At 64.1% G+C, this 50,321-nt stretch carries 50 protein-coding genes and 1 tRNA gene (1 of these 51 running past the window's edge); 27 read left to right on the top strand and 24 right to left on the bottom strand.

Translation table 11 applies throughout. The annotated features are described in order from the left end of the window. Window positions 1-395 precede the first annotated feature (395 nt). Window positions 396-1,100, bottom strand: a complete 705-nt coding sequence (locus tag AC2FNA_RS18960) for a lysophospholipid acyltransferase family protein (protein ID WP_496829200.1) — start codon at window positions 1,098-1,100, stop codon at window positions 396-398. 142 nt (window positions 1,101-1,242) lie between these two features. Between AC2FNA_RS18960 and AC2FNA_RS18955 the strand changes: the two genes are divergently transcribed. The 3 genes from AC2FNA_RS18955 (at window position 1,243) to glpD (ending at window position 3,926) form a co-directional block, all read left to right on the top strand. Then, window positions 1,243-1,318: transfer RNA gene (locus tag AC2FNA_RS18955), tRNA-Trp, on the top strand. A gap of 270 nt (window positions 1,319-1,588) precedes the next feature. Continuing rightward, window positions 1,589-2,362, top strand: a complete 774-nt coding sequence (locus AC2FNA_RS18950; RefSeq protein ID WP_496829198.1) for a DeoR/GlpR family DNA-binding transcription regulator — start codon at window positions 1,589-1,591, stop codon at window positions 2,360-2,362. After that, window positions 2,355-3,926, top strand: coding sequence for a glycerol-3-phosphate dehydrogenase (glpD, locus tag AC2FNA_RS18945; RefSeq protein WP_496829196.1), 1,572 nt, complete (start codon window positions 2,355-2,357; stop codon window positions 3,924-3,926). The genes AC2FNA_RS18950 and glpD overlap by 8 nt, the downstream gene beginning before the upstream one ends. Before the next feature lie 12 nt (window positions 3,927-3,938). On the opposite strand, the gene AC2FNA_RS18940 is transcribed toward glpD, so the two are convergent. The 8 genes from AC2FNA_RS18940 to AC2FNA_RS18905 form a co-directional block, all read right to left on the bottom strand. After that, window positions 3,939-4,916 carry an alpha/beta hydrolase gene (locus AC2FNA_RS18940; RefSeq protein WP_496829194.1) on the bottom strand — a complete coding sequence of 326 codons (978 nt, stop codon included), beginning with the start codon at window positions 4,914-4,916 and terminating at the stop codon, window positions 3,939-3,941. Between the two features lie 13 nt (window positions 4,917-4,929). After that, on the bottom strand, window positions 4,930-6,399 hold the full coding sequence (locus tag AC2FNA_RS18935) for a flavin-containing monooxygenase (protein ID WP_496829192.1): 1,470 nt from the start codon (window positions 6,397-6,399) through the stop codon (window positions 4,930-4,932). A 75-nt stretch (window positions 6,400-6,474) separates the two neighbouring features. Continuing rightward, window positions 6,475-7,275, bottom strand: coding sequence for a PaaX family transcriptional regulator C-terminal domain-containing protein (locus AC2FNA_RS18930; protein ID WP_496829190.1), 801 nt, complete (start codon window positions 7,273-7,275; stop codon window positions 6,475-6,477). A 78-nt stretch (window positions 7,276-7,353) separates the two neighbouring features. Then, complete coding sequence (gene paaZ, locus AC2FNA_RS18925; RefSeq protein WP_496829188.1) at window positions 7,354-9,375, bottom strand: phenylacetic acid degradation bifunctional protein PaaZ; 2,022 nt, start codon at window positions 9,373-9,375, stop codon at window positions 7,354-7,356. 155 nt (window positions 9,376-9,530) lie between these two features. Next, a complete protein-coding gene (locus AC2FNA_RS18920; RefSeq protein ID WP_234140106.1) occupies window positions 9,531-10,883 on the bottom strand; it encodes a TRAP transporter large permease in 1,353 nt (450 codons plus the stop codon). Then, window positions 10,880-11,386, bottom strand: coding sequence for a TRAP transporter small permease (locus AC2FNA_RS18915; protein WP_496829185.1), 507 nt, complete (start codon window positions 11,384-11,386; stop codon window positions 10,880-10,882). The genes AC2FNA_RS18920 and AC2FNA_RS18915 overlap by 4 nt, the downstream gene beginning before the upstream one ends. A 56-nt stretch (window positions 11,387-11,442) precedes the next feature. Next, the gene (locus AC2FNA_RS18910) at window positions 11,443-12,462 is read right to left on the bottom strand and encodes a TRAP transporter substrate-binding protein (protein WP_496829183.1); all 1,020 of its coding nucleotides are present in this window, start codon (window positions 12,460-12,462) and stop codon (window positions 11,443-11,445) included. 71 nt (window positions 12,463-12,533) lie between these two features. After that, on the bottom strand, window positions 12,534-14,579 hold the full coding sequence (locus AC2FNA_RS18905; protein ID WP_496829181.1) for an FAD-dependent oxidoreductase: 2,046 nt from the start codon (window positions 14,577-14,579) through the stop codon (window positions 12,534-12,536). A 102-nt stretch (window positions 14,580-14,681) separates the two neighbouring features. Here AC2FNA_RS18905 and paaG point away from each other — a divergent pair, with 102 nt between their 5' ends. From paaG to AC2FNA_RS18885, 4 genes are read left to right on the top strand one after another with little or no spacing between them, the layout of a single operon-like run. Further along, the gene (gene paaG / locus AC2FNA_RS18900; protein WP_496829180.1) at window positions 14,682-15,467 is read left to right on the top strand and encodes a 2-(1,2-epoxy-1,2-dihydrophenyl)acetyl-CoA isomerase PaaG; all 786 of its coding nucleotides are present in this window, start codon (window positions 14,682-14,684) and stop codon (window positions 15,465-15,467) included. Window positions 15,468-15,469: 2 nt separating this feature from the next. Further along, a complete protein-coding gene (gene paaI, locus AC2FNA_RS18895; RefSeq protein WP_496829178.1) occupies window positions 15,470-15,898 on the top strand; it encodes a hydroxyphenylacetyl-CoA thioesterase PaaI in 429 nt (142 codons plus the stop codon). Window positions 15,899-15,913: 15 nt separating this feature from the next. Continuing rightward, window positions 15,914-17,224: a phenylacetate--CoA ligase PaaK gene (gene paaK, locus AC2FNA_RS18890; RefSeq protein WP_496829176.1), complete on the top strand. Its 1,311-nt coding sequence runs from the start codon at window positions 15,914-15,916 to the stop codon at window positions 17,222-17,224. A 3-nt stretch (window positions 17,225-17,227) separates the two neighbouring features. Then, complete coding sequence (locus AC2FNA_RS18885) at window positions 17,228-17,824, top strand: TetR/AcrR family transcriptional regulator (RefSeq protein ID WP_496829174.1); 597 nt, start codon at window positions 17,228-17,230, stop codon at window positions 17,822-17,824. 210 nt (window positions 17,825-18,034) lie between these two features. Here the strand turns inward: AC2FNA_RS18885 and AC2FNA_RS18880 are convergent, their stop codons facing one another. Continuing rightward, window positions 18,035-19,063 (bottom strand): alpha/beta hydrolase, encoded by a 1,029-nt coding sequence (locus tag AC2FNA_RS18880; RefSeq protein WP_496829172.1) that lies wholly within the window; start codon window positions 19,061-19,063, stop codon window positions 18,035-18,037. A gap of 92 nt (window positions 19,064-19,155) precedes the next feature. On the opposite strand from AC2FNA_RS18880, the gene AC2FNA_RS18875 reads away from it, so the two are divergent. After that, complete coding sequence (locus AC2FNA_RS18875) at window positions 19,156-19,749, top strand: TetR-like C-terminal domain-containing protein (protein WP_496829170.1); 594 nt, start codon at window positions 19,156-19,158, stop codon at window positions 19,747-19,749. Window positions 19,750-19,999: 250 nt separating this feature from the next. Here AC2FNA_RS18875 and AC2FNA_RS18870 read toward each other — a convergent pair whose 3' ends face one another. From AC2FNA_RS18870 to AC2FNA_RS18825, 10 genes are all read right to left on the bottom strand, one after another. Further along, window positions 20,000-20,758, bottom strand: a complete 759-nt coding sequence (locus AC2FNA_RS18870; protein WP_496829168.1) for a Phenylacetic acid catabolic protein — start codon at window positions 20,756-20,758, stop codon at window positions 20,000-20,002. A 10-nt stretch (window positions 20,759-20,768) separates the two neighbouring features. Continuing rightward, window positions 20,769-21,842 carry a 1,2-phenylacetyl-CoA epoxidase subunit PaaE gene (gene paaE, locus AC2FNA_RS18865; RefSeq protein ID WP_496829166.1) on the bottom strand — a complete coding sequence of 358 codons (1,074 nt, stop codon included), beginning with the start codon at window positions 21,840-21,842 and terminating at the stop codon, window positions 20,769-20,771. 10 nt (window positions 21,843-21,852) lie between these two features. Continuing rightward, window positions 21,853-22,314, bottom strand: coding sequence for a 1,2-phenylacetyl-CoA epoxidase subunit PaaD (paaD, locus tag AC2FNA_RS18860; protein WP_496829164.1), 462 nt, complete (start codon window positions 22,312-22,314; stop codon window positions 21,853-21,855). Window positions 22,315-22,318: 4 nt separating this feature from the next. Then, the gene (gene paaC / locus AC2FNA_RS18855; protein WP_496829162.1) at window positions 22,319-23,080 is read right to left on the bottom strand and encodes a 1,2-phenylacetyl-CoA epoxidase subunit PaaC; all 762 of its coding nucleotides are present in this window, start codon (window positions 23,078-23,080) and stop codon (window positions 22,319-22,321) included. Next, window positions 23,080-23,364 (bottom strand): 1,2-phenylacetyl-CoA epoxidase subunit PaaB, encoded by a 285-nt coding sequence (paaB, locus tag AC2FNA_RS18850; protein ID WP_011046505.1) that lies wholly within the window; start codon window positions 23,362-23,364, stop codon window positions 23,080-23,082. Before paaB ends, paaC begins: the two co-directional genes overlap by 1 nt. Window positions 23,365-23,457: 93 nt before the next feature. Beyond that, window positions 23,458-24,450, bottom strand: coding sequence for a 1,2-phenylacetyl-CoA epoxidase subunit PaaA (paaA, locus tag AC2FNA_RS18845; RefSeq protein WP_496829159.1), 993 nt, complete (start codon window positions 24,448-24,450; stop codon window positions 23,458-23,460). A 15-nt stretch (window positions 24,451-24,465) separates the two neighbouring features. Next, window positions 24,466-25,668 (bottom strand): 3-oxoadipyl-CoA thiolase, encoded by a 1,203-nt coding sequence (gene pcaF, locus AC2FNA_RS18840; protein ID WP_496829206.1) that lies wholly within the window; start codon window positions 25,666-25,668, stop codon window positions 24,466-24,468. Window positions 25,669-25,888: 220 nt separating this feature from the next. Further along, on the bottom strand, window positions 25,889-26,107 hold the full coding sequence (locus tag AC2FNA_RS18835; protein WP_496829157.1) for a DUF1127 domain-containing protein: 219 nt from the start codon (window positions 26,105-26,107) through the stop codon (window positions 25,889-25,891). A 140-nt stretch (window positions 26,108-26,247) separates the two neighbouring features. Next, window positions 26,248-26,643 (bottom strand): carboxymuconolactone decarboxylase family protein, encoded by a 396-nt coding sequence (locus tag AC2FNA_RS18830; RefSeq protein ID WP_496829155.1) that lies wholly within the window; start codon window positions 26,641-26,643, stop codon window positions 26,248-26,250. A 3-nt stretch (window positions 26,644-26,646) separates the two neighbouring features. After that, the gene (locus AC2FNA_RS18825) at window positions 26,647-27,465 is read right to left on the bottom strand and encodes a cyclase family protein (RefSeq protein WP_496829153.1); all 819 of its coding nucleotides are present in this window, start codon (window positions 27,463-27,465) and stop codon (window positions 26,647-26,649) included. Between the two features lie 192 nt (window positions 27,466-27,657). Between AC2FNA_RS18825 and AC2FNA_RS18820 the strand changes: the two genes are divergently transcribed. After that, window positions 27,658-28,308, top strand: a complete 651-nt coding sequence (locus tag AC2FNA_RS18820; protein WP_496829151.1) for a GntR family transcriptional regulator — start codon at window positions 27,658-27,660, stop codon at window positions 28,306-28,308. An 81-nt stretch (window positions 28,309-28,389) separates the two neighbouring features. Here AC2FNA_RS18820 and AC2FNA_RS18815 read toward each other — a convergent pair whose 3' ends face one another. Beyond that, window positions 28,390-29,103, bottom strand: coding sequence for a type 1 glutamine amidotransferase (locus AC2FNA_RS18815; RefSeq protein ID WP_496829149.1), 714 nt, complete (start codon window positions 29,101-29,103; stop codon window positions 28,390-28,392). 83 nt (window positions 29,104-29,186) lie between these two features. Between AC2FNA_RS18815 and AC2FNA_RS18810 the strand changes: the two genes are divergently transcribed. From AC2FNA_RS18810 to AC2FNA_RS18795, 4 genes are all read left to right on the top strand, one after another. Further along, complete coding sequence (locus AC2FNA_RS18810) at window positions 29,187-30,446, top strand: cytochrome P450 (protein ID WP_496829147.1); 1,260 nt, start codon at window positions 29,187-29,189, stop codon at window positions 30,444-30,446. Window positions 30,447-30,485: 39 nt separating this feature from the next. Further along, on the top strand, window positions 30,486-31,775 hold the full coding sequence (locus AC2FNA_RS18805) for a type I glutamate--ammonia ligase (protein WP_496829145.1): 1,290 nt from the start codon (window positions 30,486-30,488) through the stop codon (window positions 31,773-31,775). A 10-nt stretch (window positions 31,776-31,785) separates the two neighbouring features. Further along, window positions 31,786-32,100: a 2Fe-2S iron-sulfur cluster-binding protein gene (locus tag AC2FNA_RS18800; protein WP_496829143.1), complete on the top strand. Its 315-nt coding sequence runs from the start codon at window positions 31,786-31,788 to the stop codon at window positions 32,098-32,100. Window positions 32,101-32,285: 185 nt separating this feature from the next. Continuing rightward, window positions 32,286-32,978, top strand: a complete 693-nt coding sequence (locus AC2FNA_RS18795; protein WP_496829141.1) for an FkbM family methyltransferase — start codon at window positions 32,286-32,288, stop codon at window positions 32,976-32,978. A gap of 2 nt (window positions 32,979-32,980) precedes the next feature. Here the strand turns inward: AC2FNA_RS18795 and AC2FNA_RS18790 are convergent, their stop codons facing one another. Continuing rightward, window positions 32,981-33,754 carry an IclR family transcriptional regulator gene (locus AC2FNA_RS18790; protein WP_496829139.1) on the bottom strand — a complete coding sequence of 258 codons (774 nt, stop codon included), beginning with the start codon at window positions 33,752-33,754 and terminating at the stop codon, window positions 32,981-32,983. 169 nt (window positions 33,755-33,923) lie between these two features. On the opposite strand from AC2FNA_RS18790, the gene AC2FNA_RS18785 reads away from it, so the two are divergent. The 10 genes from AC2FNA_RS18785 (at window position 33,924) to AC2FNA_RS18740 (ending at window position 45,614) form a co-directional block, all read left to right on the top strand. Then, complete coding sequence (locus AC2FNA_RS18785; protein WP_496829137.1) at window positions 33,924-34,868, top strand: tripartite tricarboxylate transporter substrate binding protein; 945 nt, start codon at window positions 33,924-33,926, stop codon at window positions 34,866-34,868. 57 nt (window positions 34,869-34,925) lie between these two features. Next, window positions 34,926-35,456 carry a tripartite tricarboxylate transporter TctB family protein gene (locus AC2FNA_RS18780; protein ID WP_496829135.1) on the top strand — a complete coding sequence of 177 codons (531 nt, stop codon included), beginning with the start codon at window positions 34,926-34,928 and terminating at the stop codon, window positions 35,454-35,456. Next, window positions 35,456-37,075, top strand: coding sequence for a tripartite tricarboxylate transporter permease (locus tag AC2FNA_RS18775; protein ID WP_496829133.1), 1,620 nt, complete (start codon window positions 35,456-35,458; stop codon window positions 37,073-37,075). Before AC2FNA_RS18780 ends, AC2FNA_RS18775 begins: the two co-directional genes overlap by 1 nt. Window positions 37,076-37,215: 140 nt before the next feature. Further along, the gene (locus AC2FNA_RS18770) at window positions 37,216-39,312 is read left to right on the top strand and encodes a 3-hydroxyacyl-CoA dehydrogenase NAD-binding domain-containing protein (protein ID WP_496829131.1); all 2,097 of its coding nucleotides are present in this window, start codon (window positions 37,216-37,218) and stop codon (window positions 39,310-39,312) included. After that, window positions 39,312-40,487 carry an acetyl-CoA C-acyltransferase gene (locus tag AC2FNA_RS18765; RefSeq protein WP_496829129.1) on the top strand — a complete coding sequence of 392 codons (1,176 nt, stop codon included), beginning with the start codon at window positions 39,312-39,314 and terminating at the stop codon, window positions 40,485-40,487. The genes AC2FNA_RS18770 and AC2FNA_RS18765 overlap by 1 nt, the downstream gene beginning before the upstream one ends. A 108-nt stretch (window positions 40,488-40,595) precedes the next feature. Further along, window positions 40,596-41,786, top strand: a complete 1,191-nt coding sequence (locus AC2FNA_RS18760) for an acyl-CoA dehydrogenase family protein (protein ID WP_496829127.1) — start codon at window positions 40,596-40,598, stop codon at window positions 41,784-41,786. Window positions 41,787-41,791: 5 nt separating this feature from the next. After that, a complete protein-coding gene (locus AC2FNA_RS18755) occupies window positions 41,792-42,919 on the top strand; it encodes an acyl-CoA dehydrogenase family protein (protein WP_496829125.1) in 1,128 nt (375 codons plus the stop codon). Further along, window positions 42,900-43,334, top strand: a complete 435-nt coding sequence (locus AC2FNA_RS18750) for a PaaI family thioesterase (protein WP_496829123.1) — start codon at window positions 42,900-42,902, stop codon at window positions 43,332-43,334. The genes AC2FNA_RS18755 and AC2FNA_RS18750 overlap by 20 nt, the downstream gene beginning before the upstream one ends. Then, a complete protein-coding gene (locus AC2FNA_RS18745) occupies window positions 43,331-44,101 on the top strand; it encodes an oxepin-CoA hydrolase, alternative type (protein WP_496829121.1) in 771 nt (256 codons plus the stop codon). Before AC2FNA_RS18750 ends, AC2FNA_RS18745 begins: the two co-directional genes overlap by 4 nt. A 22-nt stretch (window positions 44,102-44,123) precedes the next feature. After that, window positions 44,124-45,614, top strand: a complete 1,491-nt coding sequence (locus AC2FNA_RS18740) for a class I adenylate-forming enzyme family protein (protein ID WP_496829119.1) — start codon at window positions 44,124-44,126, stop codon at window positions 45,612-45,614. Between the two features lie 114 nt (window positions 45,615-45,728). On the opposite strand, the gene AC2FNA_RS18735 is transcribed toward AC2FNA_RS18740, so the two are convergent. Then, window positions 45,729-46,616: a LysR family transcriptional regulator gene (locus AC2FNA_RS18735; protein WP_496829117.1), complete on the bottom strand. Its 888-nt coding sequence runs from the start codon at window positions 46,614-46,616 to the stop codon at window positions 45,729-45,731. Between the two features lie 92 nt (window positions 46,617-46,708). On the opposite strand from AC2FNA_RS18735, the gene AC2FNA_RS18730 reads away from it, so the two are divergent. Continuing rightward, complete coding sequence (locus tag AC2FNA_RS18730) at window positions 46,709-46,924, top strand: hypothetical protein (protein ID WP_496829116.1); 216 nt, start codon at window positions 46,709-46,711, stop codon at window positions 46,922-46,924. A 43-nt stretch (window positions 46,925-46,967) separates the two neighbouring features. Here AC2FNA_RS18730 and rpe read toward each other — a convergent pair whose 3' ends face one another. Beyond that, window positions 46,968-47,657 carry a ribulose-phosphate 3-epimerase gene (gene rpe / locus AC2FNA_RS18725; protein ID WP_496829114.1) on the bottom strand — a complete coding sequence of 230 codons (690 nt, stop codon included), beginning with the start codon at window positions 47,655-47,657 and terminating at the stop codon, window positions 46,968-46,970. A gap of 174 nt (window positions 47,658-47,831) precedes the next feature. On the opposite strand from rpe, the gene phnC reads away from it, so the two are divergent. The 3 genes from phnC to phnE form a co-directional block, all read left to right on the top strand. Beyond that, entirely contained in the window at window positions 47,832-48,653 is an 822-nt protein-coding gene (phnC, locus tag AC2FNA_RS18720) for a phosphonate ABC transporter ATP-binding protein (protein WP_496829112.1), read from the top strand. Between the two features lie 60 nt (window positions 48,654-48,713). Continuing rightward, window positions 48,714-49,616, top strand: a complete 903-nt coding sequence (gene phnD / locus AC2FNA_RS18715) for a phosphonate ABC transporter substrate-binding protein (protein WP_496829110.1) — start codon at window positions 48,714-48,716, stop codon at window positions 49,614-49,616. Window positions 49,617-49,680: 64 nt separating this feature from the next. After that, window positions 49,681-50,321 carry the 5' portion of a phosphonate ABC transporter, permease protein PhnE gene (gene phnE, locus AC2FNA_RS18710; RefSeq protein ID WP_496829108.1) on the top strand. It continues 241 nt past the right edge of the window, so the window shows 641 of its 882 coding nt (coding positions 1-641); its start codon is at window positions 49,681-49,683; its stop codon lies off the right edge, out of view.

Genomic DNA, 50,321 nt, shown 5'->3' with positions numbered 1-50,321 from the left:
GCGCACAAGGGTGACAAACAGAAAAGGCCGCTCCCCCGGAGCGGCCTTTTTCATGTCCACAAACGATCCGACACCCGAGATTATTCGACGAATAATCTCGCAGCCCGCCACTCAGTACGCCGTTTTCGATCACGGTGAACTGGGTCACAGACAGAATCATTACGCTGGGTCAATCTGTCTGTGTAAATCAAGACAGGGAGTGAGACAAATGCCGTTCCTCAGCAAAACCAATCCCGCCAGGATTATTGAAGCCGTTTACCGGTCGATCGCCCTCTGCGCGATGATGCAGAATCGTGTGAACAAGCTGCACTGAGCTGTCGCAGCCTCGGCGGGATCGTTCTGCCATCGGAAATATGGGCCGGATCAGGCAGTTCCAAGGTCACACTATGCTTGGGTCAGGTCGACGGAGACCACGGTCTCCGCCCGACCATAAGGTCCGCTTCTTCCGTTATCTCGTTCATATGATGCTCAAGGCTCTGGCGCAGCGTCTCGATCTCTTCTTCCGATGCCTTGCGCGGCACCGGATCGTGCCATTCCCGGCACAAGAACACGCCTTCGTTGCGCCAGGGGCGCGGTAGCAGAAGCCGGTCCCAGCTACCCATCTCGCGTCCGTGCCGGACAGAATAGGTAATGCCGAACACCCGCTTTCCTGAACTGCGCGCCCAGATCAGCGGGACAGTGGACGAAACCCGTTCCGGCCCGCGCGGGCCGTCTGCTGCAATCCCGATGGAAATTCCGCCCTTCATCTTGCCCAGAACTTCGCGCGAGAGGGCCACATGGCGTTTGTGGCTGGACATGGCGATGGTATCCATACCGAAGAGTTTCTGCACCCGGCCCACCATGCTGCCTGCACGCGCGGCGGAAGTAATCGAACAGATCCGCCCCTTGTCGAGCGGAAAGAAATAGGGTGATTGCGCCAGACGCTGGTGCCAGAGCACCACGATCACCGGTTCCCCCGCAGCCGCCAATTGGTCCAGTTGCTCATAGCCGATCCGCTGCCATTTGGTGTTGCGATGTATCAGGCGGATATAGGATGCGATCCGTCGGGCAACCCAATTCAGCACTGCTTCGCTGTCGGCAATCTTCTTGCGCAGGCTCATGGCGCCTCCTTCGGTTTGGATCGCTTCTGTCATACCCGACGAGAGGCGCGGTGCAACGCCTTTCCCGGCTCTCTTTTTGCGCCTGCTTGGCGAAAAGGGGCTTGAGTCCGCCGCATCGGTGGCATATCTCCATCGCCACGATAGGGGTATAGCTCAGTTGGTAGAGCGACGGTCTCCAAAACCGTAGGTCGCGGGTTCGAACCCTGCTGCCCCTGCCACTTTCCGACATCTTCATTATTTTGCGACCCAGCGGTTCTGGTGTCACGCTGATTTCTCTGGTCAAACCTTGCGCGCGGCATGAAGAGGTATGCCGTTATGCTGGAACGTCTGTTCCGGCGTCGGTGGCAACCTTCTGTCGAGAGAATTGGCGCCTTGCGAAACTTCGAGTAATTGGTTTCAGAAATCGATAAACCGAAGAAAAATGAAAGCATAGTGAGTGACAGTTTTCTGTACCGGGTCTATAACGTCCGATACAGGAGGCACGAGTCATGGACGCGGAAGCAAGACAGCACGAGATATTGCAGAAGCTGCGCCAGCAGGAGCGGGTTGGGGTCGACGAACTCACCCAGGATTTCGGGGTCAGCAGTCAGACGGTGCGGGCCGATCTGCGCGATCTGCACGACCGCGGACTGCTCAAGCGAACCCATGGCGGCGCGGTGCGGGTCGAGACGGTGTCGAACCGCGAATACGGTGCGCGCCGGCAGCTGCACCGAGGGCAAAAGGCGGCGATGGGGGCGCTGGCGGCAACGCTGATCCCCGATGACAGCTCGGTCACCCTGAATATCGGAACCTCGACGGAACAGGTCGCCCGCGCGCTGGCCGGGCATCGCGGGCTGACGGTTCTGTCCAACAATATCAACATCATCAACCTGTTGATCGGCACGCCGTCCAAGGAACTGGTGCTGGTCGGCGGCGCGGTCCGGCAAAGCGATGGCGCCATCGTGGGCGAGGATGCGGTCGAGTTCATTTCGCGCTACAAGGTGGATTTTGCGGTCATCGGTGCCTCGGCGATGGATGCCGACGGCGCGATCCTGGATTTCGACGCGCGCGAGGTCTCGGTGGCCCGCGCCATCCTGCGCAATGCGCGCAGTCGGATTCTGGTCTGTGACGGGTCCAAATTCGACATCGCCGCCCCGGTCCGGATCTGCGATCTGACCGAGCTTGATTACGTGGTGACCGACCGGGCACCACCGGCCGAGTTTCTGCGGCGTGCCGAAGAGGCAGAGACCGAAATTCTGATTGCGGAGTATACCGATGACTGAGACCGACAACCGGGTCTATGACCTCTTTGTCATTGGCGGCGGGATCAATGGCTGCGGCATCGCGCGTGATGCGGCGGGGCGGGGGCTGTCGGTGGCTTTGGCCGAGATGAAGGATCTGGCCTGGGCCACCTCATCGGCCTCGACCAAGTTGTTTCATGGCGGGCTGCGCTATCTTGAATATTTCGAGTTCCGGCTGGTGCGCGAGGCGCTGATCGAGCGCGAGACACTGCTGCGTGCGATGCCGCATATCAGCTGGCCGATGCGTTTCGTGCTGCCCTATCACCCGGATATGCGGTTCGAGAATGACACGCCCACCTCGCGGTTGTTGTCGACGGTAATGCCCTGGATGAAGGGACGCCGCCCGGCCTGGCTGATCCGGCTGGGCCTGTTCATGTATGACCACCTGGGCGGTCGCAAAATCCTGCCCGGCACCCGCACGCTGGACCTGAGCAGCGACCCGGCGGGGGCGCCGTTGCAGGACCGGTTTCGCAAGGCCTATGAATACTCTGACTGCTGGGTCGAGGATGCCCGCCTTGTCGTGCTGAACGCACGCGACGCGGCGGCGCGCGGAGCGCGGATCATGACGCGGACACGGGTGGTTTCGGCCACACGCGCCGCCGATCACTGGGCTGTTACCCTAGAGGATACGGTGACAGGCGAAACTCGCGAGCTCTGCGCGCGCGTGCTGGTCAATGCGGGTGGCCCTTGGGTCGGAGAGCTGATCCATGGCGCGCTGCGGCTCAACTCTTCGGAGCGGGTGAGGCTGGTGAGGGGCAGCCATATCGTGACCCGGCGGCTGTTCGATCACGACCGCTGTTATTTCTTTCAGGGCACTGATGGGCGGATCATATTCGCGATCCCCTACGAGGGAGAGTTTACCCTGATCGGTACCACCGATCAGGAGCATACGGACCCGGGCACAAGACCCACCTGTACCGAGGGTGAGCGGGATTATCTTCTGCGCTTCGCCTCTGACTATTTCAAGCAGCAACTGACGCCCGAGGATGTGGTCTGGACCTATTCCGGGGTACGTCCGCTTTATGATGACGGGGCCAGTTCGGCTACGGCGGCGACGCGCGACTACGTGCTCAAGGTCGATCAGACAGGTGGGGCGCCGGTACTCAACGTCTTTGGCGGCAAGATCACCACCTATCGGCGGCTGGCGGAATCGGCTTTGGACAAGATCGCACCTTTCTTTCCGGGCCTCTCCGGAAAATGGACGGCGGGTGTTGCCCTGCCGGGTGGCGACTTTCCGGTCGACGGGGTGGAGACGCTGACCGGGGACCTGCTGCGCCAATACCCGTTCCTGACGCACGCCTGGGCCGCACGTCTGGTGCGGGCCTATGGCACCGAGGCGGCAGAGATGCTGGGCAAGGCCGACAGCGCCGAGGCGTTGGGCGAGGATTTCGGCGCCACCATCACCGCGTCCGAGCTGGATTGGGCCATGTCACGGGAATGGGTGCGCAGTGCCGAGGACTTTCTGTGGCGCCGTACCAAGCTGGGTTTGCGGCTCACCCCGGAACAGGTGGCGCGGATCGAGGCCCATATCGCGGCGCGGAGCTGACCCCGCGCCCGTTTATCCGCGCAGGGTGGCAGGCACCCGGGTCGAGATCGACACGCCGCGAATGAACTCTTCGCATTCCTCCGGCGCGGTAATCGGGAGCATATGGCCGCGTCCGGGCAACAGTTCGCATCGCAGGCCGAATTTCTTCATCGGAACACCATGCTGGGTGGGGAGCAGCACCGCGTCCTCGGCCCCGAACAGGATGGCACCGGGGACATCAAGTTCGCGATAGCGCTGTGCCTGTGCCGCTATGCTGGCATCTGCGCCCACCACGTCCTGGGATGCGGTGACAAAGGCCTGTGGCCTGAGCCCGAGCGCGCCACCGGCACGGTCCAGAAAATCTTCGGGGAAATCCTCGGGGGCAAAGACTTGGGTCAGGGTCTGCTCTGCGGTCCAGTTCGCCATCGGTACCGCGATGGTATGCCCGATCAAGTAGCGCAGCCGTTCGTTACGGATTTCCAGCGGGCGGAACACGGCGGGCGGGCCTGCCATGTGATGGGTGAGCGGACAGATCAGCGCCAGCCCGGCCACCTTTCGCGGGCGGTCCAGTGCCATGGCCAGCGCAATCGCGCCGCCCAGCGAATGACCGACCAGCACAGGATCCTTGACCCCCTTGGCATCAAGGAACTCTCCGATCATCCGGGCCTGTTCCGGTAACCCGGCCAAGGCTGCGCCGTCACGGGTGGAATAACCGCAGCCGGGCCGGTCCAGTGCGATGACGTGATGATCCTGTGCCAGTCGGTCAACCAGCGCATAGGTGAAATGCTGCAACTGTCCCGCCAACCCGTGGATCAGCACCAGTGTCTGTTTGGCCGGGTCGCCGGCCTCGACATAGTGGATGGTGCCGCCGGTCACCGGCTGCACCTCGCCGGCCTGCGGTACCAGCGCCGCGCCGCGCCGCGCCAGCGACCGCGTTCTGAGCCAGCCCAATCCCAGCATCACGCCAATCAGGGCAAAGGGCAGGCAGACGAGCAGAAGCAGGGTGGACATGGCAACTCCGGGATCAGGTATGCGACGGGGGCGAGGTTAGATATTGTTCCATCCCGGCGCCAGCCATGCGTTTGCGATATTCGCCTACCGTGCCGGGCCAAAGTGTGGTGTTGCGGCCGGTGCTGTCCTGATACCACGAAGAGCAGCCACCGGCCTGCCAGACCGAGTCCGTCAACCGCTCCTGCATCTCGGCTTCAAACGCGGCCTGCGCCTGTGGTTTCGGCGAGATCGTGGCGAGACGCTGTTTCTGCATGGCATCCAGCAGCCGTCCGATATGTTCGACCTGCGCCTCGATCATCAGCACGACCGAGTTGTGGCCCAACCCGGTATGGGGCCCGAGCAGGACAAAGAAGTTGGGAAAGCCTACGACCGAGGTGCCCAGATGCGCGGACATGCCCTCGGACCAGGCCTCGCGGATGGTCAGCCCGTCGGCGCCGGTGATGTCCAGACGTTCGGCGGCGTCGGTGACGTGGAACCCGGTGCCCCAGATCAGAACGTCGGCCTGAATCCGGGTGCCGTCGGTGGCGATCAGCGTGTCGCCCTCGATCCGCGCCACGCCATGGGGGATCACCTCGACATTTTTCCGGGCCAAGGCCGGGTACCAGTCGTTGGAACTGAGGATGCGCTTGCAGCCGATGCGATAGGGCGGGGTCAGCTTTGCCTGTTCCTCGGGGTCGGGGATGGCATCGGTCAGTGCCTTTTGCCACATGCGCATGGCGAAATCGACGGCCCTCGGCTTGCCGCGAAACACCGCGTGGCGGAACTCGAACACCGCATAGATCAGAGCGCGGCGGATACGTGGCAACAGCGGCAGGCGGGCATAGAGCCGCCGTACCCAGGGGGCGATTGGCCCGTCCGGTCGGGGCAGGACATAGGGCGGTGTTCGCTGAAAGATGCTGACCTGGGCGGCCTTGGGCGCGATTTCGGGCACGAATTGCACCGCCGAGGCGCCAGTGCCCACGACCGCAATCCGTTTGCCCGCCAGATCGACGCCATGATCCCATCGGGCCGAGTGAAAAGCCGGGCCGGTAAAGCTGTCGGCGCCGGGCAGGTCGGGGATGTTCGGCACATGCAGCGCGCCGATGGCCGAGACCAGGAATCGCGCCGACCAATGCTGCCCCTCGGCGGTCTCGACCTGCCAGCGCACACCGTCCCAGCGGGCCGCGCGCAGGGTCTGGCCGAAATGGCAGAGGTCATAGAGCGTCTCGTCGCGGGCGACCTTTTGCAGATAGCATTGGATTTCGCCGCCACCCGCATAGGCCGTGGACCAGCCCGGATTCGGGTGACTGGCCAATGAATAGAGATGCGAGGGCACGTCGCAGGCAACACCGGGATAGGTGTTCTCGCGCCAGGTGCCGCCGATATCATCGGCCTTTTCCAGAATGTCGATCCGCGCAAGGCCGCGTTTGCGGGCCTCCATCGCCATGATCAGTCCGGAAAACCCTGCCCCAACGATGAGCATATCCGTTTCGCGTGTCGCCATTCTGTCCGGCCTCCGCTCCTTGCCTTGATCAAGTCTAGCGGATCCGCGTCGCAGGGACAGAGTCTTGTCGTGGGGTCAATCCGTGGTATTCAGATCGGCCAATCGGGGCAGGGGCAACGCGTCAAGCAGGGCAAAGACCTGTTCGCGGCAGGAAGGCCCGGTCCAGCCCTTGGGCTGGAAGGCCGGGGGCAAATCCGGGTGGCGCAGCGCCACCCGCCGCCAGCGATGCACCAGCAATGTCCGCAGCGTCGCCACCTGAACCGGTGTCAGAAACGCCGGTATGCCCGCCGCCCGCAACGCGGCACAGTCCTGTTGCAAGCTGTGACAGGCCGCCCCCAGATCTTCGGGAAAGAGCCGGGTCTGAAGCCAGCCGGGAACGGCACGCGCGGTGACTTCGAACCCGGCCAGATCGTCGCAATCGCCCGGCACCGGCCCCGACCCCAGCGCCACGGTGCGGCCAAGCCCGGTATAGGTATCGGTCAGCAACAGATCGTTGAGCGTGTTCAGGCTGCCGCCATCCTCGGCGATCAGGATATGCCAGGTCTCGGGCAACTCGGGTGCGCGGGTATAGATGCGCGGTGTCACCCGGTCCGATTGCGTGCGGCCAAACTCGGACAGGTAGTGGACAGAGCTTCGCCCCTCGCGGCTGCTTTCGATCCAGCCATCCTTGCGCAGCCGGTGCAGCGCGACACGCATCGCTTCGGGCTTGATGCCCATCGGCTGGGTGATGCGGGTCAGCGTGGCACCCGAGATCCGGTCACCCTTGCGCCGGGCCAGATCACCGAACAACGAGACGATGATTGACCAGACCCGCTGGTTCTGCGGGTCGGTCAGCCGGGTGGCGGCTATGTCAAACCAAGAGGTATCTCGTATCATGCAGACAGTCTAAGCCGCCCGGACATAAATGAGAATCGCTTTCTGGCCCCCGGCAGCCATGGCCGGGGGCCAGTGCATTCAATAGGCGTTCATGGTCAGCAGCTCGTATTCCGCGACCATCTCGTCATCCTGGTTGGTCAGCGTCACATGCCAGCGGACCTCGCCGTATTCGTCGGTACGACGGGTCTTTTTCTTGACCGTCAGACGCACCTTGATGCTGTCCCCGGCCGAAACCGGCTTCATGAAGCGCAGGCCGTCCAGCCCGGTATTGGCCAGTACCGGCCCCTCGTTCGGCTCGACGAACAGACCGGCGGCGAAGCTGAGCAACAGATAGCCATGCGCCACCCGGCCCGGGAAGAACGGATTCCGCTTGGCGGCGGCGTCATCCATATGGGCATAGAAGGTGTCGCCGGTGAAATGGGCGAAATGTTCGATATCGTCCATGGTGACGGTGCGCGAGGCGGTGTTTAGCGTCTCGCCAATCGACAGCTCGTTATAGCGGCGGGTAAAGGGATGCGCGGGGCCTGCGACCTCGGTCGCGCCGGGCACCCATTTGCCGCCGATCCGGGCCAGCATCTCGGGCGAGCCCTGCACTGCAGTGCGCTGCATGTAATGTTTCACGCCTCGCACGCCGCCCATCTCCTCGCCACCGCCGGCGCGGCCCGGGCCGCCATGCACCATATGGGGCAGGGGTGAGCCGTGACCGGTCGATTCCTTCATCGAGTCGCGGTTGTTGATGTAGATGCGCCCGTGAAACGCGCCCGCACCCATCACCACATCGCGCGCCACATCGGCGTCATGGGTGATCAGCGAGGTCACCAGCGAGCCGCCGCCGCGATTGGCCAGCGCCACCGCATGATCCATGTCGCGATAACCCATGACGGTCGAGACCGGGCCAAAGGCTTCGGTATCGTGCACGCGCTGGGCGCGGTCGGGATCGGCGCAGTGGAACAGCATCGGCGGCACGAATGCGCCGTTGGCCAGATCGCCCGACAGGCCCGGATCCATGGTGAACACCTGCTCGGCCTCTTGTCCGATGATCGCGGCCTTGGCCAGCACATCGGCCTTTTGTCCGCCCGAGACCAGCGCGCCCATGCGGGTCGCCTCGTCACGCGGGTCGCCGATCACGGTCTTTGCGAGGCGCGCGCTCAGCGCCTCGATCACCGCCTCGACACGCGGCTGCGGCGCGATGATGCGGCGGATCGCGGTGCATTTCTGCCCCGCCTTGGTGGTCATCTCGCGCGCGACCTCCTTGATGAAGAGGTCGAATTCGGGCGTGCCGGGTTCCGCATCGGGGCCAAGGATCGAGGCGTTCAGACTGTCCTGTTCGGCCACGAAACGCACCGCGTTTTGCAGGATCACCGGGTTCGAGCGCAGTTTCAGCGCGGTATCGGCGGAGCCGGTGAAACTGACCACATCCTGGCAGTCCAGATGATCCAGCATGTCGCCCAGACCGCCCGACACCAGTTGCAGGGCGCCTGCGGGCAGAATGTCGGCCTCCAGCATGATGCGCACTGCCAGTTCGGTGACATAGCAGCTGTTGGTGGCGGGTTTCACGATAGAGGGGACACCGGCCAGCAGGGTGGGGGCCAGCTTTTCCAGCATGCCCCAGACAGGGAAGTTGAAGGCGTTGATATGCACCGCGACCCCTTGCAGCGGGGTGCAGACGTGCTGGCCCAGGAAGGTGCCGTTGCGGCTCAGCTGTTCCACCTCGCCGTCCAGATAGATCTGGCCGTCCGGCATCTCGCGCCGGCCTTTGGAGGCGAAGACGAACATGGTGCCGATGCCGCCGTCGATGTCGATCAGGTGGTCGGACTGGGTGGCGCCGGTGTCGAAACTGGCGGCGTACAGTTCGGCCTTGCGGGCGTTCAGCGCCTGACCCAGCGCCTTGATCATGCGGGCGCGGTCATGGAACCCCAGCTTGCGCAGGGCGGGGCCGCCGGTGTTGCGGGCATGATCGAGCATCGCCAGCACGTCGAGCGCGTCATTGCCCGCGCTGGCAATCGGCGCGCCGGTGATGGCCGAGGCGATGGTGCGGGCGCCCGCGCCGGGCGCAACCCACTGACCGGCGGCAAAGCTGGAAATCTGTTGAAGGGCCATGGCAGTCTCCTGTTTCTGTCGCCCGCCAGTCTAGCCGGTCGGGGGCGTGATTGTGTATAATCGTATTCGTGACCGAACGGTCGGTCAATAAAATTCCAACATAGTGACGCACACAAACGAAAACCGCCGGACCTTGCGGCCCGGCGGATCAGGGGTCAGTGGCCCATCGCGCCCATTTGCTGGGGTAGGTAGAGAACCACCACCGGCACCAGTACGATCAGCGCCAGCCGGAAGATGTCGGCGATCCAGAACGGGGTCACCCCGCGAAAGATCGTGCCGGTCGAGACATCGCCCACCACGCCCTTGAGGATGAACACATTGAGGCCCACGGGTGGCGTGATCAGGCTGATCTCGGTCACCACCACCACCACGATGCCGAACCAGATTGGGTCGTATCCCAGCGAGGTAACCAGCGGAAAGAAGATCGGCACGGTGAGCAGCAGCATCGACAGCGATTCGAACACGCAGCCGAGGATGATGTAGATGCCGAGGATCATCAGGATCACCACAAAGGGCGCCACATCATAGGCGGTGACCATGGCGATCAGCGCCTCGGGCAGTCCGGCGAGGTTGATGAAGTTGGAAAACACCTGCGCCCCGATCAGCACCGAAAACAGGGATGCTGCGGTAAAGCTGGTCTCTTTCAGCACCTCGAAGGTGGAGCCCACCGTCAATCCGCCCCGGAAAAGCGCGATCAGAAAGGCGCCTGCTGCACCCATGCCCGCCGCCTCGGTCGGCGAAAAGGTCAGGTTCAGCGGGTGAAAGTCGAAAGCGCCATACAGCCCGCCGATCACCAGGAAGAACAGCAAGAGCACCGCCCAGACCGACCCCAGCGCGCGGAACCGCTCGCCCCATCCGGCGCGCTCGCCGGCCGGACCCGCCGCGGGATTGCGCCACACGGTCCAGCGCACGGCGAAGAGGTAGAACAGGATGCCCAAGACACCCGGAATGATCCCTGCCATGAACAGTTTGCCGATCGAGGTTTCGGTCAACAGGCCATAAATCACCAGAATGACCGAGGGCGGGATCAGGATACCCAGCGTGCCGCCCGCCGCGATGGACGCGGTCGACAGCTCGTCGGTATAGCCGTAACGGCGCATTTCCGGCATCGCGACCTTGGACATGGTGGCCGCCGTTGCCAGGGACGAGCCGCAGATGGCCGAGAAGCCACCACAGGCGGCAACCGTTGCCATGGCGATGCCACCCCGGAAATGGCCCAGGAAGGCGTTCGACACCGCGTAAAGCTCGCGCGCCATGCCGCCCTTGTTGACGAAAAGCCCCATCAGGATGAACAGCGGCACCACGCTCAGGCCGTAATCCTGCGCGGTATCCATCACCTGACGGCCCACCATGGACATCGCAGCCTTGAGCCCGCGTTCATCCAGGATCGAACCGCCCCGCTCGTAGGCAAAGCCCAGCGTGCCGACGAGACCCATGGCAAAGACGATGGGCAGGCGCAGCAGCACCAGCACCAGGACAAGTGCAAAACCGATCAGTGCGGCAGTCATTTCAGGGCCTCCGAAAGCAGGCGGGGAGCAAAGAGATGCAAGAGGCCGGTGATGACCAGCGCCACCGCGCTGATGCCCACCGAAATGGCGATGAACCAGCCCACGATATAGGTCGGGATCGCCAGATACTCGGTCACGTCGCCATAGTCGCGCGAGCGTTCGGCGAGGATCCAGACGCGGCTCATCGGCCAGTAGAGCATGATGCCGCTGACCAGATGGATCACCCCGTCACGGATACGGTCCAGCCGCAGGCGGTGAAACAGGCCATCGGTCAGGTCGACGGCGATCTGGCCGTTGGTGACCGAGATGATGGGCAGGACCGAGAACACCAGCACCGCCATCAGGATGCGGGTCAGTTCGGTCGCGGCCTCGATGGGCGCGTTCAGGACGGATCTGAGGATCACGTCGCAGAAGGTCATCACCATCAGGATAAAGAGGGCAAGGCAGGCCACCAACACAGGCGCAAAGCTGGCGTGGCGGGCAAGCCGGATCAGGGACGTCATGGGTTCCTCCGGCGGGCTGGCTGGGGCGGCGAAACACGCCGCCCCGGTGAAAAGGCTCAGTTGGCGGCCATTTCCGATTTGATCAGGTCATAGGCGGCCTGGGCGTCGACGCCGGCGGCGGCGACCTCGGCAATCACCTTCTCGCGCACATCGGCGGCGATGGCGGAGAATTTCTCAAGATCGGCGGCCGAGGCGGCGTTGATTGCGTTGCCTTCGGTGGCCTCGGTCTCGGTCCGCCCGATGGCGTCGATCTCGTCCCAGATCTTGCCGATCTCGCGGCTCAGCGGCTCGCCGAACACCTTTTCTTCCAGTGCCTGCTGGATGTCCTCTGGCAGGTCGGCAAAGGTATCCTCGTTCATGATGAAGGCGAAGGACCCACGATAGAGTCCGCCGGGCATCTCATAGACGTTCTGGGCAACCTCGGTCAGCTTGAAGCCCTTGCGCGATTCAAATGGCATCACCACGCCATCGGCGGCCTTGGAGGCGAGCGTTTCATAGACCTTGGGGGCCGGAACCTGGATGCCGGTGGCGCCCAGGGCGGTGCCCACATCGCCGCCGACACCGCCGGGGATGCGCACCTTGAGGCCCGCGATCTGCGCCATGTCGGTAACCGGAGCGGTCGAGTGCAACTGTGCGGGGCCATGGGTGTGCAGCGCGATCAGCTTGACGCCGCGATGCTCGTCGGCCTTGCTCAGATACTGGTCATAGGCACGCCAATAGGCGACCGAAGCGGCCTCGGCCGAACCTTCGTAGCCCGGCAGTTCGATCAGCTTGGTGGTGACAAAGCGGCCCGGCTGGTAGCCGTGGAAGATGATCGACAGATCGGCGGCGCCGTCCTGGATCAGGTCCATCTGCGCGGGGGGCGGGGCGATGCCCAGTTTCAGTTCGGCAGTGACCTGACCGTCGGTGGCCTCTTCGACCATTTCGACGAATTTGGGCCACATCATCGCGTTGATGCCATGGGTCGGGGGCGCCCAGCTGGAGATGGTCAGCGTGTAATCCGCCGCCATCGCGATGGTGCCGCTGACGGCCATCGCCGCCGAGGCCAAAAGGGTGCTGATTTTGGTCAGTTTCATGGGTTTTACTCCTCCCTGAAAACGTGAGTCGAGAATGCGTTAATGGTCCTTTTTGTAACCATCAACGGCGGTTAAATTTCTGCAGAGGGGTTTCCCCCTGTCGCCAGAATCCACGAGCCGGGGCTTTCGTTGGCGACCAATTCCATGATTTTCATGATTTTTTTCCAGCCCTGCCGTTGGGCCAGATGCATCGGCCCGCCCCGGTGCCGGGGAAAGCCGTATCCGTGCAGTTGCACCATATCGACATCCTCGGCGCGCTCGGCGATGCCCTCGGAAACGATTCGCGCGCCTTCGTTGGCGAGCACCGCCAGCAGGCGCTGGGCGATCTCTTCGGCGTTGAACGGGCGACGGGTGATGCCTCGTTTGGCGGAGTAGTCGACGATCAGCGCCTCGACCTCGGGGTCGCGTTCCGGAGAGCGCGATCCTTCGGCATAGCGGTACCAGCCCTTGCCGCTGCGCTGGCCCAAACGGTCCATCTCGCAGAGCGTATCGGCGATACGCTCATAGCGTTCGGCGGGGTCGCGGTTGGCCGCTTGCCGCTTGCGGTTGGCCCAGGCGATTTGCAGCCCGGTCAGATCCTGCAACTCGAACGGGCCCATCGGCAGCCCCTGCGCCCGCATCGCGGCGTCCACCTCATGCGGCAGGGCGCCATCGGCCAGCAGGTATTCCGCCTCGCGCCGATAGGCGGCCAGCATCCGGTTGCCGATGAACCCGTCGCAGATACCCGACAGGACCGAGACCTTGCGCAGCCGCTTGCCGAGCGCAAAGCCGGTGGCCAGCACCTCGGGCGCGGTATCAGGGATTCTGACGATTTCGAGCAGCTTCATCACATGCGCGGGGCTGAAGAAATGCAGGCCCAGGCAGCGCCCCGGGTTCGCGATACCGGCAAAGATCAGCTGCGGATCGAGGTAGGAGGTATTGGTGGCCAGAATGGCGTCGGGTCGCATCACGGCGGCCAGATCAGCAAAGACTGCGCGCTTGACGTCCAGATCCTCGAACACCGCTTCGATGGCCAGATCAGCATCAGATGCACCGACATAGGTGTCGGTGGTGCTGAGCCGCGTCAGCATGTCGGCCTCGGCGCTGGGGCTGATCTTGCCGCGCTTGACGCCCGCCGCAATCAGCCCGGCAACCCGTTCATGTGCCGCCTGTGCCGCCGCCGCGTCGCGTTCGATGACGGTGACCGTCAGCCCGCCGCCAAGACAGGCCATGGCGATCCCGGCACCCATCAGCCCGCCGCCGACAATGGCAATACGGGTCAACTCGCGCGGGGTGACTCCGGCGATGGCGTCGGGCCGGGCAACGAGACGCTCGGCAAAGAAGGCATAGCGCAGGGCGCGGCTTTCCTCGGACTTGCGCAGGTCCAGATGCAGGGCGCGTTCGCGCGGCTGGCCCTGGTCAAAGGGCAGGGCCGCCCATTGCAGCGCTTCCAGATTGTGCAGCGGCGCGGCACGGCCTCTGGCCGCCTTGGTCAGGGCGCGCTTGGCCTCGGCAAGCGCCTCAGAGTCCAGCGCCTCCACTTGCCGCAGCCGCGTCTTTTCCGGGCGTGGCGGCAGATCATTGGCAAAGGCCTTTGCGGCAGCCTGCAGATCGCCCTCGGCAATCTGGTCGAGCCCTCCCAGAGTCAACATCTGTTCGGCGCCCAGCATCTTGCCGGAACAGGCCATGTCGATGGCCGCCATCATCCCGATCAGGCGCGGCGCGCGTTGGGTGCCGCCTGCGCCGGGGATAAGGCCCACATTGACTTCGGGCAGGCCAAACTTGGTGCCCGGCGCGGCGATGCGCCAGGCGCAGGCCAGCACGATCTCGAAGCCGCCGCCCAGGACGGTGCCATGCATCGCTGCGACAAAGGGTGTTTCGCTATCCTCGATCATCTGCACCACGTCGGGCAGATGCGGCTCCTCGGCGGGGCGGTCGAACTCGGTCATGTCACCGCCCGCGACAAAGGTGCGGCCGGCGCAGGTCAGGATCGCGACGCGGGCGCCCTGCACCTCGGCCACCGCACGGGCCAGCCCGGCACGCACCGGCGTCGAGGTCGTGTTGACCGGCGGGCTGTCGATCTCGACCCAGGCGATATCGCCTTCGCGCCTTACCGTAACCACCTCGTTTTCGCCCATCGCTCCGCCTCCACCGGTCGAGAATCAATTGCGAAGAATTTATTGACCAACCGTTCGGTTTATGCAAGATGGTTGTTGAAACATTCGCAAAGCGGGGCGGAGATGAGCGATACGATTCTTGCGCAAGATCATGGGAACTGGGTGGAAATCACGCTGAACCGCCCGGATCGGCTGAACAGCTTCACCGACGAGATGCATCTGGCCCTGCGCGCCGCGCTTGAAGGCGCGCGTGGCAATGGCGCCCGCGCGGTGCTGCTCACCGGCGCCGGGCGCGGCTTCTGCGCGGGTCAGGATCTGGGCGATCGCGATCCGTCGAAAATGGATGGCCCGCCCGACCTGGGCTATACCGTGCGCACCTTCTATGCGCCTTTGGTGCGGTTGATCCGCTCGCTCGATTTCCCGGTGATCTGCGCCGTCAACGGGGTCGCCGCGGGGGCGGGGGCCAATATCGCGCTGGCCTGCGATATCGTGCTTGCGGGCGAAAGCGCCAAGTTCATCCAGTCGTTTGCCAAGGTGGGGCTGATCCCCGATACCGGCGGCTCTTGGCACCTGCCGCGCCTGTTGGGCGAGGCGCGCGCCAAGGGGCTGGCGCTGACCGCGCAACCCCTGCCCGCGAAACAGGCCGAGGACTGGGGCCTGATCTGGCAGGCGCTGCCCGACGACCAGTTGATGACCGAGGCCCGCGCCATGGCCGAGCATTTCGCCAATGGTCCGACGCTGGGCTTTGGTCTGACCAAACGCTGCATTCAGGCGGCCTGTGTCGACACGCTCGAAGATCATCTTGAACTCGAGGCCGATGCCATGAAAACCTGTGGCGAAAGCGCCGATTATGCCGAGGGCGTCAGTGCCTTTCTGGAAAAGCGCGCACCAAGGTTTCAGGGTAAGTGAGCATGACACCAAAAGAACGGGCGGAACGGTCGGCTGCGGCCATGTGGTCGGACGATAACGCCTCGAAATGGGCGGGGATGGAGATTGCCCGCGTCGACGAGGGGCTGGCGGTGCTGGAACTGACCGTCGCCGCGCATCACTGCAACGGGCATGGCATCTGCCATGGCGGCGTGACCTTCATGCTGGCCGACAGCGCCTTTGCCTTTGCCTGCAACAGCCGCAACCAGTCGACCGTCGCCCAGCATAACGTAATCAGCTATATCGCGCCGGGCCATTTGGGCGACCGGCTGACCGCCATCGCGACCGAGGTCAGCTTGACCGGGCGCAGCGGGATTTACGACGTGAAAGTGACCAACCAGGACGGCCGCACCATCGCCGAGTTTCGGGGCATGTCCCGGGCGATCAAGGGCCACCTGTTCGACGAGGACTAAGGCGAGGAGGACGTCATGAAGGACCTGAGCCCCAAGAAAGAAGACCTGGATCCGATCGAGATCGCCTCGATCGACGAGATCCGCGCGTTGCAGCTGGACCGCCTGAAATGGTCGCTGCGCCATGCCTATGACAACGTGCCGATGTACAAGAAGCGGTTCGACGAGGCGGGTGTGCACCCCGACGACCTGCAAACGCTTGCGGATCTGGCCAAGTTCCCGTTCACCTACAAGAACGACCTGCGCGACAATTATCCGTTTGGCCTGTTTGCCGTGCCGCGCGAACAGATCATCCGCCTGCATGCCTCGTCGGGCACCACTGGCAAGCCGACGGTGGTTGGGTACACCAAGGGCGACATCGACAATTGGGCCGATCTGGTGGCGCGCTCGCTGCGTGCGGCAGGTCTGCGCAAAGGCGACATGGTTCACAACGCTTATGGCTATGGCCTGTTCACCGGGGGCCTGGGCGCCCATTACGGGATCGAGCGGCTGGGCGCCACCGTGGTACCGATGTCGGGCGGCCAGACCGAGAAACAGGTTGGCCTGATCACCGATTTCAAACCCACCGGCATCATGGTGACCCCGTCCTATATGCTCAACATCCTTGAGCAGTATCACAAGGTCGGCATGGACCCGCGCGAAAGCTCGCTTCAGGTGGGTGTGTTCGGCGCCGAACCCTGGACCGACGCCATGCGGCGCGAGGTCGAGGAGGCGTTCGACATGCACGCCGTCGATATCTACGGCCTTTCCGAGATCATGGGCCCGGGTGTCGCCAACGAATGCGTCGAGACCAAGGATGGCCCGGTCATCTGGGAGGATCACTTCCTGCCCGAGATCATCGACCCGGTCACCGGCGAGGTGCTGCCCGATGGCGAGATGGGAGAGCTGGTCTTTACCACGCTGACCAAAGAGGGCCTGCCGATGATCCGCTATCGCACCCGCGACCTGACCCGGCTGTTGCCGGGTACCGCGCGCAGCATGCGGCGGATGGAAAAGATCACCGGGCGCAGCGACGACATGATCATCCTTCGCGGCGTCAATGTCTTCCCCAGCCAGGTCGAGGAACAGGTGATGGCCACGGGCGGTATTGCCCCGCATTACCAGATCGAACTCTACAAGGCCGGTCGGATGGACGCGATGCGCGTCTTTGTCGAGGCGCTGCCGACCATGACCGACGAGCTGAGCAAGACCGCCGCGGCGCGGATGCTGACCAAGCGGATCAAGGACATCGTTGGCGTTTCGACCGAGGTTGTTGTAGGCAACCCCGGAGATGTCGAACGCAGCCAGGGCAAGGCCAAGCGCGTCGTCGACAACCGCGACGAGGAGTAGGGTTTGGCCAGAACGATTGCCAAGGACCACGATCAGAAGCGCGCCCAGATTTTGAAGTCTGCGGCGCGCGTCTTCGCGCGCGAGGGGTTCGACCGCGCCTCGATGACCCAGCTTGCGCGCGAATGCGGGATATCAAAGGCCAATATCTATCATTATTACGACAGCAAGGATGCGATCCTGTTCGACATCCTCGAAACCTATCTGCACGAGTTGCGCGACCGGATCTGCGGCATCGAGATCGACGGGCTGAGCGGGCCCGAGCGGTTGCATACGGTGGTGCGGGAGATTTTACTCGCCTATCAGGGTGTGGATGACGAACACCGGGTGCAGACCAGCGGCATGTCGGCCCTGCCGGTCGAGCAGCAGAAACAGCTGCGCGGTTATCAGCGCGACATGATCGGGTTTCTCAGCGATATCCTGAACGGCATCGCGCCCGAGACCTTTGCCGGCAACCCCGGCAAACTGCGCGGCGCCACCATGTCGGTCTTTGGCATGTTGAACTGGTATTACATGTGGAATTCCGGCGCCGACACCGCCGCGCGCGAGGAGTATGCCCGCATGGTCAGCGACCTCACGCTGCACGGGCTTAAGGGTCTCTGATCACGGGAAAGAGACGCCCGGTACCGCTCTCCACAGGCGGGCTTGCGCGTCCCCGGGCGTGCTGCGCAAGAGTTGCCGCGTTGGTTTGATGCGCTACAGGGTGCTTCTCGTTTTGACAGTCCGCAACGTGGACGGAGCGGACTGTCAGGACGCTAACCTAACGGTCCTCTTGCTTGGTTTGCAAAAATGCGGAGACGCTTGCCTGCTTCGTTACGCGCCGCTGAAATTCCGGGCCAGGAAATCCAGAAGCCGCTCGGGGTGATGGTTGAAATAGGTGTAGGCCTCGAACCGCATGCCCGTGCCATAGGCAGGCTCATGATCGGGCCCGATCCAGATAACCTCGGTCTCGGCGGTCGCGGCATCGATGATCTGTTGGACGTCGTTCTGACCTGTTTCTGTGTCAAACGTGTAGCGGTCTGCTTCGACCTGCGCAAAGAGGATGGGCGCCGTCACGCTCGGGACCGTTTCCAATGCGTTTGCGTAGCCAAAGCCATATTTGTCCTGCTGGATCTGCTGGACACGTTCAACGATATCGAGCCCAAGGGTCGCTCGGATGATGCGATCCGTGAAACTGTAGGAAATTGTCGGCTGGTTGGCGACCACAGCTCGGATCTGCGGGTTGGCGAACAATTCCGGCGCGTTCTGCCATGCAAGGAAGGTTGCGTTCGCCCCCATGCATTGCGACAGGAAGATGATCTCGTCATCGCCGAAATCAGGGTGGCTGGTGACGTAATTCAGCGAGGCGACAACGTCCTGCCATTCCGTCACGCCCGCGCCCACGGGGGCCTCGACACCGCGCGATTTGCGGCCCAGCCCCCCGTCGCTTTCGCCCTGCCCCCGGTGATCATACATGACCACGTTATAGCCAGCGTTATGTATGTGCCGAACCATCGGCAAGAACTCAGCCTCGACACCATCCAGACCCTTAACCGACCCGTAGCGCGTGGTCGTCAGCGGATGATTGAGAATGACTGTCCGATCCGAAGGTGTCGCTGCGCGGATTTCCCAGGCGCTGAGGCGGATGCCATCTGCGGTCACAAACTCCACGTCCTGATAGTCCATGCCATAGTCAGCGGGTGTCTTGGGATTATCCAGTCGCGCAGGGGCCACCCGCATGTTGACGATCATCCGTGCCACCAACGTGTCTCGCATGCCAAAGGGGTTCGTGAACCAGAACGCTGCGGCCAGCACCACAAGCCCGGCAACCGCCCCCAGTCCGTATACCATGATCTTGATCATCTTCTTCCTCATATGTGCAGTGCATATTTACACTGCACATGTGCTTGTTGACTGCCTTGCGCAAGGGGCGGGGGAAAGTTTACGTTGCACATATGAGGACAGAGCAGAAAGAACCGACGCGTTATCACCACGGGAACCTGCGGCAAGCCCTGCTGGCCGCAGCAAGGCGTCTGCTAGAGGCCGAAGGCCACAGCAACCTGTCCTTGCGCAAATGTGCCGATGCAGTAGGGGTCAGCGCGACAGCCCCGCAAAACCATTTCCCGAACAAGGCGGCACTCCTCACCGCCCTGGCGGCAGAGGGTTACGCCGAACTGGAAACCTACATGCGCAATGGCATAGACGACACCGCGGACCGCCATGCCCGCCGCAACGCAGCCCTCTTGGGCTATGTCGCGTTCGCGCAGGATCATCCGGCGCTGTACGAGTTGATGTACGCGCGCGACCGGGTCTCGTCAAACGATCCGGAACTGTTGCGCCATGTAAGAGCCTGTTTTTCGATACTGGCAGAAAACTCCAAGGACTTCGGGCGTTTCGACGGTGATGACGAGAAAGTCGCGGCCCGGCAGCAGATGTTCCTCTGGAGCCTCGTTCACGGTTATTCGCAGCTTTTGACAGCCAACCGGTTCAAGAAAGAAAGCATGTTTGGAGAAAGCATCCTCGATATTCTCCCCGATCTGCGCTCCTGAAAGCGGACGCTGATATATAGCGCAGCAACAAACTTGTCGGGCTCAACCCTGCCATACACCCATCCAATCGGGTTGTATCCGTGTCCGCACCCATGGCGTTAACCTGGAAAGCCAAGGGCGGAACCATCCGGCGTGCTCTGCGGTGCCATTCTTGCAGAACTTGGGGGCAGCAAACCGGGTGATTTGAGGCCGGCAGATCGGGCCGGTCTCCGATGCGATACCGGGGCGCCCCGGGCGCCCCGGCGGCAATTCACGGGCGTTTCAGGCCCAGGCTGTCCAGCAGGTTGGCGGCTTCGGCCTCCCAGCGGGTGCGCATCTCGGCATTGCCGGTGCGGCGCAGGCCCATGGCGCGCAGCGCCTCGGTCCGCCCGGCGCTGCCGGTGCCAAAGCTGGCGGCGACACGTGGCCACCAGTAATCGGCCGAGGCTTGCAGCGCCTCGGCACCGCCGTCTTCGACCAGCTTTGCCGCGCCTTCCAGCGCCAGTTCACCGTGGCGGGTCTCGATCGGGGCGATGGTGCGGAATGCCTCGGCCAGCGGCTGGTACGAGATCATGGTGAAATCGGCCAGCTGCACCACCACGGCACGTGCCATCAAAAGGTTCATCATCACCGCGTCGGCCCAGCCCTGGATCGGGTAGTTGAATACCGCCAGGCGCATGTCCTGCTCGGTCCGGGCGGCGCCGATATCGGCATCCCGCTCCAGCCGCGCGGTCCAGGGGTGATGCGTGGCATAGCGCTGGGTGTCGGCCCCGAACTCACCCATGATCCGCAGCACGCGGTCGGCATTGTCGGTCTTTTCCAGCACGATCTTGGCGGCGGCGATGCGCTCCTTGATGCCCGGCCCCTGGTTGATGATGTCGGCGAACCCTGCCGCACCGGCCAGTTCGCTGTCCACGAAGGTGGCCATCAGCTTCATCAACTCGGCGCGATAGCGTGCGGGCACGTTGGTTGGATTGGTCAGCATCCCGCCAGCGGCGAGATAGCTGTCGATCGTCATATCTTCGGCCATGTCTCTCTCCTCACTGGTCGTAGTCGACAACAACATTGTCGGTCAGCGGATAGGCCTGACAGCTGAGCACATAGCCCTTCTCGACCTCGTAATCCTCAAGCGCGTGGTTGGCGACCATCTCGACCTCGCCTTCCAGCACCCTACAGCGACATGTTGAACAAACTCCTGCCTTGCAGGCATAGGGCGCGTCCATGCTGTTTTGCAGGGCCGCATCCAGGATCGACAGGTCCTTGGGCATGTCAAAGCTCTGGGTGGCACCGTCCAGCGTGACGGCGGCGCGAGTCTGGTTCGCCCCTTTGGCCGCCTCAGCCGAGACCGCCTTGCGCTTGGCCCGGCCGGGCTGGGCGCTGGCGAACAGTTCGAACTTGATCTGCGCGTCGCTCAGCCCGTGCGAGCGCAGGGCGGCGGCAATGCCCAGCATCATCGGTTCAGGCCCGCAGATAAAGGCGGTGTCGACATGCTGGATGTCGATCCAATGCTCGAACAGCTGGCCGCATTTCTCTTCGGTGACCAGGCCGGTGAACAACTCGATCTCCTGCGCATCCGTCTCCAGGATATGAAGCACATTGAACCGGCCCATGTAGAGGTTCTTGAGATCCTCCAGCTCCTCGCGGAACATGATCGTGTTCACGCCCTTGTTGGCATAGACCAAGGTGAACTCGGACCGGGGCTCGCGCGCCAGCGTGGTCTTGATGATCGACAGCACCGGGGTGATGCCCGAGCCACCGGCAAAGCCCAGATACTGTTTCTCGGCGCCGGGATCGAGCGGGGTGTGAAAGCCCCCCATCGGCGGCATCGCCTGAACCGTATCGCCTACTTTCAGCTCTTCGTTGGCCCAGGTCGAGAAGGCGCCGCCATCGACGCGCTTGATCCCGATCTGGAGCACACCGTCATCCTTGCCCGAACAGATCGAGTAGGAGCGGCGCAGCTCTTCGCCATCGAAGGCGCGGCGGAATGTCAGGTATTGGCCTTGGGTGAAATCAAACTCGCTTGCCGCTCCATTGGCGGGTTTCAGCGTGACCACGACAGCGTCGCGGATCGTCTTGTGGATGTCGGTGACTTCCAGATCGTGAAAGCGTGCCATCCGGTCCTCCTCAGATACATTTGAAATAGTCGAAGGGTTCCAGGCAGTCGGTACAGCGCCAATGGGCCTTGCAGGGGGTCGAGCCGAACTGGCTCACCTTTTCGACCGCCTTGCTGCCGCAGCGCGGACAGCGTTCCGGGCCACCGGCGGGGCGGGGCGGGGCGATGCCGTATTCCTCCAGCTTCACCTTGCCCTTCTCACTCAGCCAGTCGGTGGTCCAGGCGGGCGATATCCGGGTCTTGATCCGGATATCCTTGACCCCTCTGTTGCGCAGCGCGGTCTCGATATCCATCGAGATGATCGCGGTCGCGGGGCAGCCCGAATAGGTGGGGGTGACGGTCACGGTCAATGTCTCCCCCTCCCAGGCGACGTCGCGCACGATGCCCAGATCGACGACCGAGATCACGGGGATCTCGGGGTCTGGAACGGTGTCGAGCCAATCCCAGACCTGCTGTTCCGACGGTTGTGCCATGGTCTTACCAGCGCGCGCCGGGATAGGCGCGTTGCAGCCATTGCATGCTGGTCAAGAGATGGCCCAGATGCTCTGTATGCATGCGCCCGTCGCGACCGCCCTTGTGGGCGAAACCCGATTTCGGGATGTTCAGCGTCGCCTCGACCATTACCTCGGTCAGGATTGCGTCGTAATCGGCGCGCAGGCTGGCCGGATCGGGGGCAATGCCCGCTTCGACCATCTCGGCATCCACCGCGTCGCCGGTGAACAGCTCACCCACGTAAGGCCACAGGTAATCCAGCGCCTCTTGCATGCGCGCATGGCTTTCCTCGGTGCCGTCGCCCAGGCCGATCACCGTGTCGCGCGAGCGTTCCACGTGATAGGTGACCTCTTTCACCGCTTTTTCGGCGATGGCGGCGACACGCTCGTCCGAGGACCCCTTGAGCCGCTCAAGCATCAGCTTGTGCCAGCTGTCGAACAGGAACTGGCGCATCAGGGTGCGGCCGAAATCGCCGTTGGGCACCTCGACCAGAAGCGCGTTGCGGAAATCCCAGGCGTCGCGCAGAAAGGCCAGATCGTCGGCGCTCTTGCCGTCGCCCTGTACCTCGCCGGCGAGGGCCAGCCACATCTGGGTCTGGCCGATCAGGTCCAGCGCGGTGTTGGCCAGCGCGATATCCTCCTCCAGCACCGGTGCGTGACCGCACCATTCGCTGACCCGGTGGCCGAGGACCAGGGTATTGTCTCCCATCCTGAGCAGGAATTGCAGGAATGCTTCGTCGCGGGTCATTACATGGCCCCCACTTCTTCGGGAATGTCGAAGAAGGTCGGGTGACGATAGACCTTGCTTTCGCTGGGCTCGTAGAGCGGGCCCTTGTCGCTGGGCGAGCTGGCGGCGACATGCTGCGCCTCGACCACCCAGATGCTGACGCCTTCGTTGCGGCGGGTATAGACGTCGCGGGCGTTCTTGATCGCCATTGCCGCGTCGGGGGCGTGCAGGCTGCCCACATGGCGGTGGCTCATGCCGTGCTGACCGCGGATAAAGATTTCCCACAGGGGCCATTCGTTTTTCATCAGTCGATCTCCTCCTGACTGGGCGCGGGACAAGAACCCGGTGGCAATACCCCGGAGCCGCGCGCTGCGATGCTTTGCGTTTTGTCTTCGGTCTTACTCGGCCGCCATCCGGGCGGCCGCTTTCTTGCGGGAATGGGCCAGCAGGCCGTCGCGCACCCATTGGCCATCGTCCCAGGCCTTGCGGCGGGCCGCCAGGCGGTCGGTATTGCAGGGTCCGTTGCCTTTGATCACGTTGAAGAATTCCGACCAGTCCGGGTCCGAGAAATCGTAATGGCCGCGCTCTTCGTTCCACTTGATATTCGGGTCAGGCAGATCGAGGCCCAAGTACAGGATCTGCGGCACCGTCTGGTCCACGAATTGCTGGCGAAGCTCGTCGTTGGTCTTGATCTTGATCTTCCAGGCCATCGACTGTTCCGAATGGACCGAGTCCTTGTCCGAGGGGCCGAACATCATCAGTGCCGGAAACCACAGCCGGTTGACCGCGTCCTGTGCCATCTTCTTCTGCTCCGGCGTACCAAACGCCATCGCCATGATCGCGTGATACCCTTGGCGGGCATGAAAGCTCTCTTCCTTGCAGATGCGGATCATCGCGCGGCTATAGGGGCCGTAAGAGGTGCGCTGCAACGCCACCTGGTTGATGATTGCCGCCCCATCGACCAGCCAGCCCACCGCGCCGATATCGGCCCAGTTGAGTGTCGGGTAGTTGAAGATCGAAGAGTATTTCATCTTGCCCGACAGCAGCATCTCGACCAGTTCATCGCGGCTGACACCCAGGGTCTCGGCAGCAGAGTAGAGGTAGAGTCCGTGGCCTGCCTCGTCCTGCACCTTGGCCAACAGGATCGCCTTGCGCTCCAGCGTCGGCGCACGCGTGATCCAGTTGCCTTCGGGCAGCTGGCCCACGACCTCGGAATGGGCGTGCTGGCCGATCTGGCGGATCAACGTGCGGCGATAATCCTCTGGCATCCAGTCCTTGGGCTCGATCTTTATATCCGCGTCGATCTTGTCCTGGAACGCGCGTTCCTCGTCGGACATGTCCTCGCGGGATTTAATACCATCGCTGGCGGTCTTGATCATCTGCGCATACATTCGGGCTCTCCTCCCTTACACACGTTCCAGGATCAGGGCTGCGCCCTGACCAACTCCGACGCACATGGTGCAGAGCGCATAGCGCCCACCGGTGCGTTTCAACTGATAGGCCGCGGTCATCACCAGACGCGCGCCCGACATGCCAAGCGGGTGGCCGATCGCGATGGCACCGCCATTGGGGTTCACATGCGGCGCATCATCGGCAACCCCCAGTGCCCGAAGGGTGGCGAGTCCCTGCGAGGCGAAGGCTTCGTTCAACTCTATCACATCCATCTGCTCAATGGTGAGCCCCGCGCGCGCCAGAACCTTGCGGCTGGCGGGAACCGGCCCGATGCCCATCACGCGTGGCTCGACGCCTGCGACCGACATACCCACCACGCGGGCGATCGGGGTCAGGCCGTTCCTGGCGGCAGCAGCTTCGTTGGCCATCAGGATCGCGGCGGCACCGTCATTGACGCCCGAGGCATTGCCTGCGGTCACGCTCTTGTCGGGCCCGTTCACGCCCTTCAGCTTGCCCAGCTGCTCGGCGCCGGTGCCGGGGCGGGGATGTTCGTCGGTATCGACCACGATGGCATCGCCCTTGCGCTGCGGGATGGTCACCGGGGTTATCTCATCGCCAAAGACGCCAGCCGCATGGGCAGCCGCCCAGCGGGCCTGGCTGCGGGCGGCGAAGGCGTCCTGATCGGCGCGCGAGATATCGTAGTCCTCGGCCACGTTATCGGCGGTCTGCGGCATCGAGTCGGTGCCGTACATCTCGTGCATCTTCTTGTTGATGAAGCGCCAGCCGATGGTGGTGTCATAGACCGCGTTGGCGCGGGTAAAGGCGCTGGTGGCCTTGGGCATCACGAAAGGCGCCCGGCTCATGCTCTCGACACCGCCGGCAACGACCATGTCGTAATCGCCGGCCTTGATAGCGCGGGCGGCCATGCCGACCGCATCCATGCCGCTGGCACAAAGGCGGTTTACCGTGGTGCCGGGCACATCGACCGGCAGTCCGGCCAGCAGAGCGGCCATACGGGCGACGTTGCGGTTGCTTTCACCAGCCTGATTGGCGTCGCCATAGATCACATCGTCGAGGCTGGCCCAATCCACCTGCGGGTTGCGCGCGACCAGGGCGGCCAGCGGCACGGCGGCCAGATCGTCGGTGCGTACCTGGCTCAGGGCGCCACCATAACGTCCGATCGGGGTGCGCTGCGCGTCGCAGATGAATGCGTCCATGGTCATGTTCTCTCCGTCTCCTCCGCCACCATTAGGTGACCGCTTGGTCGGGTAATACGATGGAAAACGATTCGCGGCAAGTTAAATGTAACAGAGACAAGTCATGAATTGAAATTCGGTAACATGTTGGCTGACGCGACCCGCTAAACGGGTCGGACCAGAAAATTCGTCGAATTTTCTGGTCAAATTTTCTTTGAAAATTTGGTGCGGTCCTGCCGGGTCACACGCGGTCGCTCAGCACCCATCGGATGATGTCCGCACGCCGCAAGCCGCGTGCGGCCAACTCCGCATCGGTCAGGGCGGACAGGGCATGGATACGGCGGAGCCGCGCGTTTGCCTCGCCGATGCGGACCAGAGCGTCGAAGATGCCTGCCAAGATATCGCCCAGCACGTGGTGCAGGGTCGCTAGCGAGCGGAGGTGGAGGGTCGACTGGGCCATGGCTCAATCCTGATCTTTGGCTAATCCGAATTGGCCGACTGTATAAACTGCTCGGTCCGGATGTGCCATGTCGCGGGAGGCATAGCTGCCGTGCATCGCACGCAAATCTGCGGCGAAAACCCTTCTTTTCGATGCTGCGCTCAGGCCTTGAAGAGGTCGTCCACAGGCACCTGCAATCCCGTTACGATACCATTGGTCTGCATTGCCATGCCGATCACTGCCAACATCTCGCTATGTTGCACAGGCGTCATGCCCTTGGCCCGCGCCGCAGCGGTATGGGAATGCACGCAATATTCACAGCCATTGGCGGTCGAGACGGCGACATAGATCATTTCCTTGACAAGCGGGTCGAGCGTGCCGGGGCCCATAACCACCTTCAGACGATCCCAGGTGGCGCGTAACAGCGCTGGGTCATGCGCCAGGGCCCGCCAGAAATTGTTGACGTAATCGGTGCCTCGGGTGGCGCGGATGTCGTCGAAGACGGCCAGCGCCTCGGCGCTGGCCTCTTCATCACTCAGCAGAGGGACAGTCGCCATGGATCAGACCATGGCGAAGATGCGGGCAGGGCCACCCGAGCCGCCGCGATGATTGGGGGCGCCGACGATCAGGGTGGCGCCGCTGGCGGGTACCTTGTCCAGGTTGGCCAGGTTCTCGATGCCATAGCGGTTGGTGGGCAGCCAGGCGTAGTGGGTGGCGAAATCGGCCGAGGGGCCGTGATCGAGCGACAGCGTATCCACCGCCATTGCAACGGCACCGGTTTCTTCGATCAGCATCTGCGCCGCCTCGACATGGAAGCCGGGGAAATGCATCTTGCCTTCGCTGTCGGCGTTGCGGAAGCCGGGCCCGCCTGTCCTGCCGCCCCAGCCCGAGTGCATCGCCACACAGGCGCCGTCGGGGATCGGGCCGTTGGCGCTGATCCAGGCCTTGAGGTCATCCGGCGTCACCTGGGCATCGGCATCCGCCGCGGCCTTTTCGTGGATATGCACCACGCAGAGCGGGCACACGAGATTGGCAAGTGGGATCTCGTCCACCGACTGACCATCGGCCGAGAAATGCAGCGGCGCGTCGACATGGGTACCGGTGTGTTCGTTCACACTGAGCGTGAACAGGTTGAACCCGTGTTCCTTGAAATTGAAATTCTGGGTGGCCTCGATCCCGGGCGCCCCGAAGTAGGTCGGAAATTCGGCGTCGTAAATATGGGTCATGTCGACCACGCCGCCATGCCCGGCCGCCATCGCCGCAGGCGCCGTGGCGGTTCCCAGCGCCGCGCCGGCCGCCACGGCGGCGCTGGCCTTGAACAGGTCCCGGCGGGACAGCATCCGTTCCTTGACCGCGTTCATCACGCAAATGTCACACATTGTCGTCTCCCTGGTTTGATGTTTCTGCTGCAATAGGTCCTTCCTGCCTGCGGGCAGCGTAGCACAGTTGCGTGAAATTCCAGCCATGTCTTTGGTGTGTATTGCAAAACCGGGTCACATCTGCGCGCGCCGCGGCGTTGCGCGGCCCGCGGGCAGCGCGTAACCTTCAGGCTGAAGCGGGAGGCATGAGCGATGGCGGGACAGACGGAGCAGGTGATCAACGGGGTGCTCGAGGATATCGAGCACGGACGGCTGGGTCCCGGCGACGTGCTGGAGGAAGCCGCGCTGATCGAGCGGCACGGCGTGTCGCGCACCCCGGTGCGCGAGGCTTTCATCCAGCTCGAAACCCTGGGCCTCATTCGGCGGTTGCCGCGCAAGGGTGCTGTGGTGTTCAAACCGACGCTGGAAGAATTTCTTGCCATTCTCGAAGTGCATGCCCGGCTGGAGGGACAGGCGGCGGGGCTTGCGGCGCGGCGGATGAACGCCGCGCAGGCGGCCGAGCTGGAGGCGGTGGTCGCCGCATGCGAGGCGCATGCCCGCGACAAGGGTGACGGTGACCCGTTCGGCTATTACCGGCTGAACCTGAAGTTCCACGAAACCGTCGCGCTAGGCTCGGGTAACCCCTATCTGGTCGAGATGATCAAGACCCATGCGCGCAAGCTCTTGGCCTATTACCGGGCGCGCTACAGCTATCCCGGGTCGATCCCTACCTCGGCGCGCGAACACCGCCAGATCGCCACGCTGATCTTCGAGCGGCGGCGGGAGGAGGCGGAAACAGCGATGGCCCGGCATGTGCAGTTCGACCAGGTCACGGTAATGGATCTGCTGGCGGCACTGGGGTGACCCCGCCCCGGCCGTCGCGGCGGCCGCGAGGGCGGGATTTGAGTATTTTTGACCAGAAAGAAGCAGCAGGGGGGGCGTGCCTCAGGCCGGGCGTGCCTGCTCGAAAAAGCGCGCGATGCTTTCGGCAAAGGCGTCCATGTCCGAGCGTTGGGCGAGCGAGGCGACGGCCCGCGCATGCACCGTGGCACCCATGTCGCCTGCCAGTTCCTCGGTTAGGGCGGTGATGAAGCCGTGCGTCATCTCGGGGTGGTGCTGGGTGGTGTAGATACGGTTGCCGAGCGCGAAGCCCGAGACCGGGCAATCAGGGCCCTGCATGATCGCGCGCGCGCCCGGGGGCAGGGCGGTTACCTGTTCCACATGACTGCCGTAAAGCCTGACCTCATCGGGCAGGTCGCGCGCCCAGTCGGGCCGTTCAAGCATGCGGTTCCGGGTCAGCCCGTGCACCCAGCCGCCCGGGTTGCGCCCGATCCGCCCCCCCAGCGCCAGCGCAATGGCCTGATGCCCGAAACAGGCGCCGAACATCGGGATTTCGCGGCCATGCAGGTCGCGAATCAGGGTTAGCAGGCGCCCGATCCAGGGCGCCCCGCCCAGCACCGAGGCGGGGCTGCCGGTGATCATCGCGCCGTCGATGTCCTCCAGCGTCTCTGGGAACTGCCCGTCCTTGACCGCAAAGACCGAGGTTGTCCAATCGGGCCGCGCGCGCTGGATCAGGGCGGTGAATTTCTCGCCGTCCTTTGGGTGGGCCTGGGCAAAGGCGCTTTCGTCCGTATTGGTCATCAGGATCGCCAAGTGCATGATCTTCCCCGAGAGATTTTCATTTACATATTTATGACTTCTTATAATATACACATGTTAACGGAGCGAGGAAAGGTAAAAACATGACGGTCTGGACCCCCACCGATGACGGCTATGCCGATCTGACCAGCCATGACGCCTTTGCCGGGGGCGCGCCGCACAACACCTTTGCCCGGTTGCGCCGCGAGGATCCGCTGCACTGGACCGAATATGCCGACGGGCAGGATTTCTGGTCGGTCACCCGCCATGCCGACATTGCCGAGATGAACAGGAACACGGCTGTTTTCTCCTCGGCCCGCGGCATCCGGATGGAGGATCAGAGCTATGAGGAATACCTGGCCCGCCGCACCTTTCAGGAGACCGACCCGCCCGAGCACAGCCAGACCCGGATGCTGCTGATGAAGGCCTTCTCGCGCACCACCATGGCGCAATACGAGGACGACATCCGGGCGATCTGTGTCGATATTCTGGACGAGGTGCTGGACAAGGGCACGTTCGACGCCACCAAGGAGATCGCGCGCCAGCTGCCGATGCGGATGCTGGGCCGCATCGTCGGCCTGCCCGATGCCGATCTGCCCTGGCTGGTGGAAAAGGGCGACGCGCTGATCGCCAATACCGATCCCGATTTCACCACCCATGTGCTCGACAAGCTCGACACCGACGAATACCGGATGATGCCCTTCAACTCGCCCGCCGGGGCCGAACTGTACCTCTATGCCAAGGACCTGATGGAGCAGAAGGAGAAGGCGGGCGATACCTCGGGCGTGCTGCACATGATCCTGCAACCGTCCAAGGACGGCTCGGTCATCAGCGATACCGAGTTCCGCAACTTCTTTTGCCTCGTGGTGGCGGCGGGCAACGACACCACCCGCTATTCCATCGCCGCCGGTATCCAGGCCATGTGCCACCAGCCCGAGCTGCTGGAACAGATGCGGGCGGGCGGCGACATCTGGGAGACCGCCCCGGACGAGATCATCCGCTGGGCGACGCCCGCGCTTTATTTCCGGCGCACCGCGCTTCAGGATCACGAGATGCATGGCAAGACGATCCGGGCAGGGGACAAGGTGCTGTATTGGTGGTCCTCGGCCAACCGCGACGAGACGGTGTTCGACGACCCGTTCCGGGTCGATCTCTACCGCAACCCGAACCGGCATCTGAGTTTCGGCCAGGGCGGTCCGCATGTCTGCCTGGGCATGTGGCTGGCCCGGCTCGAGGTCAAAGTGCTGTTCCAGGAGCTGTCCAAGCGGTTAAGCTCTATCGAACCGGCCGGACCGCACAAGTTCCTGCGTTCGAATTTCGTGGGCGGGATCAAGGAACTGCCGGTCACCGTCCGCCGCGCCTGACCCGACACCAGAACAGGCTCAACAGGGAGGAGCCCCGACATGAAAGACAGATTGCGCGCGATGTTCTGCGACCATCTCAGCGTGATGCGGGGCAAATACCTGCCCAATTCCAAGATCGCCGACAGTTCCACCCGGTTCTGCCGCTCGACCTTTGGCGTGCATTACGACCGTGACCTGCTGGACGCGCCCGGCGCGATGATGAAGCAGGGCCTGCCGGATATGGAGCTGAAATGGGTCCATGACGATATCCGCGACAGCTGGCATACCGGCACCAAGGTGGTGCTGGGCGATCTCTATGACGATCAGGACCAGCCGCTGCCGCTCTGCCCGCGCGGGGCGCTGAAACGGGCGGTGGCCGCCTGGCAGGCGCACGGTCTCAGCCCCAAGGTTGGGATCGAGCTGGAATGTTTCGCGCTTCAGGCCGACGACAATGGGCGGCTGGTGCCCTATGACGCGCCGGGCGGCGTGGTCTATGGCACCGGTCCCTTTGCCGATCCGCTGCGGTTCAACGACCGGATCTGGGCGATGGCCGAGGAGATGGGATTCTCCCTCGACATGATCACTGCCGAGTTTGACAGCCCGCAGTTCGAATATACGCTGACCTTCGACGATGCGCTCAAGGCGGTGGACGATATCGTGCTGTTCCGCCTGATGGCGCGCGAGATCGCGCTGGAATACGGGATCGTGCTGACCTTCATGCCGAAACCGATTGCCGAGGCGGGCGGCTCGGGCATGCATATCAACTTCTCCTTCCAGGATGCGACCGGCGCCAATGCGCTGTCCTCCGGCCCGCGCGGCGGGCCCGAGCATATGAACGATCTGGCGCGCGGCTGTCTGGCGGGGCTCTTGCACCATCACAAGGGGCTGGCGGGGCTGATCGCGCCGACGGCCAATTCATACATGCGGCTGCAACCCGGCTCGCTGTCGGGCTACTGGCAGAACTGGGGCGGCGATCATCGCAACGTCACCACACGCATCAGCTCCGAGGGTGGCGCCAAGGCGCGGCTGGAACACCGGATGGCCGATGCCTCCGCGAACCCCTATACCGCCGTGGCCGCCGTGTTGCAGGCGGCAAGGCTGGGGGTCGAGAACGGCCACACCCTGCCGCCGATGGAGACCGGAGACGGGTTTGACAGCACCGACGCCAAGGAAGGCACCGCCATCGACCTGGCCGGAGCGGTCCGCGATCTGGAACGCGACACCGTACTGGCCCAGGCGGTGGGCGCCGAGTTGGTCGCCAACCATGTGTTCATGAAACAGAAGGAAGTGCGCAAGACCCGCGATCTCGAAGGTGACGCGCTGCGCGATTTCTATGTCTACTTCATCTGAGGAGCCTGCCATGCGCGTGACCTGGAAACTGGCCGACGGCCGCGAGATTGCGGCCGAGGTCTCCCCCGGCCTGTCGCTGATGGAGGCGGCGCAGGCCAATAACGTGCCTGGCGTGATCGGCGAATGCGGCGGCTGCCTGAGCTGCGCCACCTGCCACGTGGTGGTCGATCCGGCCTGGTCCGACCGGACCGGCGCGCCGGGCGAGTTCGAGGATGCCATGCTGGACATCACCGCCGCCGAGCGTCAGCCGAGAAGCCGCCTCAGTTGCCAGATCGAGGCGCATCCAGATCTCGACGGGCTGGTTTTGCACGTGCCCGAGGCCTGACAACCGCCGACACTTGTTCAGCGCATGGCTCTGCCCCTTTCACTTTGCCGAAAATACTCCCGCCGGAGGCATCCCAAACCAGCGACAGACGCCTCATTTTCCAAGGCGAACACCGCATAAGGCTTGCCTTTTCGCCCCTTGAAACACAGGATGCGCGCAAGACAAGCATAAGGTGAGGCAAGGCAGTGCCCGAAACGAATTCCGTCGCCGCCGAGTGTCTGGGCGTCAAGGTCCCGGCCTCGCGGTTTCTCAACGAGACCCGGATCGAACGCATCAACTCCGCCCGCTATGAGGGGCAGGAAATCGTGGGCGCGCTGCATGTCACCGGCCCCAAGGACGTGGTGCTGGAAATCGGCGCCGGGCTTGGCATTGTCGGCGCGGTGGTGGCCAAGAACGCCAAGCCGAAATCGGTGACCTCGTTCGAGGCCAACCCCGAACTGGTGCCAGAGATCGAGGCGCTTTATGCGCTCAACCGGCTGGGCAAGAAGATCAGTCTGCGCAACCAGATCCTGATCAGCGCGCCGGACCGGCCCGAGAGCATGCAGTTTCACATCCGCAGCAGCTATCTCGGGTCATCGCTCCTCAACCCGACCGAGCGGCCCTCGACCGTGGTCGACGTGCCCACTGCCGATTTCGCGGAGGTTTGCGCCGAAACCGGCGCCACCGTTCTGATCATGGATATCGAGGGGGGCGAGCTGGAGCTACTGCGTCATGCGGATCTGAGCCAGTTTCGCGCCGTCGTGCTGGAGTTTCACCCCGAGGTCTATGACATCGCCGGCATGCGCGAATGCAAGGGTATCCTGAACGCGGCCGGGTTCGAGAAGGTGAGCGAGAAGTCCACCCGCACGGTTTGGACCTGCCTGCGTCCTGACGCCTGACCCTAGGCCGCGCCGGGATAGTCCGGTGGACAGAACCCGCCGGTGCGCTGGGTCAGGTCAAGTGCCGCCGCCTTGAGGGCGGCGCGCACGCGGCTCTTGAGTTCGGCGGTCATCCGCGACACAGGCGCCGCCACCGCCAGTGCCCCGATCGGGCGCTGGTCGGCGCCAAAGATCGGCGCCGCGTGGGAATGCACATCCGCTTCGAACCCGCCCACTGATTCCGCGATACCGCTCTCATGTGCCTCGGCCAGCGCTTGGCGCAGGCGCTCGGGGTCGGTTTCGGTCTGGGGCGTGTGTTTGACCAGCGGTGCCGAGAGCGCGCGCCTCACCACCTCTTCGGGCGAGAAGGCGAGAAAGGCCAGGCCCGACCCGGTGGCATGCAGCGACAGGATCTCGGCATCCTCCATCGCCACGCGGGTGCCGTGGTGGCTGCTATAGGCATGGGTCAGCGTGGTCAGCTGCCCATTGCGCTGGATCGACATATGCGAGGTTTCGCCGGTCTCGTCGCACAGGCGCCGCAGCACGTCGCGCGACACCGACAGCAGCGGCACCGCCGCCTCGCGCAAAGCGGCCAACCGCAGCACTTCGGGACCCAGCCGATAGGCCCGGTCGCCGTTCATCTGTTCGACGAACCCCGCCGCCTGAAGCTCGGTCATCATGCGATAGACCGTCGCCTTGTTCATGCCCGACAGGCGCGTCAGCTCGCTCAGGCCCATCTCGAGCCGCCCGTGGTTGAACAATGCCAGCAGGGACAATGCCTTGGAAACCGTTCCCATCCTGCCTTTCCGTCACCGAACTGTGCGAAACATGGGCGTTTCGCGATTTCAGGGCGCCTTTTGGCAGAAATAGTTGACAGATGGTAGTCTCGCCTGTCAATCTGTATTTAAACCGCAGGTTCAAATAATGAACCAATCCTGCGGAAGGGAACCGAACTGGGAGGACAACATGACAATCAAAACCAAGATCGCGGGCGCCCTTGCGACCGCAGCGATTGCGCTGAGCGCCGGCATCGCCGCAGCGGAATACCCCGAGAAACCGGTGAATTTCATCGTGCCATGGCCTCCGGGTGATCTCGAGGATGTGTTGACCCGCATGATCGCCGATGATTTCCAGGAGAAATACGGTGTCGCGGCAGCCGTGGTGAACAAGCCCGGTGGTGGCGGTGGCCCCTTCCCGGGTGCCATCGAGGTCGCCAACGCACCCGCCGATGGCTATACCATCGGCTCTTTCGTGATCGGGGTGCCAGTGATGGGCCATCAGATCGACATCGCGCCGCTGACGCCCGCAAAATTCGACCCGCTGGGGATTTTCCTGACCTATCCCTTTGTCATCGCCACCTCGGGCGACGCGCCCTATAGCAGCATGGCAGAGCTGGCCGAATACGCCAAATCCAACGACGTGGCACTGGGCCATTTCGGCGATGTGCTGACGCCGACGCAGGTGACCAAGGCGTTCGCCAAGAATGCCGGTTTCGAATGGGGATCGGACGCGGCCTTTGATGCGCTCGACTGCAACACGCTGGCCTCGGGCGATGCGGATGTGATCAACACCACGCTCCAACTGATCCTGCCCTGTCTGGACAGCGTCAAGGTGCTGACCTCGATCACCGACGAGCGCATCCCGCTGGTGCCGGATGCGCCCGCCATCGGCGAACTGGATGCCGATCTGAACATTGCGCTTTGGAACGGCCTGTTCGTGACCAAGGACACGCCGCAGGATGTACGCGACAAGATCGTCGCCGTGGCCAAGGAGTCGATGATGAGCGATCGCGCCCAGGCGGTGGCCAAGGAGACCGGCGCGCTGGTCTATTGGCAGGACGCAGGCGAGAGCGCCGCGCGCATCGAAAACGACATTGCCACCATGGCCCGTATCGGCGGCCTGCTGGAATGATCCCGACCAGGCCGGGGCCATGTGCCCCGGCCTCTTTCTTTGCCGGAACCCTGCCTTATGCCCACTGAACGCGAGCGCCGCTTTGTCGGTCCCCGGCGCGCCCAGCTGATCTTTGCCCTGTTCTTTGTCGCGGTCTCGATCCTGCTGCTCAGCCAGATCGGCAGCCAGACGAAATGGGTAGAGAAATCCAAGCTCTTCGCCCAGCCTCGATTCTGGCCAGCGGTTGGTTTGGGCGGCATGGCCCTGCTGGGTGCGATGCACCTTTACCTTCTACCTTGGCGCAAGGTGACCCGCTATGACTGGTGGGAGCTGCGCAAATGGAACCAGGTTCTGGAATTCGCGTCTTGGTTCATGGCCTATGTCGTACTGGTGCCGCGGATCGGCTATCTGCCGGGAACGCTGGTGTTTGTGCCGCTCCTGACCTGGCGGATGGGTTACCGTGATCGCCGGATGCTGGGCCTGTCGGTCCTGTTCGCGGTGGCGGTGGTGGTGCTGTTCAAGGGGCTGTTGGGGGTCAAGATCCCTGGTGGTGCGATCTACGAGTACCTTCCCGGCGCATTGCGCAGCTTCTTTATCCTGTATCTCTGATGGACCTGCTTCTTTCCGCTCTCGACATCCTGACGCGCTGGGACGTGGCGCTGGCGCTTCTGACCGGCTCGGTCGGCGGGGTTCTGATCGGCGCCATTCCCGGTGTCGGCCCTGCCGTGGCCATCGCCATCCTGCTGCCGGCCACCTTTTCGATGGACCCGATCGTCGGACTGACGGTGCTGTTGGGCATCTATGGCAGCTCCATGTACGGCGGTGCCATTCCCGCCATCCTGATCAACACACCCGGCACCGCGGTGAACGCGCTGACCACCTATGACGGCTATCCGATGACCGCGAGGGGAGAGCCGCGCCGGGCGCTGAGCCTGGCCTATTCCGCCAGCTTCTTTGGCGGCATCTTCTCGGTGATCTGCCTGATACTGTTTGCGCCAGTGCTGGCACGGGTGGCGCCCTATTTCGGCAGCCGCGAGATCTTTCTTGCCGCCCTTCTGGGCATCATCCTGATGGTGGTGGCCCATCGCGGCCAGACCCTGATCGCGGGCGCGCTGGCGGCCTTTGGCGTCTTCATCCAGTCGATCGGGCTGGAGCCGGTGAAATACACCTCGCGCTATACGTTCGACCAGCCGTTCCTGTCGGGCGGCATCAACCTGATCGTGGTGGTGCTGGGCCTGTTCGCGCTTAGCCAGGCCTTTGTCCTGCTCACCTCGGAGGATGAGAAGATCCGCATGACCCGCCTGAGGGGCGGCATGTTCCAGGGCCTGCGCGAGTTGGCGCGCCACCCGCGGGTGGCGACCGTATCGGCCAGTTTCGGCGTGGTGATGGGAATGATCCCGGGCGTCGGCGAGTTCACCGCGCAATTCATGTCCTATACCTATGCGCAGCGTTCGTCCAAGCGGCCGCAGGATTTCGGCAATGGCTCTTCCGAAGGGCTGATCGCCGCCGAGACCGCCAACAACGCGGTGCCCGCCGCGGCAATGGTGCCGCTCTTGGCACTGGGCATTCCGGGCGAGGCGCTGACCGCGATGATGCTGAGCGTGTTCTACGTGCATAACGTGGTGCCCGGCCCGGGCCTGTTCCAGAACCAGATGGATTTCGTGGTGGCGCTCTACCTCGCGCTCCTCATCCTCAACGTGCTGGTTCTGGTGTTCCTGCTGTTCGCCACCCGGTCGCTGATCCAGGTGGTCCGGATCCCCAACCGCTTTCTGGGGGTCTGTATCCTGACGCTCAGCTTTGTCGGGGTCTATTCGCTGCGCAATTCGGCCATCGATTGCGTGATGGCCGCTCTGTTCGGGGTGCTGGGCTATATCCTCAAACGCCTGTCGATGCCCTCGGTGCCGATCATCCTGGGCATGGTTCTGGGCGGCATCATGGAGGTGAAGCTGCGCGCTGGCATGGCCCGGGTCAAGGAGCCGCTCGATTTCATCGACCGTCCGGTCGCATTTCTGCTGTTCCTTGCCATCGTGCTGGTGCTGATCGGCCATTTCCGCCGGGTTCTGCGCGAGCGGGCCGAGATCAAGGTCGCCGAACGGGGTGCGCTGAGATCGGGGCACCGGTTCGGCCAGATGCTGGGACGGCGGCGCGGGCGCTTCGTCAAGGACCGGTTCAAGCTGGTGCGCGCCCGCCATGCCAAGCGGCTGCGCGCGCTCAAGGACCTGTTCTAGGGCCGCATCCGCGCGGCGTCGGACTCCAACCGGACCCTACGTCGCTTTGGCCATTCCCCCTTGATCTCGGATGCGCGGCGGATCACCCTGCCAGCGCGCGGAACGCCATTTCGCAGATTGAAACAGGGAGGAGAGGCCCCATGCCCGAGGCCATCGGATACGAACGCGTTGGAGATATCGTCATTCTGGCGGCCGACAATCCGCCGGTCAATGCGCTGGGCCACGCGGTGCGTCAGGGGCTGGCCGACGGGCTTGACCGGGCCGAGGCCGAGGGTGCGCGCGGGGTACTGATCTATGGCACCGGGCGGACCTTTTTTGCCGGGGCCGATATTCGTGAATTCGGCAAGCCGCCCAAGGAACCGCACCTGCCCGAGCTGTGCAACCGGATCGAGGCCTCGCCGCTGCTTGTCGTATCGGCGCTGCACGGCACCGCGCTGGGCGGCGGGCTCGAGGTGGCGCTGTCCACCCATTACCGGATCGCGGTGCCGCAAGCCAAGGTCGGGTTGCCCGAGGTGCATCTGGGCATCCTGCCGGGCGCCGGTGGCACCCAGCGCCTGCCGCGAGTGGTGGGGGTCGAGGCGGCGCTCGACATGATCACCACGGGCCGCCATGTGCGCGCCGACGAGGCGCTGCGCCTGGGGGTGATCGACCGCGTCGCCGAGGGTGAGCCGCGCGAGATCGGCCTGAGCTACCTGCGCGAACTGCTGGACGAGGGTGCCTCGCGCCGCCCGGTCGGTGAAATGCCCGCGCCCGCGCCGGTCGATTTCGACGCGGTCTATGCCGCCGTGCTGAAAAAGGGCCGGGGCCAGCTGTCGCCCGCAACTGCCGTGCGGGCGGTGCAGGCGGCGTGCGAGGCCGAGAGCTTTGCCGCCGGGCTGAAGCGCGAGCGTGAGCTGTTCATGGAGCTCATGAACTCGGACCAGCGCGACGGGCTGATCCATGCGTTCTTCGCCGACCGCGCGGTGGGCAAGCTGCCGGAACTGGAAGGTGTGGCGCCGCGCCCGCTGGCCGCGATCGGCGTCATCGGCGGCGGCACCATGGGGGCGGGTATCGCCACCGCCGCGCTCTTGTCGGGGTTGACGGTCACCATGCTGGAGATGACGCCCGAGGCCGCCGAGGCCGCAAAGGGCCGGATCGAGGGCAATCTGTCGGGTGCGCTGAAACGCGGCAAGCTGACATCGCAGCAGTTCGACACCCTGACCACCAAGGCGCTGACGCTGGCCACCGATTACGCGGCCCTTTCCGAGGCCGATCTGGTGATCGAGGCGGTGTTCGAGGACATGGAGGTCAAGAAGCAGGTGTTCACCAAGCTTGACGCCGTGTGCAAGCCGGGTGCGGTGCTGGCCTCGAACACCTCGTATCTCGATATCAACCAGATCGCGGCGGTGACGAGCCGGCCGCAGGATGTGCTGGGGCTGCATTTCTTCTCGCCCGCGCATGTGATGAAGCTTTTGGAGGTCGTCATTGCCGACGAGACCGCGCCCGATGTGGCGGCCACCGGCTTTGCGCTTGGCAAGCGGCTGGGCAAGGTCTCGGTCCGGGCCGGGGTCTGTGACGGGTTTATCGGCAACCGCATCCTGTCGGTCTATCGCACCTGCGCCGATCACATGATCCTGGACGGGGCATCGCCCTATGAGATCGACGAAGCGCTGGAAGAGTTCGGGTTCGCCATGGGTCCGTTCGCAGTGGCCGACCTGGCCGGGCTGGATATCGGCTGGGCGGTGCGCAAGCGCAAGCGGGCCGAGGGGCTGGACTCGCGCGCCCGTGACAGCGCCTATGCCGACAAACTGTGCGAGGCGGGTCATTTTGGCCAGAAGACCGGCAAGGGCTATTACGACTATGCCGCCGGTGCCAAGGCACGCGTGCCGAACCCCGAGGTAATGCCGCTGATCGAGGGTGAACGCGCCGCGCAGGGGATTACCCCGCGCGCCTTCAGCAAAGACGAGATCGTGCGCCGCTACATGGCGGCGATGGTCAACGAGGCTGCCAAGGTGGTGGGCGAGGGCATCGCGCGCCGTCCACTCGACGTGGATGTGACCCTGCTCTACGGCTACGGCTTCCCGCGCTATCGCGGCGGGCCGCTGAAATGGGCCGATATGCAGGGGCTGCCCGCATTGTTGGCCGATATCAAACGCTGGGCGGCGGAGGATGCCTATTTCTGGCAGCCCGCGCCGCTTTTGGAACAACTGGTGGCCGAGGGCCGCTCTCTCGACGATCTGAACAAGGAAGCCGTCTAATGAAACAAGCCGTTATCGTATCCACCGCCCGGACCGGGCTGGCGAAATCGTTTCGCGGGTCGTTCAACGTGACCCACGGGGCCACCATGGGTGGCCATGCGGTTCAGGCGGCGGTGTCCCGCGCGGGGCTGGATGGCTCGGAGATCGAGGATTGCATCATCGGCTGCGGGTTCCCCGAGGGTGAGACCGGCAGCAATATCGGCCGCCAGATCGCCATTCGCGCTGGATTGCCGGTGACGGCCTCGGGCGTGACGGTGAACCGGTTCTGCTCGTCGGGCCTGCAAACCGTTGCCCTGGCGGCGCAGGCGATCACCGAGGGCGGCTCCGGCCCGATGGTGGCAGGCGGGGTCGAGAGCATCTCGATGGTGCAGCCCAAGGCGCGTTACGCCCAGGAAGCCTGGATCCAGGAACACAAGCCCGCCATCTACATGGCGATGATCGAGACGGCGGATATCGTGGCACAGCGCTACAACCTCAGCCGCGAGTATCAGGACGAGTATTCGCTGCGCAGCCAGCAGCGCATCGCGGCGGCGCAGGCCGAGGGCAAGTTCGCCGACGAGATCGTGCCGATGGTCACCAAGATGGCGGTGAAGGACAAGGAAAGCGGCGAAATCTCGATGCATGAGGTCACCGTGGACCGCGACGAATGCAACCGGCCCTCGACCACGCTGGAGGGTCTGGCGGGGCTGGAGCCGGTGCGGGGCGCGGGCAATTTCGTGACCGCGGGCAATGCCTCGCAACTGAGCGACGGTGCTGCGGCGCTGGTGCTGATGGAGGCGAAAGAGGCCGAGCGCCGGGGGCTGGAGCCGCTGGGTGCGTTCAAGGGGTTCTGTGTCGCGGGCTGTGAGCCCGACGAGATGGGCATCGGGCCCGTGTTCGCAGTGCCGCGCCTGCTGGAGCGGCACGGGCTGAAGGTGGATGACATCGACCTGTGGGAACTGAACGAGGCGTTTGCCAGCCAGTGTCTTTACAGCCGCGACAAGCTGGGCATCGACCCCGAGAAATACAACGTGAACGGCGGCTCGATCGCAATCGGTCACCCGTTCGGCATGACGGGTGCGCGGATGACCGGGCATCTGATGCTGGAAGGCAAGCGGCGCGGCGCCAAGCTGGGCGTGGTCAGCATGTGTATCGGCGGCGGCATGGGTGCCGCCGGGCTGTTCGAGATCTTCTGAGCAGTGGAATGCGTCCGCGCGGGCCATCGAGGCCCGCCCGGACGCGGCCCGGCGCGGGGCGCGCCGGGCAAAGCCGCCCGAAACGGACGGCATGGGAGGAAAGCGGATATGGACCTGAATTACAGCGACGAGGAAAAGGCGTTTCGCGCCGAGGTGTGCGCCTTTCTGGCCGAGAACCTGCCAGCAGATGTCTCCGACAAGGTGCGGCGCGGCATCAGCCTGGGCAAGGAAGGCCATGAGAAATGGCATGCCACGCTGAATGCGCGGGGATGGCTGGCCTATAACTGGCCGCGCGAGTTTGGCGGTGCCGAGTGGAACGCGGTGCAGCGGCACATCTTTGAAGAGGAATGCGCCGCCGCCTATGCCCCGCGCATCGTCCCTTTTGGCCTGTCGATGCTGGCACCGGTGTTGCAGAAATTCGGCACCAAGGAACAGCAGGACCATTACCTGCCGCGCATCCTGTCGGGCGACGACTGGTGGTGTCAGGGCTATTCCGAACCCGGTGCCGGGTCTGATCTGGCCTCGCTGAAAACCCGCGCGGTGCGGGACGGTGACCACTATGTCGTCAACGGACAGAAGACATGGACCACGCTGGGCCAATACGCGAACTGGATCTTCTGCCTTGTCCGCACCGACCCCGAGGCCAAGCAGCAGGAGGGGATCAGTTTCCTGCTGATCGACATGACCACGCCGGGCATCACCGTCCGCCCCATCGTGCTGCTGGATGGCACGCCCGAGGTGAACGAGGTGTTCTTTGACGACGTGCGGGTGCCGGTCGAAAACCTGGTGGGCGAGGAGAACAAGGGCTGGACCTATGCCAAGTACCTGCTGACCCATGAGCGCACCAATATCGCAGGCGTGGGCTTCAGCCAGGCGGGGCTGGACGCGGTCAAGCGTATCGCCCGGATCGAGACGGCCAACGGTCGTCCGCTGATCGAGAACCCGCATTTCGCCGCCCGGCTGGCCCAAATCGAGATCGACCTGATGGCCATGGCCACCACCAATATGCGCATCATCAGCCAGGCCGCCAGCGGCCAGGCGCCGGGCGTCGAAAGCTCGATGCTCAAGGTCAAGGGCACCATCATCCGGCAGGAGATCAACGATCTGACCCGCCGCGCGGTGGGGCCCTATGCGATGCCCTTCGCCTCGGAAGCGGTCGAGGGCGACAATGCGCCCATCGGGCCGGACTATGCCGGACCGGTGGCGGCGCATTATTTCAACAACCGCAAACTGTCGATCTTTGGCGGGTCGAACGAGATCCAGCGCGGGATCATCGCCAAGGTCAAGATGGGGGGCTGAGGGATATGGATTTCAACCTGACCGAAGAACGCCAGATGTTGCAGGATACCCTGCGCCGCTATCTGGCTGATCGTTACACGACATCCGTCCGCAACACGATCCTGGAGAGCGACAGCGGCATGAGCGCGGATATCTGGGCCGGGCTGGCGGAATTGGGCGTGATCGGGGCGCTGTTTGCCGAAGAAGACGGCGGGTTTGGCGGCGCAGGCTTCGACATCGCCACCGTGTTCGAGGAACTGGGCCGCGCCGGCGTGGTCGAGCCGATGCTGGACAGTGCCATTCTGGGCGGGCGGCTGATCGCGGCGCTGGGCGACGATACCCAGCGCGGGCTGCTGGAGGAGATCATCGGCGGGGCAGCGCATCTGGCGCTGGCGCATGGCGAACCGGCCAGCCGCTATGACCTGACACGGGTGGAGACCACCGCGCGCGTTGACGGTAACGAGATCGTGCTGAATGGTCGCAAGGCGGTGGTGGTGAATGCCGAAGCTGCCGGCCACCTGATCGTCTCGGCCCGTGAAAGCGGTGGCATGTTCGATCTGGACGGCATTTCGCTGTTCCTGGTGCCAGCGGGCACGCCTGGGCTGGCGCTGCATGGCTATCCGATGCTGGCCGGGGGCCGCGCCGCCGAGGTGACGCTGGACACTGTCCGCCTGCCGCAATCGGCGCGGCTGGGCGCGGCGGGGGCCGGGCTGTCGCCGCTGATGGATGCGATTGCCGCCGCCAATGTGGCGCTTTGCGCCGAATGCGTCGGCGCCATGCAAAGCGCGGTGGAGCTGACACGCGGCTATCTGATGACGCGCAAGCAGTTTGGCCGCCCCATCGGCACGTTCCAGGCGCTGCAACACCGGTTCGCTGACATGCTGATCGAGCTGGAACAGGCGCGCTCGGCCCTGATCAACGCGAGCGGCCACCTGGACAGCGCCGACCGCGACCGCCAGATCGCCGCCGCCCGCAACCTGATCGCGCGGGTGGGCCGATTGGTGGCCGAAGAGGCGATCCAGATGCATGGCGGCATCGCGATGACGCAGGAATACGAGCTGGCCCATATCGCCAAGCGCATCGTGATGGCCGATCACCGGTTCGGCGATGCCGATTACCATCTGGAGCGGTTCATTGCCCTCAGCGCCGCCTGACCTGCCCGCATCCTGGACGCGCGAGAAATCCGGCTGCCAGTCGATGGTGGGTTACGAGCTGGACCATGACCGGACCGGCGTCAGCCGGGCCTGTCACCTCGACCTTGGGCCGCAGCACTTGAACTATCACGGTATCCTGCATGGCGGGCTGGTGTCGATGCTGTTGGACGTGGCCTGTGGCCAGACCGCATCGGCCATGTTCCGGCCCGAGGATCCGATCCCCGTAGTGACCGCCTCGCTCAACGTGCAGTTCGTGGCGGCCGCACGGGGCGGGCGGGTGACGGCGGTGGGCATCCCCTCGGGCAATGGCCGCACGCTGGCCTATGTGAACGGGGAATTGCGTGACGAGGACGGCCGCCTGCTGGCCACGGCGGCGGGTGTGTTCAAGCGCGGCAGCCTGAGGAAGAAGACATGACGCTGGCGCGCGTGGACGACCGGGGCGACCGGCTGGTCGTGGTCAACATGAACAGTGCCCGACGCGGTGCGCTGTCGCCCGATCTTTATGCCGCGATTGCCGAGGCAATGGAGCGGGCGGCGGAACCGCGTATTCGCGCGGTGATCCTGTCGTCCGAAGGCGGGTTCTTTTGCGCGGGCGGCGACCTGAACGTGCTGATTGAGCGGCGTCAGCTGAGCGAGCCGGAGCGGCGCGGCAAGGTCGATCTGTTGCACGACCTTATCCGCGCCATCCGCGCCTGCCCGGTGCCGGTGATTGCGGCGGTCGAGGGCGGCGCCGCGGGCGCCGGTGCCTCGTTGGCCTTGGCCTGCGACCTGCTGGTTGCAGCCGAGGGTGCGAAATTCACCGCCGCTTATGTCAAAGCAGGGCTGGTGCCCGATGCCGGGCTGACCTCGGCGCTGGCGCGGATGCTGCCCCGGCAAATGGCGATGGAGATGTGCCTGCTGGCCCGCCCGATCACCGCTGGGCGCATGGCGGAGCTGGGCGTTGTAAATCTGCTGGCCGCGCCGGGCGAGGCCGAAGCGCAGGCCCATGTGCTGGCCGACGCGCTGGCGCAGGGACCGCGCAACGCGCAGGGCGTGATCCGGCGGATGGTGGCGGAGGCTTATGAAGCGAGCGAGGCGCAGCAACTGGACGCCGAACGTGACGCCATGGCCCGCGCAGCGGGTGGGGACGAGGCCGCCGAAGGGATCGCGGCCTTTCTGGAAAAGCGCAAGCCCCGGTTCTGACCGGGCAACAGGGGATCAGGCGATGGAGAAATGGCACGACTACCCCGGCGCACAGATCGCCAGCCGCCCCGATGCGCCCGCGTTTTCCGACAGTGGCGGCGCGGACTGGAGCTATGGCGATCTGGACCGCGCCATTTCGGCGCTGGTGGACGTACTCGCCGCAAAGGGCGTGCAGTCGAATGACCGGGTGATGATCCTGGCCGAGAATTGCTGCGCGGTGGTGGCCGCGCTCTTTGCCGCCTCGCGGCTCGGGGCCTGCGCGGTGCCGATCAACGCGCGCCAGACCGGGCCCGAGGTGGACAAGATCATCGCCCATACCGAACCCGCCGCAATCCTCTGCGCCTCGGACATTTCGGCGGATGCCGCCGCCCATGCCGCGCGTCTGGGCGCACACCCGATCGAGGGCGCCTTTGGCCGGATGCGTCTGGCGACACCCCACAACAGCAACCCCGATCCGGTGCTGAGCGATGTGGCGGTGATGCTGTTTACCACCGGCACCACCGGCACGCCCAAGGGGGTGATGCTGACCCATGACAACTTGCGCTTCGGCGGGCGCAGCTCGGCAGAGCTGCGCGACATGACGACGGATGACGTGATCTATGGCGTGCTGCCTGTCACCCATGTGTTTGGCCTCGCCTCGGTGGTGACGGCGGCCACCTGTATCGGCGCTCCCGTCCGGCTCGATGCGCGGTTCACCGCTGCGCGCAGCTATGCGGCGCTGACCTCGGGCGTGACGCTGTTTTCCGCCGTGCCGCAGATGCATGCGCTGTTGATGCAATACGCGCGTGAACAGGGGTATGATCACCTGCCGGGCGGCACGTTGCGCTATACCTCCTCGGGCGCGGCGCCGCTGGATCCTGCGTGGAAACGCAAGGCCGAGGCGTTTTATGGCGTCGCCCTGCAAAACGGCTATGGCTTGACCGAGACCACTGCCGGTGTGTCGGCCACGCGCAACCGGATCGGCCTGCCGGATATCTCGGTCGGAAAGCCGCTGCCGCAGGTCGAGGTACGGCTGGACGAAGATGTGTCCGGCGGCGGCGATGGGGTCGGCGAGGTGCTGACCCGCGGCCCGCATGTGATGAAGGGCTATTACCGCAACCCGCAGGCCACCCAAGCGGCGATACAAGACGGTTGGTTCCGAACCGGCGACCTGGGCCGATACGACGAGCAGGGAAACTTGCACATTGCCGGGCGCAGCAAGGAACTGATCATCCACGGGGGCTTCAACGTCTACCCGCCCGAGGTCGAGGCGGCGCTGAACGACCATCCGAATGTGATCCAGTCGGCAGTGGTCGGGCGCATGGTCGGGGGCGACGAGAAGGTGGTGGCCTTTGTCCAGATCGCGCCGGATGATGCGCCCGATCTCGAAGAATTACGCGCCTTTGCCGCGGCACGCCTCGCCGGTTACAAACGCCCCAGCCAGATCGTGCTTGCCACGTCGCTGCCGGCCGCACCGACCGGCAAGATACTCAAGCACAAGCTGCTCGACCATTTCGCCGACAGACTGGAGTGAGTGCGGGCAGCGGCCATTTGGACGCCCCTTGCGCGTCGCCCAAGCCTCCGGCGGCAGTATTTCGAACCAGAAAGAAGCGGGAGTGCCGGCAAGATCAGTGACGCGTTAAGCCGCCTAGCGGTAGAGCGCGGCGTAACGCGGGGCGAAGAACCGCACGAATTTTCTGACTTCGGGCCGCTTCCATGCCTTGGGGGCCACCAGCAGGACATGCGGCCGCGACAGTTCCTCGATCGGTCCGAAGCATGGCATATAGGCCGGGTCGTCCGACACTAGCCGCAGGTTGATCAGGCCCAGCCCATGCCCCGCCCGTATCGCGGCATGAACCAGGTCGATCTCGGAGAATGTCTGTACGATCTGCTCAGGTGCCACATGCCGCGCCAGCCATTCATAGAGCCGGGGTGGCACCCCTTCGCGCCGGTAGCCGATGAAGCGGTGCCCTCGCAGAGCATCCGCAGAGGAGGGCAGGCCGTATTTCGCCGCGTAAGCGGGTGATCCGAACAGGCCCCATTGCGCGATGCTGATCGGACGACAGATCAGATCCGCGTCAGGTTCGCGCACGGCCAGTCGCAGTGCGATATCCGCCTCACCCGCCATCAGGTCGAGAACCCGGACATCGGGCAGAAACTCGAACGCTATTGCGGGGTTGGCCAGCGAGAATGCGCTGAAGATCGCCTGTGCCCGCGTCGAGAAGTTGCCGCTATAGGCGGTGATCCGGATCGGGTGCGAACAAGCGAGCGTGCTGGCCTGTTCGGCAAGCTTTGAGATGGCGGCCTCGACCGCTTCTGCCGCGGCGACGAGTTTCCGGGCAGAGGCGGTTGGGTGAAATCCGCGCGTGTCGCGCTCGAACAGGGTCAGGCCGGTCTCGTGTTCCAGCACGTCTATGCGCCGGGCCACGGTTGGTTGCGACATGCCCAGGCGGCTTGCGGCGGCAAGGGTCGATCCCTCGCGCAAGACGGCAAGAAAGACACGCAGGTTGGACCAGTCGCGCAGCCCGTTATTCATTTATGTAGAACAGCACAAAATTGCGCCTGATACCAGCGTGGTGTGGCCAGGGCTAAGCTGAGCGGGACTTTGACAAGGAAAGGACACGCTAAATGCCCGCGCTCTGCCTGCCGTTCATCTTTTCGCGCAACCCGCTTCACAGCCTGTTCGGTTCCAAGCCGCAAGAGCCCCGTCCCGCCCCTGAGAGCCGATCCGCCCAGCGTCATCGACGGGAGTTCATTGACGAGATGCTGACCCGATCGCCGGACTCGTTTTCCAGCGCCTACGATATCGAAACTGCTATGCTGCTCTGCCCCGACCGGTTCTGATGCCCAACTCAGGGTGCGCTCCCGCACCTGCTGGCCTGAAACATCAGGCCCAAACCCCTTCGGCGGCGGCGCGAATCTCGGCAATATTCTGACCATAGACGCCCGGATTCTCGACCGAACCGCCGCGGAACACCGCCGAGCCCGCAACCAGCACATCGGCACCGGCCTGCGCCACCAGGGGTGCGGTTTTCGGGTCCACACCGCCGTCGATCTCGATATGCACCGGCCGGTCGCCGATCATCTCGCGCAGGCGGGTGATCTTGGTGGTCATGTCGATGAATTTCTGGCCGCCAAAGCCCGGGTTTACCGTCATCACGCAGATAAGGTCGGTGAGATCCAGCAGATGCGCCACCGCCTCGGCCGGGGTGCCGGGGTTCAGCGCCACGCCCGCCTTCATCCCCGCGCCACGGATCGCCTGCAAGGTGCGGTGGATATGCGGACCGGCCTCGACATGCGCGGTCAGGACATCTGCGCCTGCATCGGCATAGGCGTCGATATAGGGATCGACCGGCGCGATCATCAGATGCACGTCCATCACCGTCTTCACATGCGGGCGGAACGCCTTCACCGCCATCGGGCCAAAGGTCAGGTTCGGCACGAAATGGCCGTCCATCACGTCCACATGCACCCAGTCGGCGCCTTCGGCCTCGATGGCGCGGATCTCGGCGCCGAAATTGGCGAAATCGGCGGACAGGATCGACGGGGCGATCTTGATCTTGCGGTCAAAGCTCATTGCGGCCTCACGGTGGATTGCAGAGTCGCCCGCCCTATACAGGTTCCTGCCCCCTTTGGGTAGGGTCAGGCACCCGGCGCTAGCCGGGGCGCGTTACAAAACTTTCACCCCCCTGACACATCGGCTTCGTCTGGCGGGCATAGCACCCCCCATCAGCAAGACCGGGGGAAAGACGTGCTGCGGATCGACAAACTGACCAAACGGTTCGGTGACAATATCGCGGTGAATGCCGCGACGCTGGATGTGGACAAGCCCTGCATGATCGGCATCATCGGCCGCTCGGGCGCGGGGAAATCGACGCTGTTGCGGATGATCAACCGGCTGAGCGACGCCAGCGACGGCCGCATCCTGTTTGAGGATCGCGACGTGACCCGCCTGCGCGGGGCCGAGAAACGGGCCTGGCAGGCGCAATGCGCGATGATCTTTCAGCAGTTCAACCTGGTGCCGCGCATGGATGTGGTCTCGAACGTGCTGCACGGCACGCTCAACCGACGCTCGACCCTGGCCACCATGTTCAACCTTTACCCGACCGAGGATATCCACCGCGCCATCGACATTCTCGACCGGCTCGGCATCGCCGCCCATGCGGCCAAACGGGCCGAGGCGCTGTCGGGCGGCCAGCAACAGCGCGTCGCCATCGCCCGCGCCCTGATGCAGGACCCGGCGATCATCCTGGCCGACGAACCGATTGCCTCGCTCGACCCGATGAACGCGCAGGTGGTCATGCAGTCCCTGCGCCGCATTCACGAGGAGGACGGACGCACCGTCATCGCCAACCTTCACACGCTGGATACTGCGCGCCGCTATTGCGACCGCGTGGTCGGCATGCGCGACGGGCGCATCGTGTTCGACGGATTGCCCGAGCAACTGACGACCGGTGTCGCGCGCGAGATCTATGGCGCCGATGCCAGCTTTTCCGAGGCCGCGACCTCGACCGAGATCGACACGCTCGATGCCCCGCACCCCGCGCCGCAGCGTGCCGGGGCCACGGCCTGACCCTTTTCCACCGATCCCGGCCTTGGGATGGGCCGGACCAACCAACCGGAGATACCAACCATGAAAAAGCTTGTTGCAGTTCTGGCGGCCACCACCGCCCTTGCCACCCCGGCGCTGGCGCAGGAGATCACCGAATTTCGCATCGGCATACTGGGCGGCGAGAACGCCCAGGACCGCATGAATTCCAACGAATGCCTGCGCGAGAAGGCCGAGGAACTGCTGGGCGTCGAGACCAAGCTCTTTGCCCCTGCCGATTACAACGGCGTCATCCAGGGCCTGTTGGGCGGCACCATCGACATGGCCTGGCTGGGCGCCTCGGGCTATGCCAAGACCTATCTCAGCGACCCCGAAGCGGTTGAACCGATCCTGGTCAAGGTCAACAATGACGGCGGCTATGGCTATTACTCCATCGGCTTTGCCCGCAAGGACAGCGGCATCACCTCGCTGGCCGACATGAAGGGCAAGGTGTTCGGCTTTGGCGATCCGAACTCGACCAGCGGCTTCCTGATCCCCTCGATCGAGATCCCGCAGGAAACCGGCGCCACCATGACCTCGGGGGATTATTTCGGAGAGGTCAAGTTCACCGGCGGCCACGAACAGACCATCGTTGCGGTCAGCAATGGCGAGGTTGACGGCGGCGTGACCTGGGCCGACGGTCTGGGCGCATGGGAAGACGGGTTCAACTCGGGCGCCCTGCGCAAGGCGGTCGATGCCGGTCTGGTCGACATGAACGATCTGGTGCAGATCTGGCAGTCGAAACCCATTCCCGAAGGCCCGTTTGTCGTCCGCAAGGCGCTGCCCGCCGATGTGAAGGTGAAGATGACCGGCCTCCTGGCCTCGCTCAAGTCGATGGACGAGGAATGCGCTTATGGCGTGCTGCAGGGCGATGCCAAGGGCTTCATGCCGATCACCCATGACGCCTATGAAGTGATCATCGAGGCGCGCAAGCTGAAGTCGAACTGATCCGGCTCACTCTCAAAGCGGGGTCCGCAGTATGCGGGCCCCGTTCCTGCATCGGGAGCATTCCATGACAGACCTGACCGCCGGGCAAGGCGAGCTTGCCCGCATCCGCGAGGACTATACCGCGCTCACGCAGCGCAAACGGGTCTATGGCGGTATCCTCCTGATCCTTTTTGTGTCCTTGATGGCGGCGGGGTTTCACACCGCCGACGACCGTAACGCGGGCGGGTTCGTCGACGGCTGGCGGCGCATCTTCGACTATCCGGCCGAGGTGCTGACCGAGGCGCTGGAGAAATCGGCGCAACTACCCGCCCATCTGGTGCATTTCCTGCCCGCGCTGGTCGAGACGCTGAACATCGCCGCCGCCGCCACCCTGTTGGGCACGCTTGGCGGCACCGTTCTGGCGCTCCTTTCGACACGCGGTCTGGCCTATTGGCCGCGCCTCATCCCGCTTTTCCGCCGCATCGCCGATATCTGCCGCGCGGTGCCCGAGATCGTCATCGCGCTGGTGCTGATCTTCGTCCTCGGCGGCGGCCCGGTGCCCGCGATGATCGCCATCGCCATCCACACCGCCGGGGCGCTGGGCAAGCTCTTTTCCGAGGTTGCCGAGAATGTGTCTCTGAAACCGGTCGAGGGGCTGGAATCCACCGGCGCCAACTGGGCGCAGCGGATGTATCTGGGCGTGATCCCGCAAGTGGGCCCCAATTT

It is taken from the genome of Ruegeria sp. YKSD163 (genome assembly GCF_059612905.1).
Note: the sequence above shows the minus strand (reverse complement) of the source record. Positions and strands in the feature narration are given on the sequence as shown.

Coding starts and splice junctions, on each gene's coding strand:
- AC2FNA_RS18960 (WP_496829200.1), bottom strand. CDS start 1,100: ATGAGCCTGCGCAAGAAGATTGCCGACAGCGAAGCAGTGCTGAATTGG.
- AC2FNA_RS18950 (WP_496829198.1), top strand. CDS start 1,589: ATGGACGCGGAAGCAAGACAGCACGAGATATTGCAGAAGCTGCGCCAG.
- glpD (WP_496829196.1), top strand. CDS start 2,355: ATGACTGAGACCGACAACCGGGTCTATGACCTCTTTGTCATTGGCGGC.
- AC2FNA_RS18940 (WP_496829194.1), bottom strand. CDS start 4,916: ATGTCCACCCTGCTTCTGCTCGTCTGCCTGCCCTTTGCCCTGATTGGC.
- AC2FNA_RS18935 (WP_496829192.1), bottom strand. CDS start 6,399: ATGGCGACACGCGAAACGGATATGCTCATCGTTGGGGCAGGGTTTTCC.
- AC2FNA_RS18930 (WP_496829190.1), bottom strand. CDS start 7,275: ATGATACGAGATACCTCTTGGTTTGACATAGCCGCCACCCGGCTGACC.
- paaZ (WP_496829188.1), bottom strand. CDS start 9,375: ATGGCCCTTCAACAGATTTCCAGCTTTGCCGCCGGTCAGTGGGTTGCG.
- AC2FNA_RS18920 (WP_234140106.1), bottom strand. CDS start 10,883: ATGACTGCCGCACTGATCGGTTTTGCACTTGTCCTGGTGCTGGTGCTG.
- AC2FNA_RS18915 (WP_496829185.1), bottom strand. CDS start 11,386: ATGACGTCCCTGATCCGGCTTGCCCGCCACGCCAGCTTTGCGCCTGTG.
- AC2FNA_RS18910 (WP_496829183.1), bottom strand. CDS start 12,462: ATGAAACTGACCAAAATCAGCACCCTTTTGGCCTCGGCGGCGATGGCC.
- AC2FNA_RS18905 (WP_496829181.1), bottom strand. CDS start 14,579: ATGGGCGAAAACGAGGTGGTTACGGTAAGGCGCGAAGGCGATATCGCC.
- paaG (WP_496829180.1), top strand. CDS start 14,682: ATGAGCGATACGATTCTTGCGCAAGATCATGGGAACTGGGTGGAAATC.
- paaI (WP_496829178.1), top strand. CDS start 15,470: ATGACACCAAAAGAACGGGCGGAACGGTCGGCTGCGGCCATGTGGTCG.
- paaK (WP_496829176.1), top strand. CDS start 15,914: ATGAAGGACCTGAGCCCCAAGAAAGAAGACCTGGATCCGATCGAGATC.
- AC2FNA_RS18880 (WP_496829172.1), bottom strand. CDS start 19,063: ATGATCAAGATCATGGTATACGGACTGGGGGCGGTTGCCGGGCTTGTG.
- AC2FNA_RS18875 (WP_496829170.1), top strand. CDS start 19,156: ATGAGGACAGAGCAGAAAGAACCGACGCGTTATCACCACGGGAACCTG.
- AC2FNA_RS18870 (WP_496829168.1), bottom strand. CDS start 20,758: ATGGCCGAAGATATGACGATCGACAGCTATCTCGCCGCTGGCGGGATG.
- paaE (WP_496829166.1), bottom strand. CDS start 21,842: ATGGCACGCTTTCACGATCTGGAAGTCACCGACATCCACAAGACGATC.
- paaD (WP_496829164.1), bottom strand. CDS start 22,314: ATGGCACAACCGTCGGAACAGCAGGTCTGGGATTGGCTCGACACCGTT.
- paaC (WP_496829162.1), bottom strand. CDS start 23,080: ATGACCCGCGACGAAGCATTCCTGCAATTCCTGCTCAGGATGGGAGAC.
- paaB (WP_011046505.1), bottom strand. CDS start 23,364: ATGAAAAACGAATGGCCCCTGTGGGAAATCTTTATCCGCGGTCAGCAC.
- paaA (WP_496829159.1), bottom strand. CDS start 24,450: ATGTATGCGCAGATGATCAAGACCGCCAGCGATGGTATTAAATCCCGC.
- pcaF (WP_496829206.1), bottom strand. CDS start 25,668: ATGGACGCATTCATCTGCGACGCGCAGCGCACCCCGATCGGACGTTAT.
- AC2FNA_RS18835 (WP_496829157.1), bottom strand. CDS start 26,107: ATGGCCCAGTCGACCCTCCACCTCCGCTCGCTAGCGACCCTGCACCAC.
- AC2FNA_RS18830 (WP_496829155.1), bottom strand. CDS start 26,643: ATGGCGACTGTCCCTCTGCTGAGTGATGAAGAGGCCAGCGCCGAGGCG.
- AC2FNA_RS18825 (WP_496829153.1), bottom strand. CDS start 27,465: ATGTGTGACATTTGCGTGATGAACGCGGTCAAGGAACGGATGCTGTCC.
- AC2FNA_RS18820 (WP_496829151.1), top strand. CDS start 27,658: ATGGCGGGACAGACGGAGCAGGTGATCAACGGGGTGCTCGAGGATATC.
- AC2FNA_RS18815 (WP_496829149.1), bottom strand. CDS start 29,103: ATGCACTTGGCGATCCTGATGACCAATACGGACGAAAGCGCCTTTGCC.
- AC2FNA_RS18810 (WP_496829147.1), top strand. CDS start 29,187: ATGACGGTCTGGACCCCCACCGATGACGGCTATGCCGATCTGACCAGC.
- AC2FNA_RS18805 (WP_496829145.1), top strand. CDS start 30,486: ATGAAAGACAGATTGCGCGCGATGTTCTGCGACCATCTCAGCGTGATG.
- AC2FNA_RS18800 (WP_496829143.1), top strand. CDS start 31,786: ATGCGCGTGACCTGGAAACTGGCCGACGGCCGCGAGATTGCGGCCGAG.
- AC2FNA_RS18790 (WP_496829139.1), bottom strand. CDS start 33,754: ATGGGAACGGTTTCCAAGGCATTGTCCCTGCTGGCATTGTTCAACCAC.
- AC2FNA_RS18785 (WP_496829137.1), top strand. CDS start 33,924: ATGACAATCAAAACCAAGATCGCGGGCGCCCTTGCGACCGCAGCGATT.
- AC2FNA_RS18780 (WP_496829135.1), top strand. CDS start 34,926: ATGCCCACTGAACGCGAGCGCCGCTTTGTCGGTCCCCGGCGCGCCCAG.
- AC2FNA_RS18775 (WP_496829133.1), top strand. CDS start 35,456: ATGGACCTGCTTCTTTCCGCTCTCGACATCCTGACGCGCTGGGACGTG.
- AC2FNA_RS18770 (WP_496829131.1), top strand. CDS start 37,216: ATGCCCGAGGCCATCGGATACGAACGCGTTGGAGATATCGTCATTCTG.
- AC2FNA_RS18765 (WP_496829129.1), top strand. CDS start 39,312: ATGAAACAAGCCGTTATCGTATCCACCGCCCGGACCGGGCTGGCGAAA.
- AC2FNA_RS18760 (WP_496829127.1), top strand. CDS start 40,596: ATGGACCTGAATTACAGCGACGAGGAAAAGGCGTTTCGCGCCGAGGTG.
- AC2FNA_RS18755 (WP_496829125.1), top strand. CDS start 41,792: ATGGATTTCAACCTGACCGAAGAACGCCAGATGTTGCAGGATACCCTG.
- AC2FNA_RS18745 (WP_496829121.1), top strand. CDS start 43,331: ATGACGCTGGCGCGCGTGGACGACCGGGGCGACCGGCTGGTCGTGGTC.
- AC2FNA_RS18740 (WP_496829119.1), top strand. CDS start 44,124: ATGGAGAAATGGCACGACTACCCCGGCGCACAGATCGCCAGCCGCCCC.
- AC2FNA_RS18735 (WP_496829117.1), bottom strand. CDS start 46,616: ATGAATAACGGGCTGCGCGACTGGTCCAACCTGCGTGTCTTTCTTGCC.
- AC2FNA_RS18730 (WP_496829116.1), top strand. CDS start 46,709: ATGCCCGCGCTCTGCCTGCCGTTCATCTTTTCGCGCAACCCGCTTCAC.
- rpe (WP_496829114.1), bottom strand. CDS start 47,657: ATGAGCTTTGACCGCAAGATCAAGATCGCCCCGTCGATCCTGTCCGCC.
- phnD (WP_496829110.1), top strand. CDS start 48,714: ATGAAAAAGCTTGTTGCAGTTCTGGCGGCCACCACCGCCCTTGCCACC.